The 55,900-nt window shown below is 68.9% G+C and carries 48 protein-coding genes and 1 pseudogene (2 of these 49 only partly in view); 24 read left to right on the top strand and 25 right to left on the bottom strand.

Features of this window, described 5'->3' with window-relative positions; translation table 11 throughout:
* Positions 1-638, bottom strand: partial view of a PP2C family protein-serine/threonine phosphatase gene (locus tag SYV04_RS39215; RefSeq protein WP_321551195.1) — the 5' portion only. The gene continues 109 nt to the left of window position 1, outside the view; only the first 638 of its 747 coding nucleotides appear in the window; its start codon is at positions 636-638; its stop codon lies beyond the left edge, outside the window.
* Positions 639-845: 207 nt separating this feature from the next.
* On the opposite strand from SYV04_RS39215, the gene dhaL reads away from it, so the two are divergent.
* Positions 846-2,543: a dihydroxyacetone kinase subunit DhaL gene (gene dhaL, locus SYV04_RS39210; protein WP_321551194.1), complete on the top strand. Its 1,698-nt coding sequence runs from the start codon at positions 846-848 to the stop codon at positions 2,541-2,543.
* An 18-nt stretch (positions 2,544-2,561) separates the two neighbouring features.
* On the opposite strand, the gene SYV04_RS39205 is transcribed toward dhaL, so the two are convergent.
* Complete coding sequence (locus tag SYV04_RS39205; protein WP_321551193.1) at positions 2,562-3,554, bottom strand: aldo/keto reductase; 993 nt, start codon at positions 3,552-3,554, stop codon at positions 2,562-2,564.
* Between the two features lie 43 nt (positions 3,555-3,597).
* A complete protein-coding gene (locus tag SYV04_RS39200; protein WP_321551192.1) occupies positions 3,598-3,912 on the bottom strand; it encodes a YciI family protein in 315 nt (104 codons plus the stop codon).
* 87 nt (positions 3,913-3,999) lie between these two features.
* On the opposite strand from SYV04_RS39200, the gene SYV04_RS39195 reads away from it, so the two are divergent.
* On the top strand, positions 4,000-4,593 hold the full coding sequence (locus tag SYV04_RS39195) for a hypothetical protein (protein ID WP_321551191.1): 594 nt from the start codon (positions 4,000-4,002) through the stop codon (positions 4,591-4,593).
* On the opposite strand, the gene SYV04_RS39190 is transcribed toward SYV04_RS39195, so the two are convergent.
* Positions 4,559-5,329, bottom strand: coding sequence for a phosphodiester glycosidase family protein (locus SYV04_RS39190; RefSeq protein ID WP_321551190.1), 771 nt, complete (start codon positions 5,327-5,329; stop codon positions 4,559-4,561). The two genes, SYV04_RS39195 and SYV04_RS39190, sit on opposite strands and share 35 nt — an antisense overlap.
* Positions 5,330-5,545: 216 nt before the next feature.
* Here SYV04_RS39190 and SYV04_RS39185 point away from each other — a divergent pair, with 216 nt between their 5' ends.
* The 5 genes from SYV04_RS39185 to SYV04_RS39165 all read left to right on the top strand — a co-directional run bounded on the left by SYV04_RS39185 (position 5,546) and on the right by SYV04_RS39165 (position 13,252).
* Positions 5,546-6,124 (top strand): hypothetical protein, encoded by a 579-nt coding sequence (locus SYV04_RS39185; protein WP_321551189.1) that lies wholly within the window; start codon positions 5,546-5,548, stop codon positions 6,122-6,124.
* 82 nt (positions 6,125-6,206) lie between these two features.
* Entirely contained in the window at positions 6,207-7,307 is a 1,101-nt protein-coding gene (locus SYV04_RS39180) for a hypothetical protein (RefSeq protein WP_321551188.1), read from the top strand.
* Between the two features lie 281 nt (positions 7,308-7,588).
* Positions 7,589-8,971: a serine/threonine-protein kinase gene (locus tag SYV04_RS39175; RefSeq protein WP_422724020.1), complete on the top strand. Its 1,383-nt coding sequence runs from the start codon at positions 7,589-7,591 to the stop codon at positions 8,969-8,971.
* A 477-nt stretch (positions 8,972-9,448) separates the two neighbouring features.
* The gene (locus SYV04_RS39170; protein ID WP_321551186.1) at positions 9,449-12,043 is read left to right on the top strand and encodes a peroxisomal multifunctional enzyme type 2; all 2,595 of its coding nucleotides are present in this window, start codon (positions 9,449-9,451) and stop codon (positions 12,041-12,043) included.
* A gap of 30 nt (positions 12,044-12,073) precedes the next feature.
* Positions 12,074-13,252, top strand: coding sequence for a lipid-transfer protein (locus tag SYV04_RS39165; protein WP_321551185.1), 1,179 nt, complete (start codon positions 12,074-12,076; stop codon positions 13,250-13,252).
* A gap of 3 nt (positions 13,253-13,255) precedes the next feature.
* Here SYV04_RS39165 and SYV04_RS39160 read toward each other — a convergent pair whose 3' ends face one another.
* The 4 genes from SYV04_RS39160 to SYV04_RS39145 all read right to left on the bottom strand — a co-directional run bounded on the left by SYV04_RS39160 (position 13,256) and on the right by SYV04_RS39145 (position 18,921).
* On the bottom strand, positions 13,256-15,502 hold the full coding sequence (locus SYV04_RS39160; RefSeq protein ID WP_321551184.1) for a WD40/YVTN/BNR-like repeat-containing protein: 2,247 nt from the start codon (positions 15,500-15,502) through the stop codon (positions 13,256-13,258).
* Between the two features lie 88 nt (positions 15,503-15,590).
* Positions 15,591-16,448 (bottom strand): ROK family protein, encoded by an 858-nt coding sequence (locus tag SYV04_RS39155; protein ID WP_321551183.1) that lies wholly within the window; start codon positions 16,446-16,448, stop codon positions 15,591-15,593.
* Positions 16,445-17,641: a glycosyltransferase gene (locus SYV04_RS39150; RefSeq protein ID WP_321551182.1), complete on the bottom strand. Its 1,197-nt coding sequence runs from the start codon at positions 17,639-17,641 to the stop codon at positions 16,445-16,447. The genes SYV04_RS39155 and SYV04_RS39150 overlap by 4 nt, the downstream gene beginning before the upstream one ends.
* Positions 17,626-18,921, bottom strand: a complete 1,296-nt coding sequence (locus SYV04_RS39145) for an asparagine synthase C-terminal domain-containing protein (RefSeq protein ID WP_321551181.1) — start codon at positions 18,919-18,921, stop codon at positions 17,626-17,628. Before SYV04_RS39145 ends, SYV04_RS39150 begins: the two co-directional genes overlap by 16 nt.
* Before the next feature lie 55 nt (positions 18,922-18,976).
* Between SYV04_RS39145 and SYV04_RS39140 the strand changes: the two genes are divergently transcribed.
* Complete coding sequence (locus tag SYV04_RS39140; RefSeq protein ID WP_321551180.1) at positions 18,977-19,765, top strand: radical SAM protein; 789 nt, start codon at positions 18,977-18,979, stop codon at positions 19,763-19,765.
* On the opposite strand, the gene SYV04_RS39135 is transcribed toward SYV04_RS39140, so the two are convergent.
* Genes SYV04_RS39135 through SYV04_RS39110 form a run of 6 tightly spaced genes read right to left on the bottom strand, consistent with a single transcriptional unit; the run spans position 19,762 to position 26,544 of the window.
* Positions 19,762-21,066 (bottom strand): phenylacetate--CoA ligase family protein, encoded by a 1,305-nt coding sequence (locus tag SYV04_RS39135; RefSeq protein WP_321551179.1) that lies wholly within the window; start codon positions 21,064-21,066, stop codon positions 19,762-19,764. The two genes, SYV04_RS39140 and SYV04_RS39135, sit on opposite strands and share 4 nt — an antisense overlap.
* Complete coding sequence (locus tag SYV04_RS39130) at positions 21,063-21,626, bottom strand: hypothetical protein (RefSeq protein ID WP_321551178.1); 564 nt, start codon at positions 21,624-21,626, stop codon at positions 21,063-21,065. Before SYV04_RS39130 ends, SYV04_RS39135 begins: the two co-directional genes overlap by 4 nt.
* A complete protein-coding gene (locus SYV04_RS39125; protein WP_321551177.1) occupies positions 21,626-23,287 on the bottom strand; it encodes a M48 family metalloprotease in 1,662 nt (553 codons plus the stop codon). Before SYV04_RS39125 ends, SYV04_RS39130 begins: the two co-directional genes overlap by 1 nt.
* The gene (locus SYV04_RS39120; protein ID WP_321551176.1) at positions 23,287-24,117 is read right to left on the bottom strand and encodes a hypothetical protein; all 831 of its coding nucleotides are present in this window, start codon (positions 24,115-24,117) and stop codon (positions 23,287-23,289) included. Before SYV04_RS39120 ends, SYV04_RS39125 begins: the two co-directional genes overlap by 1 nt.
* A complete protein-coding gene (locus SYV04_RS39115) occupies positions 24,114-25,649 on the bottom strand; it encodes a MoxR family ATPase (protein WP_321551175.1) in 1,536 nt (511 codons plus the stop codon). Before SYV04_RS39115 ends, SYV04_RS39120 begins: the two co-directional genes overlap by 4 nt.
* A 46-nt stretch (positions 25,650-25,695) precedes the next feature.
* On the bottom strand, positions 25,696-26,544 hold the full coding sequence (locus SYV04_RS39110) for an alpha/beta hydrolase (RefSeq protein WP_321551174.1): 849 nt from the start codon (positions 26,542-26,544) through the stop codon (positions 25,696-25,698).
* A 336-nt stretch (positions 26,545-26,880) separates the two neighbouring features.
* On the opposite strand from SYV04_RS39110, the gene SYV04_RS39105 reads away from it, so the two are divergent.
* Positions 26,881-27,291 carry a hypothetical protein gene (locus SYV04_RS39105; protein ID WP_321551173.1) on the top strand — a complete coding sequence of 137 codons (411 nt, stop codon included), beginning with the start codon at positions 26,881-26,883 and terminating at the stop codon, positions 27,289-27,291.
* A 2-nt stretch (positions 27,292-27,293) separates the two neighbouring features.
* On the opposite strand, the gene SYV04_RS43665 is transcribed toward SYV04_RS39105, so the two are convergent.
* Both SYV04_RS43665 and SYV04_RS43660 read right to left on the bottom strand, forming a co-directional pair.
* A complete protein-coding gene (locus SYV04_RS43665) occupies positions 27,294-27,488 on the bottom strand; it encodes a hypothetical protein (RefSeq protein WP_340371389.1) in 195 nt (64 codons plus the stop codon).
* A gap of 18 nt (positions 27,489-27,506) precedes the next feature.
* Positions 27,507-27,872: pseudogene (locus SYV04_RS43660) on the bottom strand (peptide-methionine (S)-S-oxide reductase MsrA); the annotation flags it as partial.
* 269 nt (positions 27,873-28,141) lie between these two features.
* Between SYV04_RS43660 and SYV04_RS39095 the strand changes: the two are divergent.
* From SYV04_RS39095 to sitI6, 5 genes are read left to right on the top strand one after another with little or no spacing between them, the layout of a single operon-like run.
* Positions 28,142-29,830 carry a flavin monoamine oxidase family protein gene (locus SYV04_RS39095; RefSeq protein WP_321551172.1) on the top strand — a complete coding sequence of 563 codons (1,689 nt, stop codon included), beginning with the start codon at positions 28,142-28,144 and terminating at the stop codon, positions 29,828-29,830.
* Positions 29,831-29,875: 45 nt separating this feature from the next.
* Complete coding sequence (locus SYV04_RS39090; RefSeq protein WP_321551171.1) at positions 29,876-30,607, top strand: glutathione S-transferase family protein; 732 nt, start codon at positions 29,876-29,878, stop codon at positions 30,605-30,607.
* A 19-nt stretch (positions 30,608-30,626) separates the two neighbouring features.
* Entirely contained in the window at positions 30,627-31,961 is a 1,335-nt protein-coding gene (locus tag SYV04_RS39085) for a cytochrome P450 (protein ID WP_321551170.1), read from the top strand.
* Positions 31,962-31,971: 10 nt separating this feature from the next.
* A complete protein-coding gene (gene sitA6, locus SYV04_RS39080) occupies positions 31,972-32,703 on the top strand; it encodes a SitA6 family polymorphic toxin lipoprotein (RefSeq protein ID WP_321551169.1) in 732 nt (243 codons plus the stop codon).
* 9 nt (positions 32,704-32,712) lie between these two features.
* On the top strand, positions 32,713-33,423 hold the full coding sequence (gene sitI6, locus SYV04_RS39075) for a SitI6 family double-CXXCG motif immunity protein (RefSeq protein ID WP_321551168.1): 711 nt from the start codon (positions 32,713-32,715) through the stop codon (positions 33,421-33,423).
* Here sitI6 and SYV04_RS39070 read toward each other — a convergent pair.
* Positions 33,415-34,788 (bottom strand): alanine/glycine:cation symporter family protein, encoded by a 1,374-nt coding sequence (locus SYV04_RS39070; protein ID WP_321551167.1) that lies wholly within the window; start codon positions 34,786-34,788, stop codon positions 33,415-33,417. The genes sitI6 and SYV04_RS39070 overlap by 9 nt on opposite strands.
* A gap of 62 nt (positions 34,789-34,850) precedes the next feature.
* Here SYV04_RS39070 and SYV04_RS39065 point away from each other — a divergent pair, with 62 nt between their 5' ends.
* A complete protein-coding gene (locus tag SYV04_RS39065; RefSeq protein WP_321551166.1) occupies positions 34,851-36,101 on the top strand; it encodes a DmpA family aminopeptidase in 1,251 nt (416 codons plus the stop codon).
* On the opposite strand, the gene SYV04_RS39060 is transcribed toward SYV04_RS39065, so the two are convergent.
* Positions 36,088-36,795 carry a DNA alkylation repair protein gene (locus SYV04_RS39060; protein WP_321551165.1) on the bottom strand — a complete coding sequence of 236 codons (708 nt, stop codon included), beginning with the start codon at positions 36,793-36,795 and terminating at the stop codon, positions 36,088-36,090. The genes SYV04_RS39065 and SYV04_RS39060 overlap by 14 nt on opposite strands.
* 88 nt (positions 36,796-36,883) lie before the next feature.
* Here SYV04_RS39060 and SYV04_RS39055 point away from each other — a divergent pair, with 88 nt between their 5' ends.
* The 3 genes from SYV04_RS39055 to SYV04_RS39045 are packed head-to-tail and all read left to right on the top strand — an operon-like array spanning position 36,884 to position 39,792.
* Entirely contained in the window at positions 36,884-38,656 is a 1,773-nt protein-coding gene (locus SYV04_RS39055) for a family 43 glycosylhydrolase (RefSeq protein WP_321551164.1), read from the top strand.
* Positions 38,657-38,680: 24 nt separating this feature from the next.
* Positions 38,681-39,367, top strand: coding sequence for a CpXC domain-containing protein (locus SYV04_RS39050; protein ID WP_321551163.1), 687 nt, complete (start codon positions 38,681-38,683; stop codon positions 39,365-39,367).
* Positions 39,368-39,420: 53 nt separating this feature from the next.
* Positions 39,421-39,792, top strand: a complete 372-nt coding sequence (locus SYV04_RS39045; RefSeq protein WP_321551162.1) for a VOC family protein — start codon at positions 39,421-39,423, stop codon at positions 39,790-39,792.
* Here SYV04_RS39045 and SYV04_RS39040 read toward each other — a convergent pair.
* Entirely contained in the window at positions 39,776-41,008 is a 1,233-nt protein-coding gene (locus tag SYV04_RS39040; protein WP_321551161.1) for an alpha/beta hydrolase-fold protein, read from the bottom strand. The two genes, SYV04_RS39045 and SYV04_RS39040, sit on opposite strands and share 17 nt — an antisense overlap.
* A 64-nt stretch (positions 41,009-41,072) precedes the next feature.
* Here SYV04_RS39040 and SYV04_RS39035 point away from each other — a divergent pair, with 64 nt between their 5' ends.
* Positions 41,073-41,279 (top strand): hypothetical protein, encoded by a 207-nt coding sequence (locus SYV04_RS39035; RefSeq protein ID WP_321551160.1) that lies wholly within the window; start codon positions 41,073-41,075, stop codon positions 41,277-41,279.
* 47 nt (positions 41,280-41,326) lie between these two features.
* Here the strand turns inward: SYV04_RS39035 and SYV04_RS39030 are convergent, their stop codons facing one another.
* Positions 41,327-42,832 (bottom strand): cyclic nucleotide-binding domain-containing protein, encoded by a 1,506-nt coding sequence (locus SYV04_RS39030; RefSeq protein WP_321551159.1) that lies wholly within the window; start codon positions 42,830-42,832, stop codon positions 41,327-41,329.
* A gap of 228 nt (positions 42,833-43,060) precedes the next feature.
* On the opposite strand from SYV04_RS39030, the gene SYV04_RS39025 reads away from it, so the two are divergent.
* The 4 genes from SYV04_RS39025 (at position 43,061) to SYV04_RS39010 (ending at position 49,240) form a co-directional block, all read left to right on the top strand.
* A complete protein-coding gene (locus SYV04_RS39025) occupies positions 43,061-43,684 on the top strand; it encodes an EF-hand domain-containing protein (protein ID WP_321551158.1) in 624 nt (207 codons plus the stop codon).
* A gap of 45 nt (positions 43,685-43,729) precedes the next feature.
* Positions 43,730-46,066, top strand: coding sequence for a GMC oxidoreductase (locus tag SYV04_RS39020; protein WP_321551157.1), 2,337 nt, complete (start codon positions 43,730-43,732; stop codon positions 46,064-46,066).
* A gap of 63 nt (positions 46,067-46,129) precedes the next feature.
* Entirely contained in the window at positions 46,130-48,163 is a 2,034-nt protein-coding gene (locus SYV04_RS39015) for an ELWxxDGT repeat protein (protein WP_321551156.1), read from the top strand.
* A 42-nt stretch (positions 48,164-48,205) separates the two neighbouring features.
* Positions 48,206-49,240: a hypothetical protein gene (locus SYV04_RS39010; RefSeq protein WP_321551155.1), complete on the top strand. Its 1,035-nt coding sequence runs from the start codon at positions 48,206-48,208 to the stop codon at positions 49,238-49,240.
* Positions 49,241-49,247: 7 nt separating this feature from the next.
* Here the strand turns inward: SYV04_RS39010 and SYV04_RS39005 are convergent, their stop codons facing one another.
* Both SYV04_RS39005 and SYV04_RS39000 read right to left on the bottom strand, forming a co-directional pair.
* Complete coding sequence (locus SYV04_RS39005) at positions 49,248-50,675, bottom strand: M20 family metallopeptidase (protein ID WP_321551154.1); 1,428 nt, start codon at positions 50,673-50,675, stop codon at positions 49,248-49,250.
* Positions 50,676-50,688: 13 nt separating this feature from the next.
* A complete protein-coding gene (locus SYV04_RS39000) occupies positions 50,689-51,471 on the bottom strand; it encodes a sterol desaturase family protein (RefSeq protein WP_321551153.1) in 783 nt (260 codons plus the stop codon).
* Positions 51,472-51,622: 151 nt separating this feature from the next.
* Between SYV04_RS39000 and SYV04_RS38995 the strand changes: the two genes are divergently transcribed.
* Positions 51,623-52,969 carry a PKD domain-containing protein gene (locus SYV04_RS38995; protein WP_321551152.1) on the top strand — a complete coding sequence of 449 codons (1,347 nt, stop codon included), beginning with the start codon at positions 51,623-51,625 and terminating at the stop codon, positions 52,967-52,969.
* A gap of 165 nt (positions 52,970-53,134) precedes the next feature.
* On the opposite strand, the gene SYV04_RS38990 is transcribed toward SYV04_RS38995, so the two are convergent.
* The 3 genes in view from SYV04_RS38990 to SYV04_RS38980 are tightly spaced (at most 17 nt apart) and all read right to left on the bottom strand, a layout consistent with a single transcriptional unit that may run on beyond the window.
* The gene (locus SYV04_RS38990; protein ID WP_321551151.1) at positions 53,135-53,350 is read right to left on the bottom strand and encodes a hypothetical protein; all 216 of its coding nucleotides are present in this window, start codon (positions 53,348-53,350) and stop codon (positions 53,135-53,137) included.
* 9 nt (positions 53,351-53,359) lie between these two features.
* Entirely contained in the window at positions 53,360-54,991 is a 1,632-nt protein-coding gene (locus SYV04_RS38985; protein ID WP_321551150.1) for a long-chain fatty acid--CoA ligase, read from the bottom strand.
* A 17-nt stretch (positions 54,992-55,008) separates the two neighbouring features.
* Positions 55,009-55,900 carry the final stretch of a hypothetical protein gene (locus SYV04_RS38980; protein ID WP_321551149.1) on the bottom strand. 914 nt of this gene lie beyond the right edge of the window, so only the last 892 of its 1,806 coding nucleotides appear in the window; the start codon falls outside the window, past its right edge — the gene reads right to left on this strand; its stop codon occupies positions 55,009-55,011.

The following is a 55,900-nucleotide window of genomic DNA, read 5'->3' as shown; positions in this document are numbered from 1 at the left end:
ATCCGCGCGGCGAGCCCCTCCGCCCCCAGCGGCTCGTACAGGCCGTCCGAGCACAGCAGGTACACATCCCCGGGCTGGAGTTCCAGCCGCTGCACCGTGGGCTCCGCGCGCTCCGTGCCCAGGGCCCGGGTGATGATGTGGCCGAAGGTGCTCTGCCCCCGAGGTGGCGGCTCCATTCCGGCCGCGCGCATCTCCTCCGTGATGGAGTGGTCCCGCGTGAGCGCCTCCAGCCGCCCGTCTCGCAGCCGGTAGAGGCGGCTGTCCCCCACGTGCGCCACCGCCGCGCCGTGGGGCCCCAGGGCGAGCGCCACCACCGTGGAGCCCATCTCCCGCAAGGGCCCCACGCGGCGGGAGACCACCGCGCGCTGCGCCAGCTCCGTGCAGGCCACGAGCAGCCGCTCCTCCGGGCTGCGCCGGGGGCTTGGCTTGTGCGGCCACGTCGCCTCGGCGTCTCGCGCCAGCCGCTCGCGGAACTCGGTGAAGGCTTCCACGACGCACTGGCTGGCGACCTCTCCGCCTTCCTGCCCGCCAAGCCCGTCCGCGACCACGAACAGTCCCAACTCCGGCCGCATGCTGTACGCATCCTCGTTCTGAGTCCGACGCCCGATGTGCGTCTGCCCCGCGCTCTCGATTCGCATGGTGACCTCCTGGTTGCCCTGGGAAGAGCAAGCGGGTGGCCAGCGCCAAGTATGCGAAATGACTCGAATGCCTGGGGACTGCGCACCCCAGGCGCCGCTCGCCCTGAGCCTGGGGGATGGGGACTCTGGGCCCCGCCTCTCGGGGGCGCTCGGGTGCTGGCCGTGCCGTGCTTGACGGGGCTTGGGCCGTGCGGCCACCGTGAGCGCATGAAGAAGCTCGTCAATGCCCCCCGCGCCGTCGTGGGGGAGATGCTCGAGGGTCTGGTCTCGCTCTCTCCAGAGCAGGCGCTGCTGGAGGGCGAGTCCGTGGTGGTCCGCTCCGACATCCCCGCCGAGGTCCATCGGCGCGAGGTCGCGGTCATCTCCGGCGGCGGCAGTGGACACGAACCGGCGCACGCGGGCTATGTGGGCCCCGGCATGCTGCACGCGGCGGTCGCCGGGGACGTGTTCACCTCGCCCAGCACCGACGCCGTCCTGGCCGCGATTCGCGCGGTCGCGGGGCCGGCTGGCGCGCTCCTGGTCGTGAAGAACTACACCGGGGACCGGCTGAACTTCGGCCTCGCCGCCGAGCTGGCGCGCGCCGAGGGCATCCCCACGGAGGTGGTCGTCGTCGCCGACGATGTTGCCCTGCGAGACACCGTCGAGCCCGCGCGCCGCCGGGGAATCGCCGGGACGGTCCTGGTACACAAGGTGGCTGGCGCCGCCGCTGCCTTGGGCGCCTCGCTCGCGGAGGTGGCACGAGAGGCTGCCGCCACCGCCGCCGAGCTGGGCACCATGGGCGTCGCGCTGGGCCCCTGCACCGTGCCCGCGGCGGGTCGGCCGGGCTTCACGCTCGACCCGGGGGAGATGGAGCTGGGGCTGGGCATCCATGGCGAGCAGGGCGTGCGGCGCGTGCCGCTGCAGCCGGCCGACGCGCTGGTGGACACCCTGCTGGCGACCATCCTCGAGGATCGACGCATTGGCGCCGGGGACCGCGTGGCCTTGCTGGTCAATGGGCTGGGAGGCACTCCGCCCATGGAGCTGGCGATCGTCGCCCGCCGCGCCCTGGCCGTGCTGCGCGAGCGGGAGGTCCTCGTGGAGCGGGCCTGGAGCGGCTCGTTCCTGACGGCCCTGGAGATGCCGGGCTGCTCGCTGACCCTGTTGAAGGTGGATGACGCGCGGCTGCGCCAGCTCGACGCGGAGACCTCCGCACCCGCCTGGCCGCGCAACGGCAAGCTCGCTCCCGTACGTCGAGTCTCGCCCCGGGCACCCGCGCAGCCGGCCGCCGTGGAGGCTCACCCCGAGCACCCTGGGATGGTTCGCTTCAAACAAGCCGTCCTGGCGGTCGCCGACGCGTTCGAGGCGGCCGAGACGCGCTTGACCGAGCTCGACAGCGCGGCGGGGGATGGCGATCTCGGCATCAGCCTGGCGCGCGGTGCCGCGGCCCTGCGTGCCCTGCCCGAGTCCTCTTGGAGCAGTCCCCACCGGGCCCTGACGGCGATCGGCAATGCCCTGCGCCGCAGCATTGGCGGGAGCTCGGGGCCCTTCTACGCCACCGCGTTGCTGCGCGCCGCCCGTCACCTGGCGGACGAGACGCCGAATGCCATGGCCTGGGCCGAGGCCTTCCGGGTCGCTGTCGAGGCCGTGGCGGAGCTCGGCGGCGCCCGGCCCGGAGACCGGACGATGCTCGATGCCCTGCATCCGGCCGCGGACATGTTCGCGCGAGCCCTCAAGAGCGGCCAGTCGCCCGCCCAGGCCTGGGAGGCCAGCGTCCTGGAGGCGGAGAAGGGCGCCGAGGCCACCACGCGGATGAAGCCTCGGCTGGGGCGCGCCAGCTATCTCGGCGAGCGCGCCCTCGGTGTTCCCGACGCCGGGGCGGCGGCCGTCGTCGTCTGGATGAAGCCCCTGTCCCAGTTCATCGGGTGAGGCAGGCCCTCCAGGCGCTCACTTCTCCGGAGTCGGGGCGTGCGCGGGCAGGATTCCCTGCTGCTTCAGCGCCTGCCAGAACGCGGCGGGGATGGGCTGACGCATCAACTCCATGTTCTGGCGCACCCGCTCGGCGCTCTTGGCGCCGGGAATGACCGAGGCCACCACGGGGTGCGCGGCGCAGAACTGCAGGGCCGCCGCCTTGATGTCCACGCCATGCTGCTGGCACACGGCGGCGATGCGGTCGCGCGCGGCCACCTGCTCAGCGGGGGCCTCCGCGTACTCGAAGGTTTTCCCCCCAGCGAGCAGGCCGGAGTTGAAGGGCCCTCCCACGACCACTTTCACGCCCCGCGCGGCGCAGGCAGGGAACAGCGTGTCCAGCGCCGAGAGGTCCAGCAGGCTGTAGCGCCCGGCGAGCAGGAACACGTCGGGGTCCGACTCCTCCAGCGCCTTCTGGCAGGCTTCCACCCGGTTCACCCCCAGCCCCCAGGCGCGGATGACGCCCTCCTCGCGCAGCCGGGTGAGCGCCTTCGCCGCCCCTTGCATGGCGGTGGCGAAGACCTCCTTCCAGATCGGGCCGTGGTGGTCCTCGGCGATGTCATGGATGTAGGCGATGTCGATTCGCCCCATGCCCAGGCGCTGCAGGCTGTCCTCGATGGAGCGGCGCGTGCCGTCGGCGGAGTAGTCGAAGCTATCCCGGAAGGGGAGCACTCCGATGAAGGGCCCCAGGTTCTCGGGCGCTTTCGGGTCGGGGGTCAACATGCGGCCGACCTTGGTGGAGAGCACGTACTCATCGCGCTTGAAGCGGCGGAGCGCGTGGCCGAAGCGGTGCTCGGACAGGCCCGCCCCGTACATGGGCGCCGTGTCGAAGTACCGGATGCCGGACTCCCAGGCCCCGAGCAGGGCGCCCTCGGCCGTCGCGTCATCGACGCGGTTGAACATGTTGCCCAGCGGGGCACCCCCGAAGCCGAGGGGACCGGGGGGCGCGAAGCGTCTGGAGGTATCGGGCATGGGGTTCGCCTGTGAAGGGGAGGAAGGGTTCACTTCACCTGGCTCAGGAGCCCGAGGGACGCGCGGAGCGGGCGATGGTCGGCCCCATGGGAGAGACCTCGTGGCGCCCAATCGCCTTGGCGGGATCGCTCTCCAGGAGGCGGCGGACCTCGTCGATCGACTCCGCCTCGAACACGCCCATTCCGAAGACGCCCGTGGGGTCCATCACCGGGCCCGCCACGACGAGCTTGCCGGCCGTGAGCTGGCCCAGGAGGAACTCGGTATGCGCGCGCATCGCGGCCTGCTCGTCAGCGGTCATGGACATCGCGAAGTTGGGACGATGGGCGACAAGGCGAACGAAGAAGTGGCTGGAGGGCATGAGGTCGATCCTTGCGTGCGCGAAGGCGTAGGGTGCCAGGCACGCCGAAAATATAATCCGCTGCCGAAGCGCATGTCCGGAGGAGCGATGCCCAAGACGTACCCCCCGCCCCAGTTGCGTCACATCTTCGACTGGTTGGAGCAGGTGCGGCTCCGCCCCAGCATGTTCTTCTCACGCCTCGGGCAGCTCGAGAACATGGTCTACGGCTATTACGCTGGGCTGGCGGTGCATGCGATTCACGAGGACGTTCCCGAGATGACCTCTCACTTCAGTACCTGGCTGCGCTACAGGTACCGGTCCTGGTCGCTCTCGCTGGGGTGGGCTCATGCCATCACGAGCCATACGAAGGACGAGCAGGCCGCGGCGGAGCACTTCTTCGAGCTGGTCGAGGCCTACCGAAAGCTCCGCCCCGTCGTGCGTGCGCGGGTGCGGCTCACGGCCCGGCAGCTTCCACTCGAACGGATTGAGGTGGTCCAGTACGCCCCGAAGCCGCTCCACTTCGTGCGCTACCACTTCGGCTCGCGCGTGGTGAATGGCCGTTGCCTGACCGCCGGCCCTGAGGCGCGCTTGAAGACCACGCTCGCGGAGGCCCGGCGGTGGGTGGAGGAGCACCACGCGGTGCGGCCCGAGGCGTGGGAGACGGACGCTACTTCTTCTCGACGACGGCGAGGAACCCGCTGAACGCTCCGCCCGTATCCGTGACTCCTCCCTGGAGCGCGGGCGGATACAGCCGGGAGATGTTGCCGTCCATGTAGAGCGCGTCGGTGCATCCGAGCTGAGTCTGGAAGAGCGCGGCGAACGTCGCCAGCCGTACCGGCTCTTGGGACAGGACGAGGTACACACGGCGGGGGGAGCGGGCATCCACGCCCACGCCGCTCCGGGTGGCCAGGCCCTTCGAGCTGGCGAAGCCCGGATGCACCTTGCCCTCCGCGAGCAGCAGCGGTCCGGACTGCGTCGCCTGTTTCGCTCCGCTCTCGGGCCGAAAGCGCGAGGCCTCGAGCACCGCCGCGCCCTGTGGGCCGAGCAGGAAGACGCCGTTGGGCTTCCAGTAGAAGTTGCCCTTGCCGTCTCGAAGGTTGAGCGGCGCCAGCTCGCGGCCCTCCTGGATGAAGAGGCCGGTTGGCACCTCGCCTGGCTCGAAGATGCCTGCGTTGGTGGCGGCCAGGAGACGCTCGCCTCGCCGCGCGAGCCAGGCCTCCAGCGCCGCGAAGGTCTTCAGCTCCTGGCCCTTGTCATCCTGGCGGAGCAGCCGCAGCGAGGCGCGATCGAGGTCCACGGTGACGACATGGAAGTCCGTGCCCGCGAAGCGCACCGTGCGCGCCTCGAGGGGCGGTGCGGCCAGGCTCGACAGGCTCACCAGGGCCAGGGCACACCCGGCGATCCACGTGCGCTTCAGGAGTGCGCGGTCGAGGTTCATGGGCCGTGAGCATACCTCTCCGCCATGTGCATCCAGGATTCGGGAAGCGATTCGGGAGAGATATGCTGGGGCGGCACTCGCCTCGGGGAACTGGCCATCCCAGCGTCATGACTCACTGGAAGCGCATGCTGAGAACAGTCGCTCTCATGGTCGCCTCCCTCGTGTTGGGGGCCTGCGCCACCATTGGCAACAGGTAATGCCAGGGGAGACGATTCCATGAGTACGTCGCTCACTGCCACCCGCCTGCTGGACCTGATCCACCACTTCTACCCTAGGAATGTTCACACCACGGACGCACGTTACGACTCACAGGCAGAAGCGCTAAGACTGCGCGAACTCAGGAAAGCAGCCCAAGAGGAGAGCAGCGCATGGAATACGCTCCTCCAACGCATCCATGAGGAGCTGCCCGGATGTAGCGTCTGGGAACTCCCCTCTCTGCTTTACGATCCCTGCCGCTGTGTTCGAGTTTCGCTCGCGGACTCCCCCGTGGGTGCGCCCGAGCAAAAAGCCGTGGTACTTCTCGTCAGCATCCTGGCGCCTGTTCACCATATCTACGCGTCCTTCCAACGAATCGAAAGCAAACACGTCGTTGAACAGCGGCTCTGGCATGCGCCACTTCCACCCGAATATCAATCATTGGAGGCTCGATTGAGTTCGCTCGCACAGGCCGTGTTGGGGACCTCAAGGCTGTCCAACGAGCTTCTCTTCACGCCAGTACCAGACATCCAAGTTGGAAACCTGGATTTGGGTCGCGCCCAGCTCATCCACTGCCTCTTCACGGATCGGCTCTGGTAGTCACTCCGGATCCTCAAGCATGGAGAAGCCAACGGAAGAGTCGAGATGTCCCCGCTGTGGAGGCCTCTTCGGAGAGGCCTGGATGGAGTGGGGGTCTCCCACGGTAAGCGTCTCCTTCCCCTGCCTCTCGTGTGACTACGTGATGCTGGCGCCTGACGCCGACTCGGCCTTCGGGTTGCCCTTTGCCTCAGGCTGGCGCCTCATCATTCGCTGGGCTGGGGGAACCGCCTCCCTGAAGGAGGCTGCCCTCCTGAAGCAGTTCATTCCCAGCTTCCGTCAGGAGTCCATCTCCGAGGTGCGCCAGCAGCTTGGAAGAGGGGCGGAGTGGAAGCTCGACGGCCTGTCCGAGCCTGCGGCACGGGAGCTTCGCAAGGAGGCAGAGGCGCGCGGCTTCACGGTGGATGTGCGGTCTCGAGGAGAGGACAGGCCCCGGGTGAGGCTTCCTCGTCCCGGCTCGGGGATGACGGGCTATTGCGTCCGCCTTTCCCCCTCCTTTGACGACAAGGGCCACATCCTCGCGACCTTCGGCCCGGCAGGCAGTGCCGTGTCCATCGCCTGCGGACCTTCGACTGCGGAGACCGTGGATGTTCCCAACGCGAGGGGACTCCAGTTCCTCGAGGAAGTCACCGCCCTGGACCCGCTGGGCATTCCGGATGTGTCATCGCTGGGCCTGGATGGAATCTCCCTGGAGTGCCTCGTCCAGGAAGCGCGGGGCAACCACCGGTTCTTCGCCTGGAGCCCCAGTCCGGACAGCTCCCCCCGGCAGCACGGTTTCGTGATGGCGCTGTTCCGGCTGGCCATGGATGTGGCCCAGGTGCCAGCCACCGTGGAGTACCTGGAGCAGGTATTCGGGTATGTCAGTTCGGAATTGCCCGTGAAGGTGTTCGAGGAGACGCCCCGGCGCATCCGGCTCTTCGGAGGGCTGTCCTCGTACCATCTGGAGGCGCTCCAATCGCTCTTCGACTCGGTGGGCCCAGGCGAGCCGGTCCTGATGGATCTCTCCAACTCGGAGGGGATGGGCACGTTGCTGCATCCGCTCTTCGCGCGGTTCCACGCGCGCATGGGGCGCACGGTGTGGTGGGTGAACGCTCCGGCGGCGCGTCACCTGGGGGAGGCGGGGATTCCCAGGGACTGTTTGTACGAAGAATTCGAGTCGGCGCGTGCGGCGCTCTTGAGCGGTTGAGCGGGTGTGGCGCTCGTTCCAGTGGCCTTTCGCACGCGAGCTCCAGCGGGACTGGTCGCGCACAGCCACCCTTTCCGGCGCCGCCCAGCTCCTCGTGGACCATATGGGCGTGGTCGGCACCAGCTACACGTGGGAGCAGCAGTTGCTCGCCATGCCGCCTCCCGCGAAGTGCGGGTGTATCAATAGCTCCTCTGCCCCATGTTCGAGGTGGGTGCGCGCCTGGCTACCGCTGAGGTAGGCTGGGTCGAGCGGAGGCAGGGTGTCACCTCCGAGAGGAGCCGATGGCGCCACGCTGGACCGTTTGCGAGCTGGAACCCTCCAACCTCCCATCAGGGACGGAGGTAGGGGCCTGGCGAGTGCTGGAACTGTGCGGGAAGGGCGCCTTCGGGGCGGTCTACCGCGTCGAGCCTATGGGGGCAGGCGGTGCCGCGCCTTGCGCACTGAAGCTGGCCCTGCACCCGATGGATCCGCGCTTCGAGCGCGAGGTGGAACTGCTCTCGCGCCTCCGCGATCATCCCCATGTGCCACGCCTACGGGACTGTGGGTTGTGGGCCCATCCGGCGGGCTCTTTCCCCTTCCTCGTCATGGAGTGGGTGCAGGGCGTGCCGCTGTATGATTGGGCCGAAGGGCGCAACCTCAGCTCGCGGCAGGTAATGCGGGTGCTGGCCCAGGTGGCTCGGGCGCTGAAGGCCACGCATGGAGTGGACGGCGTGCATCGGGATGTGAAGGGCGCCAACGTGCGGATACGGCCCGAGGATGCGTGGGCGGTGCTCCTGGATTTCGGAGCAGGGGACTTTCTCGGGGCTCGCACGCTCACGCGCGAGGTGCTGCCTCCCGGAACGCCTCCCTACCGCAGCATCGAGGCGCTGCGCTTTCAGTGGCGCTACTGGCGCCAGCGCGGGCTCTCCTATGAGCCGGGCCCTGCGGATGACGTGTACGCGCTGGGCGTGACAGCCTATCGCCTCGTGACTGGCAGTTATCCGCCTCCCGGAGGAGCGCCCGAGGCAGAAGTGGATGACGTGCCCACGACCGGTTCCGTGTCCGGGTCGGCCGAGGTTTCGGCTGCGCTGTCCCCGGACCTGGCGGGACTCATCCGCCAGATGCTCTCGGAGGAACCTTCGGCCCGGGGCAGCGCTGCGGAGTTGGCCCAGGCGCTCGAACACGCAGCGGAATCGGCGGGACCCGAGGCGGATCTGCCCTTCACCCAACGCTCAGCGCTGGGTGCCCTGGCGCGTACTGACTCCTCGGGCACGAGGCAGCCCGCGCATGGCCGGAGGCCGAGGCTCGCCGTGGCGGTAGGCGTTCTTGCTGCCGTGTCTCTCGCTGTGTGGTGGACGGCGCGGCGGCAGCCGGTGGTGCCGTCCGAGGGAGGTATGGAGGAGGCGGGCACTTCGGGCCTCGCCAAGGACGCGCGCTCAGTCAGCGCCAACGTGGAGAGCCCCGCACCCCGACGGGGGGCAGTCGGCGTCGAGGTACCGAAGACGCCGTTCCCAGGACAGTCACGGCCCCCTTGTCGGAAGCACGAGGTGGCGATCAACGGAGGCTGTTGGGGGCGGCCTGAAGATTCGAAGCCGCCATGTGGCGAGGGCGACTTCGAGTGGAAGGGCGTCTGCTACTACCCGGTCCTCGGGCTGAGACCTCCCCCCACCTCGGAATCCCCGTAGCCAGAAAGGCGCGAAGCAGGAATCGCCGCCAGCCGTCCAGTCCCGGTTGACCGGTACCAGCCGCCCACTCCTGGATGACCGGTACCAGCCGCGCAGCCGGCCAGGATGTGCCTTCACTCCCAGATATCTAGGACCAGCCGTGCAGTCAGCGCGGTGTGCCTCCACTCCTGGATATCCAGGACCAGCCGTGCAGCCGGCCAGGATGTGGCTTCACTCCCAGATATCTGGGACCAGCCGCGCAGTCGGCTGCGTGTGGCTTCACTCCCAGATATCTGGGACCCGCCGCCTGATTACGGGCGTTTCCGAGCCCTGACGGGTGACACTGGAGGCGTCGAGATGGGTCGGCGTACAGGGAGAGATTCCGCACTCCGCGTGAAATTCGCGAAGGAGGAACGCCGCCTGATTCCAGAATCAACCCCCCGTTGACGCTGGGCCAGTGCGCTGTCAGAACGCATGGACGTTCCAACGGGAGACGCAATGGCCAACGAGCTTCGCTTCGATGGAAGGGTCGCAATCGTCACCGGTGCTGGCCAGGGGCTGGGCCGGTCCCACGCGCTGCTGCTTGCCAGCCGTGGCGCCAAGGTCGTGGTGAATGATCTCGGAGGCTCTTCCACGGGCGGGGGCAAGAGCTCGGAGGCTGCCGACAAGGTGGTGGCCGAGATCAAGGCGGCCGGCGGCGAGGCGGTGGCCAACTACGACTCGGTGGAGGAGGGCGCCAAGATCGTCCAGGCCGCGCTCGACCACTTCAAGCGCGTGGACATCGTCATCAACAACGCCGGCATCCTGCGCGACACCAGCTTCCACAAGATGAGCGAGCAGGACTGGGAGCTCATCTACCGCGTCCACCTGCTTGGCGCCTTCCGCGTCACCCACGCCGCCTGGCCCCACATGCGCGAGGCGGGTTATGGGCGCGTGCTCTTCACCTCCTCGGCCGCGGGCATCTACGGCAACTTCGGCCAGGCCAACTACAGCATGGCGAAGCTGGGGCTCGTGGGCTTTGCCCGCACGCTGGCCGCCGAGGGCAGCAAGAAGAACATCCTCGTCAATGTCATCGCTCCCATTGCCGGCTCGCGGCTCACCGAGACGATCCTCCCCAAGGAGGTGACCGAGGCCCTCAAGCCCGAGTACGTCAGCCCCCTGGTGGCGGTGCTGGCCCACGAGAGCTGCCAGGAGAACGGCGGACTGTTCGAGGTAGGCGGCGGCTTCATGGCGAAGCTGCGCTGGCAGCGCACCGAGGGCGTGAGCTTCAAGCTGGGGCGCAACGTCACGCCCGACCTCGTCCAGGGCTCCTGGCAGCGCATCACCGATTTCGAGAAGGCCACCTACCCGGAGGACGTCACCTCGGCGATGCAGCCGGTGATGGACAACCTCGGCTCCAAGAGCCGGGGAGGCAACGAGCTCATCGATGTCGACGCGGCGCTGGGCTACGAGTTCCCGCCCACCACGTCCGCGTATGACGAGCGGGACCTGGCCCTGTATGCGCTGGGTGTGGGCGCGGCGCGCGATCCGCTGGACGCCAAGGAGCTGCGCTACGTCTACGAGAACCACGGCGAGGGCTTCATGCCCCTGCCCACCTACGCGGTCATCCCCGCGGTGAACTCCGTGCTCAAGCTCATGGCCGAGGGCAAGCAGGCCCCCGGGTTGAACTACGGGCTGGACCGCGTGCTGCACGGCGAGCAGTACACGGAGCTGCTGCGGCCGCTGCCTCCGCACGCGAAGCTGCGCCACAAGGGGCGCATCAAGGACATCTTCGACAAGGGCAAGAACGCCCTGGTCGTCACCGACATCCGCACCTTCAACGCGGACACGGGCGAGGAGCTGGTCCGCAACGAGCTGACGGTGTTCGTGCGCGGCGCTGGCGGCTGGGGTGGGGACCGAGGGCCCTCCAGCGACATCAACGTGCCGCCGGAGCGCGCGCCGGACGAGGTCATCACCGAGAAGACGAACGAGAACCAGGCGCTCCTCTATCGGCTGTCGGGAGACTGGAACCCGCTGCACGCGGATCCCTCGTTCGCCAGCGCGTTCGGCTTCCCCAAGCCCATTCTCCACGGGCTGTGTACCTTCGGCCACGCGGCGCGCCACGTGCTCAAGGCCTTCCGCGAGGGCGACGCCCGCTTCTTCAAGAGCATCAAGGTCCGCTTCGCCGAGTCCGTGTTCCCCGGCGAGACGCTGCGCACGGAGATGTGGCGTGAGTCGCCCACCCGGATCGTCTTCCGGTGCCGGGTGCTCGAGCGCGACAAGGTGGTGATCAGCAATGCCGCCATCGAGCTGCACACGGAGCTGCCCAAGGCCGCTCCCGCGCCTCAGGCCGCCGCTGAGTCCAAGCCCGCCGCCGCGTCCGGACAGGGCAGCGCCAGCGCGCAGGTGTTCGCCGCCATCCGGAGCCACGTGGACAAGCACCCGGAGCTGGTGGGCAAGGTGGCTCACGTCTACCTCTTCAAGCTCACCCAGCCGGACAGCGCCTGGACGCTGGATCTCAAGAACGGGCAGGGCAGCGTGACGCAGGGCGCGGTGGGCAAGGCCGACTGCACGCTGGAGCTGACCGATGCCGACTTCCTGGCGATGACCTCCGGGAAGGCCGATCCCCAGAAGCTCTACTTCGGCGGCAAGCTGAAGATCGCCGGCAACGTGATGGCGTCGCAGAAGCTCAACTTCCTCCAGAAGATCGATCCCAAGGAGGCCTCTGCCTCCGCCGCGCCTGCTCCGGTATCGAGCAAGCCGGCGGGTGAGGCTCCGAACATGGGCGCGGCCTCCGCTCCCGCCATCTTCCAGGCGCTCCAGGAGCGTCTGGCCAAGAGCCCGGATCAAGCGGCGGGAGTTGGGGCGCTGCTCCAGTTCAAGCTCACCTCGCCCGAGGGGGCCTGGGTGGTGGATCTGCGTACCGCCCCGGGCTCGGTGAAGCAGGGGACCGTGGCCGAGCCCGCGGCCACACTGACGCTGGCGGACGAGGAGCTGCTGGCGCTGGTCAAGGCTCCCGAGTCTGCCAGGGAGCTGTACATGAAGGGTAAGCTGCGCGTCGATGGCGACACCCGTGTCGCTCAGCGGCTGGGGTTCCTCAAGAACCTGGTGTGACGCACCTCTAGGAAGCAAGGGAGACGAGCGATGGGTCGTCGAGTCAATGTCGCTGGTGTCGGGATGATCAAGTTCGCCAAGCCGGGGGCGAGCGAGGAATACGACGTGATGGCGGCCAAGGCGGGCCAGGCGGCGCTGCAGGACGCGGGCGTGCGCTACGACGAGATCGAGCAGGCCTTCGTCGGCTACGTCTACGGCGACAGCACCTGCGGCCAGCGCGCCGTGTACGGGCTGGGCATGACGGGCATCCCCGTCATCAACGTCAACAACAACTGCTCCACGGGCTCTACCGCGCTGTTCCTGGCGCGGCAGGCGATTGAAGGCGGCCTGGCCGAGTGCGTGTTGGCGCTGGGCTTCGAGAAGATGGAGAAGGGCGCCCTGGGCTCGAAGTTCGATGACCGGGCCAACCCCATCGAGAAGCACGCGGATGTGATGAGCCGCACCCAGGGCTTCGCCAAGGGGCCCCTCACGGCGCAGATGTTCGGCGGCGCGGGCCGCGAGTACCGTTGGAAGTACGGCACCAAGCGGGAGACGTTCGCGAAGATCGCCGAGAAGGCGCGCAAGCACGCCTCGAAGAACCCCTACGCACTCTTCAGCCAGCCGCTCACCGTGGAGGAGATCCTCGCCTCGGAAGAGGTCTTCGATCCGCTGACGCGTTACCAGTGCTGCCCGCCCACCTGCGGCGCCGCGGCGGCGGTGCTGTGCTCGGACGAGTTCGCCCGCAAGCACGGAATCAACCGGCCGGTGTACATCGCCGCGCAGACCATGGCGACCGATCTGCCCTCGAGCTTCGGGGACAGCATGATCAAGATGATCGGCTACGACATGTCGGCGAAGGCGGCCCGGGGGCTCTACGAGCGCGCCGGAGTGGGCCCCGAGGATGTGGACGTGGTGGAGCTGCACGACTGCTTCACCGCCAACGAGCTGCTCACCTACGAGGCGATCGGCCTGTGCAAGGAGGGCGAGGCCGAGAAGTTCATCTGGGACGGGGACAACACCTTCGGCGGCAAGTTCGTCACCAACCCCTCGGGCGGGCTGCTCTCCAAGGGCCACCCGCTGGGTGCCACGGGGCTGGCCCAGTGTACCGAGCTGGTGTGGCAGCTCCGGGGCCAGGCCGAGCAGCGCCAGGTGGAGGACGCGCGTGTCGCCCTCCAGCACAACCTGGGGCTGGGCGGCGCCTGCGTCATGACGCTCTACCGCCGCGACTGAGCCCTATTGGGGCTGGAAGCGGCGTTCGTAGAGGATGCCGTCCTCCGTCGTGGCGAAGGTGACCTGCCCGGGAATGGCGCCCATGTCGCGGATGCGCCCGGGCAGGGGATCCTGCTCGCTCCAGCGCTGCCCGTCGAAGTGGTACAGGCGCGTGCGGAAGTCCGGTGTCATCCCCGCCGCGACCCACATGTCCCCCGGGCCCGTGCCGGCGAGGTGCTCGACGTAGGAGGTGTCGTTGAACTCGCCGGTGCGCTCGAAGGTGCTGCCATTCCAGCGCAGCGCCCACGCCGTGGTGGGGCTGCCGTTGCGGAAGTCCAGCACCCAGACGTTCGAGCGGGACGTGCCGAACACGCGCTTGAAGTAGTGCCCGGCCTGCTCGTACACCCGCGTCCACTGCTGGCCATCCCAGTGCCAGATGACACCGATGGAGTCGGCGCAGCCTGCACACGAGGTTCCTCCCGGCGGTGCGCGCCATCCCACGGCCCAGACGTCATCCGGGCCGCTGCCCCACAGCTCGAGCAGCTCATCCTGACCCAGGTTGATGTCCATCGGGTTCCAGGTCTGCCCGTTCCAGCGCCACATGCTCCAGCGGTGGGAGCCGCCGCCCACGACGAAGGCATCCGTGGGGCTCAGGGCCCAGCCCATGTGGATTCCAATGTTGGAACCCGGCCCGGAGGCGACCCACTGCTGGCCGTTCCAGCGGAAGAGCGCGCGGCTATTGGAGATGGCCCAGGCATCGTCCGGCGAGGTGCCGAAGGGAGCGTAGAACGTATGGGACTCGCTGCTTCCGTCCGGACCGGGGCGCCGGCTCCAGCGTTGCCCTTCGTACTGGATGAGGGCGCCGCTGGAGCCGATTCCCCAGCCGCTCCCCGAGTCCGCCCGGCCGAAGGAGGGGTGGAGGAAGTGGGTCCCTGCCTGGAAGGTCCATCCCTGTCCGTCGAAGCTCGTGAGCCCTTGGCCCTCCTTCACCCCGAAGAGGCGGCCGGAGGATGTTCCCCAGAGGGCTCCCAGGTCGGTGCCTCGGCAGATGCGGTTCCACTTCCGCCCATCGAAGTGCCAGGTGCCGTTGAGCCAGACATCGTCTCGGGCGGAGCCCCACAGCGAGCGGAAGCGCTCGAAGTCGAGGTTGTGGAAGCTCGAGAAGGACTCCGTGGTCCACTGCTGTCCGTCCCAGTGTGCCCGCTCGGAGTAGGAGTCGAAGCCCTGGAAGTATTCCCCCACGACCCAGATGTCATCGGGACCACTGGCCCACACATCCGTGGCCCGCCGCAGGCCGCACTCCGTCGTGCTCCAGGTCTCTCCGTTCCAGCGCTGGCAGACGCGCCCTCCCGCGGCCACCACGTCTGTCGCGGAGAGGGCCCAGACGCTCATCCGGCTCGGAGGGGATTCTTCGTTGGGATCGATTTGGACGGGCGTCCAGCCTGGCGTCTCGCGCAGCGCCACTCCGTCCCAGTGGAGGGCAACCCCGAGGCCCACCAGCCAGACATCGTTGGCGGAGGTCCCGGACACGGCCGTCAGGTGCTCGGAGGTCGGAGCGGGGATGCGTCGCCACTCGGTGCCGTTCCACCGGAGCACCGTGCCCTGCGCTCCCACGGCCCACACGTCCCTCGGCGAGGCTCCCCAGACGCCTCGCAGGGCCGAGGGCGAGGGCAGCGCCACCTGGGTCCAGGCTGTCCCGTTCCAGTGCAGGGCGACGCCGCGCACCATGCTCCCGACGGCCCATACATCGTCCTCGGAGAAGCCCCAGAGATCCTCGAGCCGCGCGCCCATGTAGCTGTTGTTCGCGCACCACCCGTTGCCCTGGCATTGGCGCAGGCCCTGGATGCCTCCTCCCACGGGCTCCAGCGCCTTGCCTCCCCGAACCTCGGTGCATGAGGCAAGCTGGGGCGGGATGGCGCACAGGTTGGGGATGCCGATGCCGCCGCACACCGCGTCTCCGGAGCAGGTACCGCATTGCACCTGCCTCCCGCAGCCATCGGAGATGAGGCCACACGCGTTGCCCCCGTACTCGGCGCAGGCCGTGGGCACGCACGCCTGGGGCTGGGAGCAGTCGCCGCACTGGAGCGTTCCTCCGCAGCCGTCGGGAGCCTCTCCGCAGTTTCTGCCCAGCACGGCGCAGGTGGTGGGCGTACACGTCGCGGGAGTCTCAGGCTGGGGCGCGGGGACAGGAGGGGGTATCTCCTCCATCGTGCCACGGCTACAGCCCAGCCACATCCCCAGCAGGACCATGACCCAGATCTGCCGCCGCATGCGCACGCTCCCGTAGTCCTTGGCGGCGCAAAGCTAAGCCTTGATCCGGAAAGTGGAAGGCGGGGGCTCCACTAGCGAACAGTCGGGCTCAGCCTCCACGCTCGAGCAGCGCGCCTCCCGGGCCGAAGCCGAGCGTGAGGCACAGCACGCGCTGGCCCGTGACGCGGGAATCATTCCGGGCTGCCTCCGCGGCCAGCTCCGCGTCGTTGAGGACCCGCACGGTACACCTGGGCGCCGTGAGCTTCGCGGCGTCAAGGATGTCCATGACCAGCGAGGCGTGCTCTTCCCAGCCGTAGGTGCAGCCTCCCGGGACGAGCGCGTCATCCACCGGAGAGGGCAGGGCGAGGCAGATCGCATCCACGGGTGGGACGAGCCCCAGGGCGGTGGTGTGCAGCGCCCCGGCGATGAAGCGGACCGCCGAAGTCACATGGTGTCCGTCCGCCGGGCGCGGCATTCCGATGAAGAGCCGGGGCAGCACCGTCGTGTCGCGCTCGAAGACGTGGAGCCGCGTGCGGCTCGCGCATTTGATACTCGTCTGGCCCACGTCCACGCAGAGCGGGCTCGTGGGTCGCAGGTCCTCCAGGAGCTGCAACCCGGCACGCACGGAGGCGAAGCGCGGCCCCTGGGCGATGTACACGGGGCACGGCAGTGAGTTGGCGAGCACCTCTCGCGCGGAGGTAATGCCCTCCAAGGCGGCGATTCCTCCGGTCAGGTACACCGCATCCACGCGGTGCTCCGAGAGCAGCAACTGGAGCGCTTCGATGAGCGTCAGGCATTGGCGCGCGACGACCAGCTCCTCCGACATTCCGTGCCGCCGGTCCGACTCCATGCGAGGGGTGCCCAGCAGCTCCCACAGCTCGTGTCCGGAGACCGGGAGGTTCCAGACCTCCAGAGGCGTGACACCGGTGGGCCGGTAGCGCTGGACGTCCCAGCCCGACACGCTCATGGGGCGAGTCCGGCGATGCGTTCGGCGCACTCCTTCGCGCCATCGCGGGCCCGGTAGGAGGCAGAGATCTCCGCCACCTTCGCGCGCAACGGTGTGCCCGGCTCCAGCAGGCGGGTGAGCGCGGCGCGGCAGTCCTCCACGGTCAGGGTGCGTGGGTCCAGCGCGAGACCCGCGCCGGCCTTCGTGAGGAAGTGGGCCTGCACGGGCTGGTCGTTGCAGATGGGCAGCAGCAGGAGCGGCACGCCCTCGGTGAGCGCCTCCATGACGGAGTTGGCTCCGCCGTGGGTGACGAAGGCGGAGACGCGGGGCAGTAGCTGCCGCTGGGGCGCGTACGGCACGGCGACTACCTCTCCCGGCAGCGAGCGGAGGAAGTCGGTGTTTTCCGCCAGCTCTCCGGCGCTGAGCACGAGCGTCACTCCGAGCGGCGCGGTGGCCTCGGCGATGAGGCGGAAGAGGTCGGGCTGCCAGGAGATCTGACTGCCAAAGGAGACGTACACCACGGGCCGGGTGCCCAGCCGCTCCCAGGGGAAGTCCACCTCGTCACCCCGGGCCTCGGGCGGCAGGGACGGGCCCACGAGGTACGTGGCGGGCGGGATGCGCGCCTCAGGGCCCACGAAGGTCTCGGTGGCGAAGAGGGTGTTGAGGCGGGGCGAGAGGCACTCACAGGTGCGGAACCGGGCGGGAAAACCGTGGGAGGCGAACAGCGCGTCGCGGTCCGCGGCGAGGGCTCGCACATTGCGCAGCAGGGCCAGGTCGATCTCGGGCTCCAGCAACGTGAGCGCGGAGGACACTCCGGCCCAAGGTACCTGCTCCAGATGGGCGGCGAGCACGGCCGCGTACTGCATACCATCCAGGGCCATGACGTCGGGCTTGAATCGGCGGACCACCTCGCGCACGGGAGCGATCTGCGCGGGGGCGGCGTCAATCAGCAGGCCTCGAATCCACCGGCCCAGCGCCACCTCATCGCGCACGAGGCGGGCAAGGGCCTCGCCTCCAGTCTCGATGGGCGCGGCGGGAGCGGCCGCGTGGGGCAAGTGGAGCACCTCCACGCCGAGTTGCTCGAGCTGGGGCGAGGGTTCGGGGAGGCACAGCCAGCCCACGGTGTGGCCCATGCGGCGCAGCCACTGGACGACGCCCACCATGGGGTTGAGGTGGCCCTTCTCGGGCGAGGTGGCGATCAGGATTCGGGACATGGGGGAGGTGCCTCGGCGCGGGCGTGGAGCATGGCGAGGGACACGAGTCGCATCAACAGCCGATCCATGGCGCTGGCCTGGGAGTCCTCGGGAGCGAGTCGGACGTACTGGTCCAGCAGCGCGAGTGTGGCGGAGGGATCGACGCACTCCAGGGGCTGGAGTCGGGCGGGGGAGAGCCATGCGCGGTACAGCTCCAGCCATCGCTCACGGACGGGGCTGGAGAGCGCGGTGAGGGCATAGCGGGGCATCTTGCGCGCGAAGCGGACCTCCTTGGGGACGAGCGAGCGCAGCGCGTGGCGGAAGAGCCACTTCCCAGTCTCCTCGCGCAGGAGCAGGTCCGCCGGGAGGCCGAGCGCCACGTCGGCGAAGCGCGAGTCGAGGTACGGGGTGCGCAGGGTGATGCCATGGGCCAGGGCACCGCGCAGCTCCGGAGGAAGCACCAGCTCCCGCAGCACCCACGCGGCATAGCGAAGCTCCTCCGTGGCACCCGGAGCGTGGGGCTCCTCCCAGCTGTCCTTCCACTCCCCAGGCCCTGGAGCTCGAAGCACCCGGTCCGCCAGCGCCCGGTCCTCCGCGACGCGGGCCCGTGCTCCCGCCAGCGCGCCCGGATTGCCCATCAGGACTTCATCCGCTCCCGCGCCGCTCAGCATCACCGTGGCCCCTTGCTTCCGGGCCTCCGCATAGAAGGCGAAGCTGGCCACGGCGCGGGCGTTGATGATGGCCGTCTCGTTGGCGAGGACCGCGAGCTCGAACAGGTCCGGCAGCACGGCGTCCGGAATGGAGAGCTCGACGAGCGGGACACCCGCGGTACGCGCCACGAGCCCGGCGTTGCGCCGCTCCGTCTCGTCGGCGAAGTGGACATCCATGGTCCATGCCCGCACCTGGCTCGGGGCGTACTGGGCGGCCATGGCGCACAGGGCCGCACTGTCCAGCCCTCCGCTCAGGCTGACGTCCCGGGCGCCCGCCGCGAGGTGGTCGCGGACGGTGTCCACCCAGGCTGTCAGGAGCACCCCGGTGAGGCGCTCGAGCGCGCGCATGGGGGCGTGTCCGCGCGCCGTGACGGGGAGCGGCGCGGGCAACCGGAGCACCCCGCTGAACAGGCTCTCCGGAGGAGCCAGAAGGTGACGCAGGAACGCGGCCACGGCGTGCGGATCCAGCCCGGAGCCGGGAGTCACGAGCAGGGGCCACACGGAGTCGGCCGAGCGCTCAGGTGCGGCTGCTGACTGGTAGCGGGGCAGGGAGGCGAGCGGGCCGCTCCCCTCGCCAGGGGCGCGGGACACGGGCGCATCGTGGCAAGCGACGCCAGGCCGGGCAACCCCGGTATAGTCCTCCTGCGTGCGCTACGAACTCCATGACGGCCGCATCCTCACCTGGTCGCTGGAGGCGCACGTCACCACGCACTGCAACCTGCGCTGCGTGCAGTGCTGCCCGTTGTCGCCGCACCTGCCCACCTGGGCCATGGAGCCCGCGGCGCTCGGCGAGGACCTGCGGCGCCTGGCGCGGGTGCTCCAGCCCGGCATCTTCAAGCTGACTGGCGGAGAGCCCTTCCTGCACCCGGATCTCCCGAGCGTGCTGGACGCGGTGCGTGCCTCGGGCATCTCCGAGCAGGTGTCCATCACCACCAATGGATTCCTGGCCCAGAGCGCGCCGGACGCGGTGTACGAGCGGCTCGACCGGATGACGTTGTCCGTCTACACCTCCGCGCCGCTGCCCGAGCGCTCCATCGCGCGCATCACCGAGCGCTGCGAGCGGCACGGCGTACTGCTCACGGTGAAGCGCATTGACGCCTTCCAGAAGCTCACCCCGGATGCGCCCCTGGCGACCGAGGCGGAGGTGCGCACCGTCCACGCGCGCTGCTGGATGAAGGCGCGCTGCCACATGGTGTACCGCGGGCACTTCTACACGTGTACGCGCCCGCCCCATGTGGCCACGGTGCTGGGCCCCCAGCACCCCGAGATGCCCGCGCTGGCGGAAGTGGATGGTCTGTCCCTGGACGGGCCGGAGTTGCTCGCGCGGATGCTCACGTACCTGGAGCGTGAGGAGCCCCTGGCTTCCTGTCGCTACTGTCTCGGCGGCAGCGGGCCATGGGAGCCCCACGCCCAGCTCCCACGGGCCCTCGTCTAACCCGACCCGAGCGCGCGAAAGGGCAGCGGCTTGGCGCCCGTGCCGAGCACCGCCGGAGCGACATGGCGGAGATCCACCCGAGGGCGCTCCCAGCCGAGGTTGCGCAGCGCGGCCGTGAGGCGCTCGCACAGCGGACCCGTGTCTCCCTCCGACGCTCCCGCCAGCTCCAGCGCGAAGCGCTCGGGCTCCACCTGCGTCAGCCGGAAGGCGCGAAGCGTGTGGTGCTTGAACACCCACGCGAGCTGCCAGGCATCCACGGCTCGGCCCGCGGGCGTGAGGAAGTGGCAAGCCCCGCGTCCGCCAAAGCCCTCCAGCGTCCAGCCCTGGAAGCCACAGGAGCACGCGTCACGCCGCACCGTGCCCGCGTCTCCCGGACGGTAGCGCAACAGGGGCAGCACGCTGGGGCGCAGCCGCGTCACCACCACCTCCTGGAGCCCTGGCTCCACCCAGACATCCGGCGCCATCACGTGGAAGTGGCCCGTGTGCGCCAGGCACTCCCAGGCCAGGGGGCCCGTCTCCGTCGTCGCGTAGTAGTTGAGGACGGGCGCACCCACCACACGCCCCAGCGCCGCACGCAGCTCCGTGGACAGGTGCTGCGCCGAGCTCAAGAGGAGGCGCGGCGCGGGCAGGCCTTGCTGCTCCACGAGCCAGCGCAGCCCCTCCGGGTCCGAGAAGATGACGGCGGGCTTCACGCGCTCCAGGCGCTCTCGCGCATCCGCCCGGAGCACGGAGATACGGTGGAGCGCCCCGTCGTACAGGATGGGCAGCCGCACCGAGTACTCCAGGCCTCCGGGCAGCGCATCCAGGAGCACGACGCGAGGCCGGGAGGGCAGCTCCACGCCCGCGCGCTCCGCGAAGAACCGCAGCCCCGCCCACATGTGCAGGCAGTCGCGCCGGTCCCGCACCACATTCACGGGGTCGCCCGTCGTGCCCGAGCTCTTCACCACCACGCACTCGGCGTTCTCGGGTGCCAGGGTGGGCACCGCGTCCCAGGAGCGCGCGAGCTCCGCACGGTCCAGGGTGGGCAGGTGGCGCAAGTCCTCCAGCGAGCGCAAGTCCCCGGGGTGCAACCCCGCCGCGTGCAGCCGCTGCGCATGGAACGGAGAGTCCCGCAGGGCCGCTCGGAACGCCTCCAGGCGGGCCTCCAGCTCCGCGCGGGCGAGCGCCTCGTCCGGAAGCCTCGCGAACCGGGCCAGGTCCCGAGCGATGGACTCGGCCCATTCGATGTGCGGACGCTGGGAGGAAGTATCCCTCCGGATGCGCGCCCTGGGGGCCACCCCCAGGTGGGGAGGCCGACTCACTCGCGCCAGCCTCGGGCGTCCGCGGCCTTCTGGGCCGCCTCCTGCAGCATCTTCTCGCGCTTCTGGGCCTCCGCCTTGCGCGCCGCCTCGGCCTTCTCGAAGTCCTTCATGGCCTTGCGGTAGTCCAGTTGGTTCATCCGCTGCAGGGACTCCTTCGGCCGCTCGCCCTTCACCTCTCCGCCCAGGGCGAAGATCCACTTTCGGAGGAACTCCTCCTGCCGGAACTTGTTCGAGCGCACCATCTCCGCTGTCAGCGGTCCGAGGATCTCGAAGAAGCGATTGAGCGCCTCCATCGCGTCGAAGCGAGGGTTCAGCAGCCGCACGGTCTCCTCGCGCAGGGACGAGGAGGCCAGCACGTGGGCCAGCATGCCGACCTGCTCGCGCCACAGCGGGCTCACGAAGCGTTGCGGAAACGCCTGCCACTGCTCGAGCGACGGAGGCCGCGCGCTTCCCAGCCGGAACGTGTCGCAGATGATCGCCACCGCCAGGTCATGCGAGTAGGGCGACACCAGCGGCACGGCCGCCAGTTGCTCCCGGAGTTGATCCAGATCGAACGCCATCAATCCTCCAACAGGGCCTGGGACAGCGCGGCGGCCGCGGGCCCGAACTCCGACATCCACTGCACGGTGACGAGGCGGAAGCGCCGGTCGGCCAGCGCGAGCTTGAGCGCCTTGCGCGTCCGCTGCTCGTCCGGCACCGCCAGGAACGCCACCACCGCGCGAGAGCGCCGCACCGCCTCCACCAGCCGATGCAGGCTCGGCACATCCGCCACGTTCGACAGGAAGTCCGAGTCGGAGATGATGATCCGCAGCGCGTCCGGCCGCTCCCGTGACAGCTCGGTGAGCCGCTCGAAGGGGAACATCGTCCCGCCGCCGATGTAGTGCAGCAGGAAGTCGCGGGCCGTCTCCTCGTCGTACATCCACGGAGACACCAGCGGCGCTCCGTCCGAGTAGACGATGGCGCGCACCGTGGCGCGCTTGCGAATCGCCGTGGCCGACAGCACCTGCGCCGCCAGGGTCATGGCGTTGAGCTGGTTCTGCGGGTTGGGCATGGAGCCGCTCGTGTCGAGGTAGATCTCCACCGCGGGCACGCCCAGCTCCGAAGGAGGCGGCACGTCCGCCTCGAGCTCGCGGCGCAGCGGCGCCACCGCCGCCAGCGGGCCCTGGGAGAGCACCGTGAGCGTCCAGTCGATGGTGGACGGATCATCCCCGTACTCCCAGGCTTCGGGGGTGGTGCGCAGGTAGGGCTCGGGCCGCGAGGGCGCCGAGGGAAGCTTCAGCACGTACTGGTCCACCAGCCGCCGGTAGTGCCGGCTGACCAGCGCCCGGCGCAGCACGCCGCCGCCCTTGCCCGGACGGTGCTCGGTGACGCGGGCGATGGTGGCGAGCGGATCCAGATCCTTCGTGTCGTGGGATTCGGCCAGCCAGCCGCGCTCCTTGGCGTCCTTCAGCGCATCGTCCCAACGGTCTCCGCCGTGGGCGGCCGCATCCAGGTCATCCTCATCCGGCAGCGGCACGTCTCCGGCCAGGGGGATGCAGAACTCCAGCCCGTCCGGCTGGTCGATGAAGCGGATGAAGGTGGCGCAGAAATAGAGGAACTGCTGCCGCATGTCCGGCAGCGCGTAGAAGGTCTGCACGAACATCCGCGCCTCGGCGCGGCAGCCGGGGAACGCCTCCTCCATGGGGCCAATCTGCCCCGAGGGCACCAGGTCCCCCGGAGGGCGGATCCACAGCTCCTCGTAGAGCGACAGGTAGAAGAAGAACAGCGGGCTCACCGGAACGTCCGGCCGGACGCGCAGGAAGCCTCGGTACACCTCGCACAGCGCCTCGGCGTGCGTGCGGCCCACCACCTCGTTCACCTGGAGATCGAAGAAGAGGTTGGTGAGCGACTGCTTCAGCCCGGGGATGAGCCGCTGCTCCAGCGCCCGCAGCTCCGCGTCCCACCCCAGCGTGTGCGGGAAGCGCACGTGGTGGCCAATCTCATGCGCGAGCACCGCCATGAGGCTCTCTTCGGCCCCCATGCGCGAGAGCAGCTCGAAGTTCACGAACACCTGGCGCTTCACGAGATCGATGTAGGCCAGGGGCTCGTTCTCGGGCGCCTCCTTCCCGAAGGAGGCCGCGTGAGGCTCGGGCGGAGTGAGCTGAACGCGCACGTCCCACAGCGCCAGTGCCTCCTTCCAGCACCGGTCCACCTGCTCGGGAGTGAAGCGCGCCAGGCTCATCAGGGCACGAGCACCACGAGCCACTGCGAGGTGTGCAGGGTGGCCGCCACGCGCCACGTGTTGGCCGCCGAGGAGAACCACTCTCCGGTGCGCGGGTCTCCCCGCTCCACGTCCGAGAGGAGCCCCATGCCCTGCTTTTCCACCTCAGGCGTCTCGGAGCAGCCCATGGCCCCCAGCAGCATCGGCTGCTCAGTCAGCCACACACCCTGAGTGGCCGCCTCGCGCCCCGCCACGGCGCCCCGGTGCCGGTCGTGTACGCACACCACGGAGGGAGCCAGGAAGTGCAGGGGGCCCGGCAGGAAGCGCCCGTCCTCGCGAGACAGGTCCACCCAGTGGACGTGGGCGCTGTAGCCCACCTGCTTCTCCGGCTCCTCCATCGCCGTGGCGGTGCGCTCGCGCAGCCGGGATTCGATGTTCTCCAGCGAGGGCAGCTCCTCGCCCACGCGGCAGAAGAGGCGCTGCACCCAGGGGGGCGCTGACTCCAGGTTCTCTCCCAGGTTCCACAGCTGCGCGAGCACCTGGGGGCGCTCGGTGGGTGACACCTGGGCCAGCAGCCGTGGCACGAGGTTCGACCAGGCCAGGGTGAAGAAGTTCTTCCGGCCCGCGGACTCCGGGTACAGGTAGCCCAGGCCAATGGCCTCCGCGCCCAGCTTCAGGTAGGTGCGCCAGAGCGCCTCGGCCTCGCCCGCATCCGAGCCCGTCGCATCCAGCGCCTCCGCCAGCCGCTGCGCCGAGCCGTCCAGCAGCTCGCGCCACAGCAGCGGGTGCCACCGCACGAAGCGGCCCTGGGCGTTGGCCTCCAGCGCTTGTACGAACTCGAGGGTGCTCATGGCCGCCCGCCCGGGTTCTCCTTCAGCCACGTGGCGTAGTTGCGGTAGCGGCTGTACATGGACTTGAGGTGGATGAGGTCCTCGTACACCGGGCCGGACAGCTCATTCTTGGTGAGCAGCTCGTTCATCAGCACCGTCACCTGCTGCAGCCGCTTCTCCGTGGTGCGCAGGTCCACGCCCGCCAGCCCCTTGTCCAGCTCCTGCCGCAGCACGCCCACCTTGCGGCGCACCGGCGCATGCACGCCGTACTGCGCCGTGGCCATGTCGAACATGTGGCGGATCCACGCCACCCGGTCCTGCAACAGCATCCGGTGGTCCTTCGCCTCGAAGAAGGGGCTGCGCACGTTGGGCGTCAGCTTCTCGTGCAGCACCCACGGGGCGATCTGCCGGAAGTCCTCCAGCTCCACGGCGGTGCGCCCCCGGAAGAAGGCCAGCGCCTTGGCGTAGTGGAGAATCGTCTGGTAGGCGCGCACGCTCACGCCGTTCTCCGTCTGCGTACACAGGTGGACCTTCTTATCGAGCGGGCACTGCTCGTTGCACACGGCGGCCACCGTCTGCCCGGCCAGCTTCAGCGTGTCCTTGTGCTTGAACTCGAAGCGCGGCGAGGCCCGCCGGCAGAAGTCGAGCTGGCCCAGGAAGAAGGCCACCCGCTCCAGCACGTCCTTGGGTACCTCCACCTGGAGGATGGAGGTATAGGCCTTCTCCAGCTCGCCCGGGGTGAAGACAATCTCCTGGGGCAGCAGCTCCTCGGGCGAGCGGTCCGCCTCGATGCGCTGCAGGAGCGTGTCGATGAAGTTCGAGTTGAAGGGCACCGCGCGCACCACCACGTCGATGCGGTCCTTGAGCGCTTCAATCACCTGGAAGGTGCCGCCGCCCTGGTCATCATTGGCGGTGAGGAACCAGCTGGAGCGGCCCGCGTAGACGTACTGGTCCATCATCTCCGCGTAGCCCTCGGCCATGAGCGAGAGCAGGGCGGACTGCGTCTTGGTGGGGATGCGGTTGTACTCGTCGATGATCTTCACGCGCTGGCTGATCCACTTGCGCCAGCTCACCTTCACGGCGGACAGGTCCTCGGCCTTGAGCATGTCCGAGGGCAGCGGAGCGCCCAGCAGGTCCGCGATGGACAGCTGCGGGTGGCCGCGCTGGATGCCGCGGTGTACCTCGTCGCGGCCCATGCCGGACAAGAGCGCCATGAGCAGGGCGGAGGTGGTCTTCCCTCGCCCCGGGCCGCCCACCAGCAGCGCCCGGCGACAGGTGAAGAGGGTGAGCAGGGGAATGAGGACGAACGAGCTGTAGCTCATGTCCTCGGGCAGGTGGACCTCCTCGCCGGCGGGAGTCTTCAGCGAGGCGGGCTGCCCGAACTCGATGTCGTAGTAGGGGCAGATGACGGCGTTGTTGGTGATCCACCAATACGCCTGCCGCATCTTGTCGTGCAGTCCGCCGCCGTCGCGCTCGGAGAGGTGGACGCTCAGCCCCTTGTCCGCCGAGGCGCGTCCTGACAGCAGCCGTGAGACCCAGTCCTGGTTGGCCATTCACCGCGCAGCGTAGCACTCCGGCGCGGGGCCGGAGCACCTCCGCTCAGGCCGCGGCCGCCGCGAGGCGTGCGCCCAGGAACTCCTCCAGCACCATGAAGATCTTCTCGCGGCCGGAGTCGTTGTGGGGCTCGTGGAAGCCGCCGGGCAGCAGGGCCAGGCGCTTCTCCGAGGAGCCGGCCGCGTCGAAGACCTGCTGCGCGCCGGCCAGCGAGTTGAGGCGGTCCGCCTCGCCGTGGAGCACCAGCAGCGGCAGCTTCAGCTCCGAGGCATGGGCCTTCACCCAGGCGATGGCGCCCAGGGCCTCGGTGCCCCAGCGGGCCGAGGCGTCTCCATGGACCAGCGGATCCGAGAGGTACTCGCCGGCGATGTTCGGCAGCCGGGACAGCGCGCCCGGATCCAGCTTCACCTTCAAGCGGAAGCTCGGCCAGAAGCGCGAGAGGAACCGGGCGATGGCTACCAGCAGAGGCTTGGCCACGGCGACCGGATCCACGGCGGTGCCACTGAGGATCAGGCCCTGAACTCCCTCGGGGTGGTGCAGCACGTAGTCCAGGGCGATGAGCGAGCCCAGGCTGTGGCCGAAGAGGAACACGGGGCAGCCGGGAGCCTTCTTGGCGCTGTAGGCGAGGAAGGCCTGCAGGTCCTCGCGGTACTCGGCCCAGGCGTTCACGTGGCCGCGCTGGCCCGGTGAGCGCCCATGGCCCCGCAGGTCGAACGCGTGGACGGCGTAGCCCAGCGGCACATAGCGGCGGGCGATGTTGAGGTAGCGGCCGCTGTGCTCGCCAAAGCCGTGGACGATGGCCAGCACGGCGCGGGGTTTTCCCTCGGGCCGCCAGAGCTGGGAGAAGAGCCGGATGCCTCCGGCTCCCTCGAATGCGTCTTCCCTGTGGTTCATGCGGCGCTAACGTTACCCGAGGTGCCGGGGGGCTGGATCATGGCGCGAGCGTGGCTCCGACGGAGGCTCGCCGGCCTGCTCGCCTGCTGGGTCAGCCAAGGGAGCCGTCTCCGCCGTCGAGAGGGGCCCTCCGGTTGAGTGAGACTGGAGTAATCCGTGTCGCGCGGAACTCGAGCACCGAGAGTCGGGGTTTGACGCATTGAGCAAATAGGCAGGCTCATGGCTCTCCCTGGCTCGGCCTTCTTTCACGCGGAGCGCTGCCAGCGTCCGAACGCATGTCCGCCCAGGAAGGGCTGATCCTATAGTGCGGGCCTTCCCACACCAGGAGGGCGCAGCTTGGGTCTTGCAGAGAAGCGTGCCGTCGCGGCCTATCAGAAGGATAAGTTTCCGGGCTGGAAGCAGAAGCTGAACGAGATCTCCGGAATCGAGCTGGAGCTGGACATCGCCTGGGATCAGCTCGCCAAGGAGGGCTACTCGGCCGAGTACGGCAACATGTTCGACTACAACTTCTTCCAGCCGTTGGAAGGGGCGCTGAAGTCGATCTGTCAGGATGATCTGGGGCGCGACGCGCTCAAGGCGAAGATCAAGAAGGTGCAGATCACCAGCACCCGGAGCTGGTGCTCCCTGGAGGCGAAGGTAAACGGCGACACGCTGCATGTCGACGCGGACCCGTCCTACGAGCGCAGCGACGGCAGCGTGACCGACTACACCAAGCGGATCACCACCGTCCTCGAGGCCGTGCTGTAGGCTCAGCGCCGCCGACGTGACAGGGCCGCCGCGGCAAGCTCCCGAAGCCGCTTGCCGCCGGCCGCTGATAACCCGAAGCGATCGAACTCCGCCTCCATTGCTTCCAGCGTGCCGTGGCCGCTGACGTAGGCGTTGAGGCGGGCCGCCACGGTGGAGTCGGTGAACTGCTGCTCCCCGTAGCCGCTGAACTCACGCACCAGCTCCGCATGCCGGCGGAGGTAGTACTTCTGGTGGTAGTCCTCGGCCCGGTAGAAGGTGGACAGCGGGAGGACGGGCGTGCGCAGCGTCACGGTCTTTCCCGCCAGGTGCCGCCGCCCCGTCTCCAGCGCCAGTGCCCACTGCTCCTTGTTGGCGTGGAACACGGCGGCCATGTACTGGCGGCTGTAGGGCCTCTCGGAGGGGTCATGCTCTCGCCAGAAGAGCTCCAGCAGCTTCTCGTACGAGATGCGGCGCGGGTCGTAGTCGATCTGCAGAGACTCCGTGTGGTCCCCGAGGCGCTCGTAGGTGGGGTTCGGCTGTGCGCCGCCGGTGTAGCCGACGCGTGTGCGGAGGACTCCAGGTAGACACCCGAACCGGGCGTCAGGGCCCCAGAATCAACCCAACGAGAAGGTGGCGGTCTCCACGAGCGTGGGGGCCTCGGCATCCAGGGGCAGGGCTGGCGTCATGATGCTTCCTCCACGTGCCTGTACGGGTGAATCCGGGGAGAGGTTACCCCTCTTCCCGAGAGACTTCCTCCAGGGCATGTTCGTCAAGCAACGGTTCCGGAGCGTGCGCTCCGTGGGTCGATATCGTGCCCCAAGGCCGGGGAGCAGCCTGTAAATTCATCACACCCCCCACAGCGAGGAACTGGATGGCCCGAACCCACCTGATGAACCTTGTCCTGCGCGCGCTTCGCACGGCACGAAAGGCTTCCGCCGCGGGAGTGTCGGTCTCGGAGTACGCGGCGAGGCAACAGGGGCGCGCCCAGTTCGATCGGCGCACCTTCCTTCACCTCACTGGGGGAATGGCGGGAGCGGCGGCGCTCACCGCATGTGGCGAGGATCCCGAGATGGAGAGCGTGGCCATCGTCGGAGGCGGCATGGCGGGCCTGCACTGCGCCTACCGGCTCCAGCAGTTGGGCGTCACGGCGCGCATCTACGAGGCGTCGACGCGCACGGGGGGGCGGATGTTCTCCGCGCGCGGCGTCTTCCCCGAGGGCCAGCACTGCGAGCTGGGCGGTGAGTTCATCGACACCGGCCACGAGACGATGCACGACCTGGCGCAGGAGCTGGAGATCGAGCTGCTGGACTACAACCAGGACGCTCCGGAGCTGGCCCGACTGGTGGCCTACTTCGACGGACACCGGCTCAGTGAGGAGGAGATTCTGAACGGCTTCGGCCCCATCGCCGAGCGCATCGACGTGGCGCTGGGGGCGTTGGCGGATCCCGAGGAGTACGTCACCTATCGGACGCCCAACGGCGCCGAGGCGCTGGATCAGCTCTCGCTGAGCGCATGGATGGATGGCGAGGGCATCCCCGCGACGAACCCCGTGCGGCGGCTCATCGAGCTGGCCTACGTGGGCGAGTTCGGGCTGGACGCGGATGAGTGCAACTGCCTCAACCTGCTGACCTTCATCTCCACGGACGCCACCCGCCTGGAGCTCTTCGGCGAGTCCGACGAGCGCTTCCACGCGAAGGAGGGCAATGACACCTTCACCCAGCGGCTCGCCGAGCGCCTGGAGCCGGGGCAGATCCAGCTCGAGCACCGGCTGGAGTCGCTCCATGCGCTGTCCGACGGCCGTTACCGGCTGAGCTTCTCCAGCCCGGGGGGCACCCGGGAGGTGAAGGCGGAGCATGTGGTGCTCGCGCTGCCCTTCACGCTGCTGCGGCAGGTGGACGTTCGGGTGGAATTGCCCGCGGCGAAGCGCAAGGCCATCGCGGAGCTGGGCTACGGGACGAACGCGAAGCTGATGGTGGGCTTCTCCTCGCGCCCGTGGCGTGCGGCGCCGCACCTCTCCGAGGGCAGCACCTACTCGGACACGGGCTACATGCAGACGTGGGAGACGAGCCGCCTGCAGCCGGGCAGCGCGGGCATCCTCACCCAGTACACGGGAGGCCAGAAGGGCCTGGCGCTGGGCGAGGGCACGCCGGAGCAGCAGGCCGCCGCGTTCCTCGAGGGCTTCGAGGCGGTGTTTCCCGGAGTGAAGGCCGCTGCCAATGGCCGTGTAGCGCGCATGCACTGGCCCAGCCACCCGCTGACGCTCGGCAGCTACTCGGCCTACAAAGTGGGGCAGTTCACGACGATCGCGGGCGCGGAGATCGAGCGGGTGGGCAACCTGCACTTCTGCGGCGAGCACACGAGCCTGGACGCCCAGGGGTACATGGAGGGCGCGGCGCTCACCGGAGCGATGGCGGCCACCGAGGTGGCGGAGGATCTCGGCCTGGCGGAGGAGGCGCGGCTGGGGCCGGGGGCGCGCATCCTGGCGCGAGCGCGCGCGGCGCGGGTGCATGGCCGGTGGTTGGACGCGGTCCGCCGTTCAGTCCGGCGTCGCGCGGGGTAAGGGCTTCCGGCTATCCTCCCGGGAAGCTCGCCGTGGGAGGAAGCAATGCTCCGTCTGGTACAGATCGAGGGTGCCTGGGGGCTGCCCAACATCAGTCCCGCGTGCATGAAGCTCGAGACGTGGCTGCGCATGGCGGGGGTGCCGTACACGGTGGCCCCGCTGGACATGACGCAGGCGCCCAAGGGGAAGATCCCCTATGTCATCGAGGAGGACGGCACGCTCCTCGGAGACTCGACCTTCATCATCGAGCACCTGAAGGCCACGCGCGGGGTGGATCCGGACGCGGGGCTGACGGCCGAGCAGCGCGCCATCACGGTGGCGTTCCGGCGCATGCTCAAGGAGAACTTCTACTGGGTCATCATCCACGAGCGGTACAAGGATGAGCGCAACTGGCCTCCGTACCGGGAGGTGCTCGCGGAGCGGTTGCACTTCCTGCCCGAGGAGCAGCGGGTGCCTGCCGCGGACGCGTACCGCAAGCTGCTGGTGGATCAACTCCAGGGCCAGGGCCTGGGTCGGCACACGCCCGAGGAGGTCTACCGGATTGGAAGGGAGGACCTTGGGGCGGTCTCGGACTTCCTGGGCGCCAAGGCCTTCTTCCTGGGGGAGCGGCCGAGCACGGTGGACGCGACGGTGTATGCCTATGTGTCGAGCATGATCGACATGGGGTTGCCCAGCCCTGTAAAGGATTTCGGCCGCTCGCGCGAAAACCTGGTGCGCTACTGCCAGCGGATGCGCGAGCGCTACTTCCCCGAGCTGGCCGCAGCGGCTCGGCGCTAGTCCACCACGAGGTGCATCCATGCCCGCGCAACTCCGAGGGCCCCGGTTCCCGCCGCTGCAAACGCTGCACTTCATGAAGGACACTGCGGGCTTCTTCCGCGAGTGTGCCGAGCGCTACGGAGATCCGTTTATCGCCAAGCTGCCCATGGGCACCATCGCGGTGACGGGAGATCCGGAGGGACTGCGGGAGATCTTCTCCGCGGATCCAGCGGTGTTCGAGCCGTTGTCCCGCGTGGTGCTGGAGCCGGTGGTGGGTGCGAACTCGCTGCTGCTGTTGGGAGGCGAGCGCCACCGGCGGGAGCGGCGGCTGTTGATGCCACCGTTCCACGGCGAGCGGATGCGCGCGTATGGCGAGCTGATGCGGAAGAGCGTCCTGCAGGCCACGGAGGGGCTGCGCCCGGGAGAGCCGCTGGTGGCGCTGCGGATGACGCAGACGCTCTCGCTGGAGATCATCATCCGCGCCGTGTTCGGCGTGGAGGAGCCGGAGCGGGTGCGGCGGTTTGGCGAGGCGATCGCGGCCTACATGGAGTCCTACACGCCGCTGCTGATGTTGATGGTGCCGATGCGGCGCGCGTTCGGAGGCATGGGGCCTTGGGCTCGCTTCCAGCGGAACACCCAGGCGTTGGACGCGCTGCTGACGGAGCAGATCGCCCGGCGGCGCGCGGACAGCCAGAACGGGCAGGACATCCTCGCGCTGCTGTTGTCGGCGCGGGACGAGGAAGGCCAGCCGCTGTCGGATCGGGAGCTGAAGGACGAGCTGCTCACCATGTTGATCGCGGGCCACGAGACGACGGCGATCGGCATGGCGTGGGCGCTGTACTGGTTGTTGCGAACGCCCGAGGCGAAGCAGCGGCTGGACGAGGAGCTGGGGGCGCTGGGGACGGACCCGGAGCCGGAGGCGCTGTCGCGGCTGCCCTACCTGTCGGCGGTGTGTGACGAGACGCTGCGGTTGTTCCCGGTGGTGGCGCTGGTGTCGCGCAAGCTCCTGTCGCCGCTCGTGGTGAAGGGGCACGAACTGCCGGCGGGCATGGGGATCATGGCGGCAATCACCCTGGCCCATTCGAATCCGACGGTCTTCCCGGAGCCGGGGCGCTTCCGGCCGGAGCGGTTCCTGGAGCGCAAGTACTCGCCATTCGAGTACCTGCCCTTTGGAGGAGGCGCGCGGCGGTGCCTGGGAGCGGCGTTCGCGCTCTTCGAGATGAAGGTGGTGCTGGGCACGCTGCTGTCGGCGCACCGCTTCTCGCTGGCACACGATCGGCCGATCCGGCCAGTGCGCCGCAACGTAACAATGGCCCCGGAGGACGGCGTGCCGCTGCTCTATGAGGGACGGCAAACGCTCAAGAAGGCGGCGTAAGGGGAGGGCCATGAGCAACCCCCTGCGCGGGTGGGCATGGCTGCTGCTGAGCGCCGTGCTGACGGCGTGCGCGGCCACGCCTTCACTGCTGTACGGAGAAGAGGGGGGCTGCGAGTCCTCGGCGGAGGCGGTCCTCTTCGAGGAGGTATGCGAAGAGAACGGGAGCCTGCTGGCGCTATGCGCTGGCGAGCAGTGTGGCGTGTACCGCTGTCGCGAGGTGGTTGAGCACCCACGGGTCGGCCAGGTGGTGCGCACGCGAGGCGTGTGGGCGACAAGGCCTCCCCGCGGAGAAGCGCAGCGGTACTGGGGCAGTGCGCAGTCTCCACCCGGCAAGAATCAGCCGGTCTTCGTCATCCCATGGAAGGCGCAGCCCGCGCTGCCAGCGGGCGAGGTGCAGGCGCTGGCAGAGGTGGAGGCGCAGCGGTGCGAGCCCTACGAGCGGCACCACATCTTTCCGCAGGCGGAGGATCTCAAGCGGTGGTTCGTGCGAAAGGGCATCGATATTCACCAGTGGACGCTGGTGTTGAAAGTGGAGGAGCACCGACGCATCCATCGGGGCGCGAACGGTGGGCCATGGAACGAAGCGTGGCGCCGGTACACGAGGGCCAATGACGGGGCGACGAAACAGGAGATCGAACTCCACGCTGGGCAGCTCATCTACGAGTTCAACCTGTACGGCATCGTTGTGCCATACCGGTGCCAACTGAAGCGGTTGCCTTCAAACCTGCTCGACAGTGATTGAGTGAGGCACATGAGGTTCTACTGGGTCGATGAGGCGCGTGTTCGGCGTTACTCCTACGACGCTGCGAACAAGTGGGGGCTGCCAGGGGTGCATTGCCCTGTGTGTGACGCCATCTGGTCTTCTGGCTCGGAGCGCTACCCCTCGGTGGACCTGTCCCAACTGCCCGAGCGGGATAAGTACCTGGCGAGGCTGGAAGAGGACTATGCGGAGTTCGAGCGACTGCGCGAGCAGGTGCGTCCGCTGGCGCCCCCTGGTGTCCCCCTCCGGCCTGGAGCCCTTTTGGGCCCGCTGGTGGGTAAGGCCCAAGGCGAGTTCTGCCCGCTGGTGATGGAGTACTGCTGGGCGCTGTTGATGAAGCGCGAGGCGCTGGAGCGCCTGCAATCCGAAGGTCTGCAAGGACTGAAGGGCTGCCGCACCGAACTGCGCTATCGACGGAAGGACCCACCCGAGTTGTTGGAGATGGAGTTGCTGCCCCGGGGACGGGTGCATCCGGACTGCTTGCCCGCCGATCGGCCTGCTCCGTGCGTGAAGTGTGGCCGCGTGGCGTGGAAGCTCCCGGACGAGCCCATCCTGGAGGCGACCTCCCTTCCTCAGGACCTGGACTTGTTTCGGATGAGCGACTTCATGCAGATGATCGTCGGCAGCGAGCGCTTCGTGGAGACAGCGCGGCGCCTGGGCTACGAGCAGGACATCGTCTTCCGAGAGCTGCCCCTACGCTGAGGGCTCACCCCGGTCCACGGCCGCCGAGGGCTGCGCCTTCGCGTGCTTACGCAGGGCCGCCACCACCACACCCGTGAGCCCAAGCAGTCCCACCAGGTTGGGGAAGATCTGCAACCCGTTCATCAGGTCACCCCAGGCCCACACGGTCTCGGGTTTGCCCACGGCGCCGAAGTAGATGAGGCCGCAGTACACCCAGCGGTAGGGCTTGGCCACCTTCGTGCCCAAGATGTACTCGAGGAACTGCTCGCCGTAGTACGCCCAGCCGATCAGCGTGGTGTAGCCGAACAGGAACGAGCAGAAGGCCACCACCCAGCCGCCCACGGTGGGCAGCGCGGTATTGAACGCCGAGGCCACCAGCGCCGTGCTCGTCAGCCCCGAGCGCCACACCCCACTTACCAGCACCGTGAGCGCGCTGATGGAGGAGGTGACGAAGGAGACGATGAACACCTCCATGACCGCGTTGAGCCCCTGCTGCACCGGCTGCTCGCTGCGCGCGCTGCCATAGGCCACCGCTGCCGTGCCGTACCCGGCCTCGTTGGCGTAGATGCCCCGGGCGATGCCGTAGCGCATGGCGACCATGATTCCCACGCCCGCGGCGCCGCCTCCAGCCGCCTCCAGCGAGAAGGCCTCGCGGAAGATGAGGGAGAACACCGCGGGCACCTCCGCCGCGTGGAACAGGATGACCCACAGCCCGCCGGCCAGGTACAGCCCCACCTTCAGCGGAGCCAGCTTCTCGGCCACGCGGCCGATGGAGCGCACCCCGCCGATGATGACGAGCCAGGCGAGCACGGCGATGCCAACGCCCGAGGCCCACGTGGGAATGCGGAACTGACTCTCCAGCACCACGGCCATGGAGTTGGGCTGGGTGAAGGGCGTGGTGGTGAGGGCCGCCACGCCAGCCACCAGCGCATAGATCCACGCCAGGCGCGGCGCCCGGAGCCCGTCGCGCAGGTAGTGCATGGGCCCGGCCGACACGTGCCCGTTGGGCAAAATCTTCCGGTAGCGGATGCCCAGCACGGCCTCGGTGAGCTTGATGACGGTGGCGAAGAACCCGTAGCACCAGATCCAGAACACGGCGCCCGGCCCACCGGACACCACGGCGGTGGCCACACCGGCGATGTTGCCCGTGCCGATGGAGGCTCCCAGCGCCGTCATGAAGGCCTGGAAGGGGGAGAGGGCTCCCTTCGCGCCCTCCTGCTGCGCGGGGATGAGGGTCCGCGCCGCCTCGGGGAAGCGGGTCACCTGGACGAAGCGGTAGCGGAACGTCAGGAACAGGCCCGCTCCCAGGAGGAGGGCCATCGTCCAAGGACCCCAGACGAAGTCACTGGCCCAGAAGATGGCTTTGCGAATGGACTCGGGGAGCATACGGGGCGCGCACCCTATCACCGTGCTTCGCTCCAAAGCGTGCGCCTGTTAGGAGGTTCCCCATGAGACCGTGCCGGACGTTGCTCCTCCCGCTCCTCGTGCTCTGCCTGCTGGGGCTGTCCCGCGAGGGCGCCGCCCAGAACGCGCCCGCGAAGCCTCGGGCCCGGGACCTTGGAATCCCCCTCGGGGGACAGCCGGGGCCGTTGGATGCCATCACCGACGTGCCGGGCGTCGAGGTGGGCCACACCACGGTGATCTCCGGCCAGGGCAAGCTCGTGGTGGGCAAGGGCCCGGCGCGCACGGGAGTCACCGCCGTGTGGCCCCGAGGCAAGGCCTCGGCCGCGCCCGTCTTCGCGGCGAAGTACGCGCTCAATGGCAACGGGGAGATGACGGGCTCGCATTGGCTGGACGAGTCGGGCTTCCTCTACGGCCCGGTGATGCTGACCAACACCTTCAGCGTGGGCACGGTGCATCAATCCGTCATCGCCTGGGCGGTGAAGCGCGGGCTCTCGTGGGACTTCGGCCTGCCGGTGGTGGCGGAGACGTACGACGGCATCCTGAACGACGTGGAGGGCTTCCACGTCAAACCCGAGCACGTCTTCCGCGCGATGGACGGCGCCAGCAAGGGCCCGGTCGCGGAGGGCGGGGTGGGAGGCGGGACGGGGATGATGTGCCACGGCTTCAAGGGCGGTATCGGCACGGCCTCGCGCAAGCTCTCCGAGGCGCAAGGCGGCTACACGGTCGGAGTGCTCGTGCAGTGCAACTACGGCAAGCGCCACCAACTCACCGTGGCGGGCGTGCCGGTGGGCGAGGAGATCTCGGACCTCCAGGCCTGTACGACGAGCGACCAGCCGCCCTCCAACCCGCTCATCACCCGCATGCCCAAATGTACGCCGAAGGGAGCCTCCAAGGCGTCCTTCCCCGAGGGCTCGGGTTCAATCATCGTCGTGGTCGCCACCGATGCGCCGCTGCTGTCGCACCAACTGGAGCGAATCGCCCGGCGGGTGCCCCTGGGCATCTCGAGGATGGGAGGGCTGGGAGAGGACTCCTCGGGAGACATCTTCCTGGCCTTCTCGACGCAGACCACGCTGGCGGCGGAGGCCCCGGTCTCGACGGTCTCCATGCTCGCCAACGACCGGATGAACCCGCTCTTCGAGGCCACCGTGCAGGCCACGCAGGAGGCCATCCTCAACGCCATGCTCGCCGCGGAGACGATGACGGGAGCGGATGGAATTCGAGTCTTCGCGATGCCGCAGGACCGATTGATGGAGGCCCTGAAGAAGTACGGCCGCAAGCCCGCTACCGCGCCATGAAGTCCTGGCGGCGCTGAGGCGGCAGGCGTTCCAGGGCGTAGCGCAGCATGGTGCGCGGCATCCTCTGGGCATGGCGCTCCAGGAAGGACTCCAGCGCGGTCAGGTCCTTCTGGCCCACCTCGCGCAGCATCCACCCGACGGCCTTGTGGATCAGGTCGTGCGGGTCATCCAGGAGGCGCTCGGCGAGCACCAGCGTCTCCTGGAGATCTCTCCGCCGGATGAACGCCTGGGTGGTGATGATGGCGATGCGCCGCCGCCACAGCGAGGGAGAGCCGGCGAACGTGTGGAGCATGGGCCGAAGCTCCGGGTGTTCGATCAGGTGCGCCCCGATGAGCTTGGGAGCCACCAGGTCCACGAGGTCCCAGTTGTTCAGCTGCTTCAGGTGCTTGCGGCAGAAGGCGAAGAGGCGCGCGCGGGTGGGCGCCTCGGCGGCCTGGAACTGCTCGATGAGGATGAGGAAGCCGGTGAAGCGGTGCTCGTGGATGGGGCTGCGCACCAGCGCCTCGAGCTCGGCCAGGGGCATGTCCCGGTGGCGCTTGGCGATGCGGCGCTGGAGGGGAACAGTCACCCCGAGGAAGCGGTCCCCCTCGGCGTACTCCCCGGGGCCTGTCTTGAAGAACCGGGGAAGGAAGGCGGCCTTCTCGGGATCGGCGGCCTGGGCCAGCTCCCGCATGACGGTGTCGGAGGGATGCATTCTAAATTAGTTTTCCTGTGAAAAGCTGGAAATCAAGGCCATGCCCGGTGTACGAGCCAATCTACACTCCAAGGCTTTGAGAGGGACCATGCATCCCAGACTTCCATCGACACTCGCCTCGTTCATCGCCCTCGCGGCGCTCCTCGGTTGTGCCGGCATGGAGGACGACAGCCCCGAGCCCACTCCCAGCGGCGCTGCGGTGTCCTCCGAGCTGGCGGCGGCCGCGGTATGTACTGGCGTCACCTGTGGCGGACATGGCGTCTGTAAGGACAACGCCGGCAGCCCGGTCTGCGTCTGTGACGAGGGCTTCCAGGGTGCTTCCTGCACCACGCGTGGCGCCAACTTCTACGCGCGCTCGCTGTTGGTGGGGGGGCTGGCCGACCCCGACGTCCACAAGGAACACGATGACCTGTTCTTCCTCACCGGCACGGGAGACGCGTGGTCCATCCCCCTCTACGAGAGCAGCGACCTCACGAGCTTCCACTACAAGCGCGGCTACAACCCCTCCTCGGCCGATCCCACCTACGACTACTGCATGGTCTGGGCGCCGGACCTGGGCAAGTTCAACGGCCTCTACCAGCTCTACTTCTCGGCCCAGAGGGTCCCCAACGGTGCGGCGTGCCCGGCTTCCGGCCAGGACGTGACGACCTTCGTGGCCACGGCGTCCGACCTGAACCTCAACTTCGGTGCGCCCCAGCCGATCAACCCGAACACGACCTATCCGCGCACCACCATCGGCTCGGCCTGTACGGCGCAGGGCTGCAACCGCAACATCCGCATCGACTCGGCCACCTTCAATGACACCTCGGGCCGCTGGCTCTTCTATGTGTGGTTCGACCGGGGCAACAACATCTCCTCGTTCAACACGGCGGCGCCCGGCACGGTCTACAACCACGCGGGCCCGGCGCTCTACGCCCTCCCTGGCCACGAGGAGGGCATCAACGAGGCCCCCGAGCTCTTCAAGCGCAATGGCATCTACTACCTGCTCTTCAGCACGGGCTGGTTCAACAGCCAGTACGCGATGAACTACATCATGGCGGACTCCGTGACCCAGCTCACCCGGGCGCGTGCGGTGCGGCCGCTCTCGCAGGCGATGCGCAATGCGTCCGGGGCGTTGATCCAGAGCCATGGCCACAACGTGGTGGTGGATCGCCGAGGCGAGTACTTCAACATCTTCCACGTGGGGGCCTTCGAGCCCGCGGGGAACTTCACCTCGCGCAGCACGTACAAGCAGCGCATCGCCTTCAAGCCCGACGGCGCGATGCACTCGCTCAACCAGGTCTCGGTCCGGTGGACCCGGCTGAGCGGGTACAGCTACTCGCTCGATCTCGTCCTGCGCGATGGCTCGGTGGTGGGCCCGTGCATCTACACGGGCCTCATCGGAACGGCGAACAAGACCCAGTTCAACGGCGTGTGCCCAAGCGCGGGCAGCCGCATGGTGAACAAGGGAGACATCGCCGCCTTCCGCATCTTCTATTCGAACAACGGTACGTGGGGACCGTTCGTCGAGACGGCCTACGATGGGGTCTCCGACGATGTCTTCCTGCAGCTCCCCGGGGGCACCACGCCCTTCGTGGACCTGAGCTGGAGCGAGGAGGAGACGGGCGCCCAGTACTCCATCGACGTGCAGCGGCGCGACACCGGCGCGTGGATTGGCCCGTGCATCGGCGTCAACTCCGTCAACCGCAGCCTCTCCTGGAGCTACAGCGGGCGCTGCGACACGCCGGGGATCAACGTGCCCATCTCCAACATCAGCACCTTCCGCATCTGCTCGGCGGTGGGAGGCGACTGGGCCCACGCGCGCTGCGGTGCCACCGCCTACGACGGCAAGAGCATGCACGTGCCCATCGTCATCCCCTGAGCCCCACCCCAGAAAGGACGCTCCGTGTCCCTGTTCAACCCGACCGACCTGAACTGCCCGAGCTGCGACCGCTCCTTTTCCTTCGAGCTGTGCGCCAGCGTCAACGCGGACCGGCGGCCCGACCTGCGCCAGGCCATCCTCGATGAGACCTTCCAGCGAGCAACGTGTCCGCACTGCCAGGGCACCGTCCGCATGGAGCCGAGGCTCAGCTACCTGGACGTGGGACGCGGCCAGTGGATGGCGGCCTTTCCGCGTAACAAGGTCGACGACTGGAAGGCCCTGGAAGCCAGCGCCCTCGACAGCTTCAACAGGGCATTTGGGGCGGGTGCCAGCGCCGCCGAGCGCGAACTGGGCGACGCCCTGAAGGCGCGCGTCGTCTTCAGCTGGGAGGCCTTGCGCGAGAAGCTCCTGGCCTTTGACGCGGGGCTGGACGATGTGGCGTTGGAGGAGCTCAAGCTGCTGCTGCTGCGCGACATGCAGGAGCCGCCGCTGCCCCTGGGCGCCGAGCTGCGGCTCACCGGCGTGGCGTCGGATACGGGAGATTTGGACTTCACCGTGCTGGACCGTCAGGGCCAGTCGTTGGAGAGCCTCACCGTGCCCCGCGATCTGCTCGCGGAGGTGACGGGCGACCCCGAGGGATGGGCCGAACTCACCCGCTCGCTCCAGGCAGGACCCTTCGTGGATGTGCAGCGGCTGAGCCGCGGCCAGTGAACGCACGTGGCCGGGCTCTGGCCTTCATCGCCGCCCTTCGTTAGAGAGCAGGCATGGCGATCGATGCGGGGATGATGTCTTTCGTGAAGCTGTTGGTCTCGGACGCCGAGCGCTCGGCGCGGTTCTACGAGGGGCTGGGCTTCGAGCGGGTGCAGGCGGAGCCGCCCTTCATCCACCTGCGGTGGGGCGAGAGCGCGGACGTCTATCTGGTCTCCGTGCCAACGGGGGCGGGGCTGGAGGGCCGGCGGGGCCTTGGCGTGCTGGTGGGGTTTCGGGCGGGAGAAGGGGGCATCAACGCGGTGGCCTCCCGAGCGCTGGCGCAGGGGGTGGACGTGGAAGGGCCCACCAGCCAGCCCTGGCACACGCGGGAGATCGTCCTCACGGATCCGGACGGCTACCGGCTGAACTTCATCGAGCCGGCGTAGCGGGAGCGGGGTAGAGGAACTGGAGGATGTCGTCGAAGCGCTCGGCCCAGGCGCTCTCGGTGTGGAAGGCGCCGGGGATCTCCACATAGTGGAGGTCCTTGCCGGCGACCCAGCCCTGGGCCACCAGGGCATCGCGCAGCAAGCGGGTGTCGTCCACGGTCTCCTGGCTGCCGCGTGACTCCTCGGTGCCAATGTCCACCCAGACGCGGGAGGACGGCTTCTTCTTGAGCGCCTTCACGCGGGAGACGATGTCCCGGTTGCCCCAGAACACGGAGGGCGACACCACGCCCAGGCGGCGGAAGGTGTTCGGGTACTTGAGGCCCAGGTGCAGGGTGACGAGGCCCCCGAGCGAGGAGCCCGCGAGCCCCGTGTCGCTGGCGCCCTTCCGGGTGCGGAACGTCTTGTCGATGAGGGGCTTGAGCTCCTCGACGAGGAAGCGCCCGTAGGCATCCGCGTTGCCGCCGCCGAGGTGGGCGAACTCGCCGGTGTCCTGGACCTGGGTGTACTCGGAGAAGCGGTCCTCGGTGTTGTAGACGCCGACGATGATGAGGGGCTCGACGGTGCCGGACTGCACGAGCTGCTGGGCCGTCTCATCCACGCGCCACTCGCCGGAGAACGAGGTGGCGGAGTCCATGAGGTTCTGCCCGTCGTGCATGTAGAGCACGGGGTAGCGGCGCTTGGGGTTGGCGTCATAGTCGGGAGGCAGCCAGACGATGACGTCGCGCTTGCGAGGCAGGTGGCGGGAGGCCACGTCGCGCAGGTAGCGAACGTTGCCGGCCACGGTGTGCGGAGGCAGGGGGCTGGAAGAGTCGGCCCACCGGGCGACGGTGAGGGAGACGCGCTCGGAGCGGGTGCCGACGCGCAGGGTGCGGTTGGAGGTCTCCTCGCCGGAGGTGCTCTTCTCCACGGTGTTCCAAGAGCCGCGAGTCACCTTGAACTCGAGCGCGGTGCCCGAGGGCAGGGAGAGGCTCGTGGTGTAGCGCCCGTCCGGAGCGCGCGTCAGCTTCAGGCCCGAGCCGTTCCACTGGCCGAGCGCGGCATGGTTGCCGGAGATCCACACATCCGCGTTGACGGGAGTGTCGGTGGGAACGGCCACCTCGAAGGTGAGCTGAGGGTCCTTGGCCAGCGCGGGTGGGGTGGGGCCGCTGCCACAGACGCCGAAGCCCACGGCCAGCCACAGGAGAAGCGCCACTCGGAACGCGCGTCGCTCGGTCATGTGCGCAGCATAGTATGCTCTGCCCACGCCTCGACGAGGGGCGCACTTCCGGGAGGAGCTCGAGATGAAGAAGAAGCTGATCACCGCGACCGTTTTTCTGTTCGGCCTGGGCCTGGGTGGAGCGTCGGCCAACGCCTCCAGCCTCAGCGCGGAAGCCAACGTTCCCAGCATCACTCCTGAGATGGCTCAGTGCGTCTACGACTGTAAGGCCGCTGGCGGGAGCCACGATGTGTGTTGGGCCTGCTGCGTGCGGAACATCTGCATTGATTAGGGATTGAGCGAGCGCTGTACCTCCCCAGCGCGCAGGGGCCGTGAAGCTCAGGCCGCCTGCGCTGGGGAAGCCTCGCGGGGCAGCGTGGCCTCGCGAGGCAGCAGGACGACGCGAGCGGACTCCTGGGCCACCACGCGCAGCGGGCGCTCGACCTCCAGCAGCAGCCCGCCCTGGGGAGCCATGAGCGGCGCCGCGTGGGCGAACTCCACCGCGCCCGACAGCACCAGCAGGTGCGAGCCCGGCTCCACCGTGAGCACCTGGTGCGGCGCCAGCTCGCGGTGCTCTCCCTGACGCAGCCACGCCTGACGCCCCTGGCGGCCCAGTTGCCCGTAGCGCGCCGTGCCGCGCACCAGCGACTCGAAGCGGCGCTCGGCGAACGTCTGCCACACGCCCTGGCACAGGCCCACGTTGCCCTCCAGCAGCGGCACCAGCGCCTCGCGAGGAATGCGCACCAGCGTCGAAGCCGTGGCGGTGCGGATGGAGGCCGAGCGGCGCTCCCCCGCCAGCATGGCGATCTCTCCGAACACCGCCCCGCTGCCCATCTCGTTCACCACCTGCTCCTCGCGGCCCTCCAGCGCGTAGGCGGCGCCCCGGGCCAGCAGGTACAGCTCGTTGCTGGTGTCACCCTCGCGGAAGACGTACTGCCCGGCGGGCATGTCGAGGATCTGCGCCCGCGCGGCCACCGCCTTCAGCGTGCCCTCATCGAAGTGGGCAAAGAGCGGGGCGGCCTTCAGCTGTCGAACGATCTCCGAGCGCAGCATGCGCGCGCCCATCGGCAGCCGTCGCGCGAGGGACACCGCGGCCTGCACCGGCTGGCGCAGCTTGCGCTCACCCATCACGCGGATGAGGTGGAGGATGTTGGCCGCCGTCGCCGGCACCACCGTCACCAGCCCGTGCCCCTCGACGTAGCCGGGGTTGGCGTCGATGAAGAAGCGGGCGGCGGGCTTGTCGCAGTGCCGCCAGTACTCGCGCTCCGCCTCTGTCTCGCGCGTCTGCCAGCCCACCTGACGCACCAGCGGGTTGGCCGGGTCCACCCGCTCCAGGCCGAACTCATTGGCCAGCCCATCCATGAAGGAGCTCAACTCCGGAGGCGTCTGTGCCTCGCGACGTGGCCACACCTCGCCGCAGTACTTGGCGAACATCGAGTAGCTGGAGGGGTGTACCAGCGAGCCCAGGTAGAACGCCTTCCGGCCCGGGTGCCGCAGCAGGTAGCGCAGCGCCAGCGTCAGCCCGAAGCGCACGTTTACGTTGCTGCCCCGGTACTCGCGCAGCGAGCCCGCCTCCGCCCGGAACACGGCGGTGAGCGCCCCGTTGAGCCGCCGCTCGAAGATGTGGAAGGCGAAGTAGCCGACGATCTCCTGGGCCTCGTTCTTGTGGACCTGGATCCAGGTGTGCTCGGCCTTCGACAGCACCACGTACCTGGCGAAGGACTCCCGCTCCACCCCGTCGAAGATCTGCTGGTGGACGGCGTAGAGCGCGTCGATGAGCTGCTCGCGGGCCTCGGCGGAGAGGGCCTTCGGGGTGATGATCTCGGTGCTCGCGATGCGGGACATGGGCGGGGCTCCTTCGTTCCTCGCCCCAACCCTTGTGCAAGGGGGTTGCCACCTCCGCGCGGGGCGCCAAAGGCTCATTTCCCAAGGGTTTCCGAGGGGAAGGGAAGGGGCCCGCGTCAACCCGGGACGCGCTCGCTTACGGACCGGAAGCGGCCGCCAGCGCCAATTCCCTGACGTGTTGGGCGCCGGACAGATACGATGCCCCCACACCGTTGGGAGGGGATCACGATGGCCAAGAAGAAGCCGGCCCGTAAGGCCGCTGCCGCGAAGAAGAAGCCTGCGAAGCGCACCACCACCGCCAAGAAGGCGGCTCGGAAGCCCGCCGCGAAGTCACCCCGGAAGGCCGCCAAGAAGGCCGCGGGGAAGCCGGCGCGCAAGGCCGCCGCGAAGCCCGCGCGCAAGGCTGCCGCGAAGCCTGCCCGGAAGGCAGCCGGGAAGCCGGCTCGCAAGGCCGCCCCCCCGGCACGCAAGAGCGCCTCCCGCCCCAAGGCGAAGAAGAAAGCCAGCCCCAAGGCCGCGCCGGCTTCGAGCGAGACGGGCGCCTCCTTCAGCCCCGAGGTCGATCGGCCCCTGGTCGTGGAGACGACCTCCGCCGGGACCCAGGCGCTCGCACCCGAGCATGCGGCTGTGGATGATCTGACCAGCTCCGGCAACGAGCTGCTCGACATCTTCCAGAAGTACGACCGCAACCGCACGGGCTCCATCGAGGCGCCCGAGTTCGCTCGGCTCCTGGAGGCGCTCGGGCAGAACGTGACGGACGAAGAGCTTCAGATCGCGCTCGACATCATCGACACCGAGCGCACCGGGAAGATCTCCTGGAAGCAGTTCAAGAACTGGTGGACGAGCCGCTAGAGGCGGCAGCGAACAATGCGACGGCTGGCTTCTTCTCTGGACAGGTTGAGTGGGCATTGGCCCGTGGTGGTGGTGGGCTCCGGCTACGGAGGCGCCATCACCGCCTCGCGGCTGGCCCGTGCGGGTCAGAAGGTCTGTGTGCTGGAGCGCGGCAAGGAGCGGATGCCGGGAGAGTTCCCCCGGAACAACTCCCAGCTCCTGCGCGACACGCAGATGACCGGGCCCGGGGGCTCGATGCTGGGCAAGCTCCGGGTGGGCTCTCCCACGGGGCTGCTCTCGCTCCACATGCTGGGGGATCTGGCTGTCGTCACCGGCTGTGGGCTGGGAGGCACCTCGCTGATCAACGCCAGCGTGGTGCTGCCTCCGGAGCGCCGCGTCCTCGATGACGAGAGCTGGCCCAGGGGTTTCCGCGAGGACCTCGACGGCCTGCTCGAGGACGGCTTCTCCCACGCCCAGCGGATGCTGTCGCCGCAGCCCTACCCGCAGCGGCACCCGAGGCTGCGCAAGATGGACGCGCTGGAGCGCTCGGCGACGCTCACGGGCGGCCGCTTCTACCGCCCGCCCCTGGCCATCTCCTTCCAGGAGGGGCTCAACGCCGCGGGCCTGCGGCAGCGGGCCTGTACGCTGTGCGGCGACTGCGCCACCGGCTGCAACGAGGGCGCGAAGAACACCGTGCAGATGAACTACCTGCCGGACGCGCAGCTGCACGGCGCGGAGTTGTTCACCCATGTGGCCGTACACCACGTGGAGCGCGGCGCGAACAACTGGCGCGTGTACTACCGGCTGGTGGGCGTGGGGCGGGAGCTGTTCGACGCGCCGCTGCAGTTCCTCACCGCCGACCACGTGGTCCTCGCGGCGGGGACGCTGGGCTCCACGGAGCTCCTCCTGCGCTCGCGGGCGGCGGGGCTGTCGCTGTCGCCGGAGCTGGGCCGGCACTTCTCCGGCAACGGGGACGTGATGTCGTTCGGGTACAACCTGGACGTGCCGGTGAACGCGGTGGGGTACGGGGAGCACCGGGAGAAGAACCACGAGCCGGTGGGCCCGAGCATCACCGGCATCATCGACAAGCGCGACGCGCCGTACCTCGACGAGGGCATGGTGATTGAAGAGGGCGCGGTGCCGGCCGCGCTGGCGGGCTACCTGCCCGCGCTGTTCGCGGCGGTGGCGCCGCTGATCGGCGAGGACACGGACGAGGGCTTCGTGGACGGGGTGACCGAGCAGGCCCGCGTGGCGGAGAGCCTGGTGCGCGGGCCCTACCACGGCGCCGTCCACAACACGCAGACGCTGTTCGCCATGACGCACGACGAGGGCGACGGAGAGCTGAAGCTGGACGGAGACTCCCTGCGCGCGGTGTGGCCCGGCGTGGGCCGCCAGGAGAGCTTCCTGCGCGCGGAGAGCAAGCTGCGCAAGGCGACCGAGGCGCTCGGGGGCACCTTCGTGCGCAACCCGGTGGGTGCGCGGCTGCTGGACAACGCCATCCTCGTCACCCACCCGCTCGGCGGCTGTGTCATGGGAGAGGACGCCACGCAGGGCGTGGTGGACCACGAGGGTCGGGTCTTCTCGGGCGAGGAGGGCACGGCGGTCCACGAGGGCCTGTACGTGTGCGACGGCTCCGTGATTCCGCGCTCGCTGGGCATCAACCCGCTGCTCACCATCTCCGCGGTCTCCGAGCGCTTCGCGGCGCTGTTCGCGCGACGGCACGGCTGGCGCATCGACTACACGCCGCTGCCCGAGGTGCTGCCGGCGCCCGCGCCGCGCCTGGGCCTGCGCTTCACCGAGACGCTGAAGGGCACCATCTCTCCCTCGGTACACCTTGACTACGGGCAGGCCGCCCACCCGGATCTGCCCGGGGCCTCTTCGCTGCGCTTCATCGTCACCGTCATGGTGGAGGACCTCCGGGCGATGCTCGTCGACCCCACGCACCCCATGGGGCTCACCGGGTGTGTGCAGGCGCCCGCCCTGTCCGCCAACCCGCTGACGATTACGCGCGGGGTGTTGCACGTGCTGGTGCCGGACCCGGAGCGGCCCGACTACAAGCAGCTGCGCTACAAGATGCACCTGCTGTCGGACACGGGCGAGCGCTTCTTCCTGGAGGGGTTCAAGAAGCTGACCGACGACCCCGGCATCGACTTCTGGGAGGACACCACCACGCTCTTCGTCACGGTGCGGCGGGGCGAGGGCCCCGAGGGGGCGCTGGCCTACAAGGGCGTGCTGCGCATCTCCGTGGAGGACTTCGCCCGGCAGGTGTCCACCTTCCGGGTAACGCACGCGGCCAACGTGCAGGAGCAGCTCGAGGCGGTGGGTCGCTTTGGACGCTTCTTCCTGGGCGGGCTGTTCGAGCTGTACTTCAAGCCCTCCGCGTACGAGGAGGAGGCGGCGTAGGGGCCTCCGGGCCGGCTATGCTCTCGCTCCGGAGTTCGCCACCCTCTCCAGGGGCGTTCACGGATGAGAGTCACGCTGATCTGGCGGTCGGTCCTGCTGCTGCTCTGTGGCCTGTACGGCGTCGCCGTGGGCTGTGGGCCCCTCTCGGAGGATGACGGCGGGGCAGGCCTGGCGCGTCAGCGTGGCACCCTCGACAACCAGTGCTCGCCGCCGGAGCGGGTCAGCGACATCCGCCCCGGGCCCGTAGGTGCTTTCCCGGATGCGGGAGTCCCTGCCCGGGTCGCGGCCAATGGGGTGCTCTACTTCGCGGCCAATGACGGCACCACCGGCCAGGAGCTCTGGCGCAGTGACGGCACGGCACAAGGCACCTACCCGGTGATGGACGTCCGGCCGGGCCCTCAGGGCTCGGCGATCGAGCGCCTGACGGCGGCCCGCGACGGGGTGTACTTCACCGCGCTTGATGGCACCCACGGCAGAGAGCTGTGGAAGAGCGACGGGACGGACGCGGGGACGCGGTTGGTGGAGGATCTCGAGCCGGGTCCCGCCAACCCGGGGGTGATCTCCAACCTGACGGCTGCGGGCGAGCAGCTTTTCTTCAGCACGGACGACTCGGTGCTGTGGAGGACCAACGGGAGGGATGGGGGCACGGTGCGGGTAAAGGACATCATCCTTCCTCGGAACAACGTGGGGCCCATCATGACCGGGGTGGGAGACACGCTGCTCTTCGCGGGCGACGACGCCATCAATGGCCTGGAGCTGTGGAAGAGCGGGGGCACTCCGGAGACCACGGTGCTGCTGAAGGATCTCCGGTTCCGGGAGAGCTCTGGCCCCGACTGGTTCGTCACCATGAACGGCAAGGCCTACTTCAACGCGGATGATGGGCCCCAGGGGCGTGAGTTCTGGACCAGCGATGGGACCGCGGCGGGCACCTTCCGGATCAAGGATATCTGGAGAGGCTTGGCCGACTCGGTGCCGAGCGACCTGGTCGTCACGCGCAACCGGATGTATTTCAGCGCGGATGATGGCGTCACCGGCCCCAACTTGTGGGTGAGCGACGGGACCACCGACGGGACCGTGCTGGTGAAGGATCTCACGCAAGGCATCCTCGGGCCCCGGCCCCGCCAGCTCACGGGTGCCAGCGGCCAGGTGTTCTTCCGACTCGCCGAGGAGGACCGCGAGGTGCTCTGGCGGAGCGACGGGACGGATGCGGGGACCTACCCGCTCATGGACGTGCTGCCCCAGGTGGAGGAGGCGGACCTCCAAGAGATGGTGGGGGTGGGCGGAACGCTCTACTTCGCCACCAGCGACGGGGTGCATGGAACAGAGCTCTGGAAGAGCGATGGGACCCCCGAGGGCACCGTCCAGATCATGGACCTCTATCCAGGGGACGCGGGCTCCAACCCGCGCGGCCTGACGCTGGCCGGCTCGAAGTTCTTCTTCGTCGCGACCGAGCCGACGTTGGGCGATGAGCTGTGGGCCTTCGACATCTGCGATCGCTCTCCGCCGAGGCTGACCTGCCCGCCGGGCTTCTCCTTCGAGGCCACCAGCCTGGAGGGCGCCACGGTGAACTACTCCGTGTTCGTCACGGATGACCTCACGGAGAACCCGGTCGTCGAGTACAGCCACCCCTCCGGCAGCGCCTTCCCGGTGGGAGTCACCCCGGTGACGGTGACGGCGCGGGACGAGGCGGGCAATAACGCCACCTGCACCATCCCGGTGTCGGTGCAGGACACGGAGCCTCCGGCCATCACCTGTCCCCGGTCGATGTTCCTCGAGCCCACCGGCCCCGAGGGCGCGGAGATCCGCTACCCCGAGGTGAAGGTGGCGGACAAGGCCTCGCCGGTGCAGCTCGTGTTCGAGCCGCCCGCGGGGACCGTATTGCCTCCGGGAGAGAGCACGCGCGTGGTCCTCACCGCCTCGGACAACTCGGGTAACAAGGTGGAGTGCCAGTTCAACGTGGCGGTGGATCTCCTCGAGGATGGAGACGGAGAGGGGGGCTCGTCCGGCTGTGGCTGTGGGGCCCACGAGAGCGGGGCGGTTGCATGGGCCGCGCTGCTGCTGCTGTTGGCGCTGGCTCGCCCGCGTCGCGCCGGCTGACCCAGCCGGCTACAATCCAGGCAGTCCATTCATGCGGGGGGCATGTCGATGTTCGGTTCGGAGATCCTCGACGTCGCGATTGGTCTCATCCTGGTGTACCTGCTGCTGAGCCTCATCTGCTCGGCGGTCCGAGAAGCCCTGGAGGGGTGGATGAAGAGCCGCGCCATCCACCTGGAGCTGGGAATCCGGGAGCTGCTCCACGATCTCAAGGGAGAAGGGCTGGCACAGTCGCTCTACAAGCACCCGCTGATCTTCAGCCTCTACCAGGGGGGCTACGACGAGAAGCAGATCGACCCGAAGCGGCAGCGGATGCCCGGTCGCTCCCAGCTCCCGTCCTACATTCCCGCCAGCAACTTCGCGTTGGCGCTGATGGACATCGTCGCCCGCGGCAGCGACATGGCCAACGTCGCCCATGCCGACGCGAGCGCGCCGACGATTTCATTGGAGCGGCTGCGCACGTCGGTCGGTGAAATCAAGAACGCGGCCGTGCAGCGGGCGCTGCTGATCGCGATCGACACGGCCAATGGCAGCCTGGCGCAGGCGCAGAAGAACATCGAGGGCTGGTTCAACAGCTCGATGGACCGGGTCTCCGGTTGGTACAAGCGCCGGACGCAGGCCATCCTGTTCATCCTGGGCCTGGGCATCACCATCGCGCTGAACGTGAACTCGCTGACCCTGATCGACTACCTGTCCAAGGACGACGCCATCCGCAAGGCGGTCGTCGCCGAGGCCGAGGCGCGGGCCCGGGGCGAGTCGCAGCCCAAGCTCCCGATGCGCGAGCGGTACACGGAGCTGCAGAACCTCGGGCTGCCGATTGGCTGGGAGGCGGGTTGGCCCGGGCCTCAGCGCGAGGTGCTCGAGGGCAAGAAGCTCGAGCGCTTCTCCGCGGGTTGGCTCTGGGCGTACGTGTTCCAGCCGATCTTCGGCTGGCTGTGTACCGCCTTCGCCATCATGCTCGGGGCCCCGTTCTGGTTCGACCTGTTGAACAAGTTCATGGTCATCCGCTCGACGGTGAAGCCGCACGAGAAGAGCCCCGAGGAGGGTTCGGAGGACCGGCAGAAGCCGGCCCCGAAGTAGCCGTCCGCTAGCGCTTGAAGTGCGCGGAGATGACGCTGGCCACGCTGGCGGTGAGCTTCTTGCCAGTGGGGATGTGCAGGAACTCGTTGGGGCCGTGCGCGTTGGAGCCCGGCCCGAGCACTCCGGTGATGAGGAACTGGGCCTCGGGGAAGCGCTTGCCCAGCATCTCCATGAAGGGGATGGTGCCGCCCTCGCCCATGGCCATGAAGGGCTTGCCGAAGAAGGCCTGGCTGGCGTCGGCGGTGGCCTTCTCCAGCCACGGCGCCAGGGCCGGGGCGTCCCAGCCAGCGCTGGCCTTCTCGCCATCGAAGGTGACCTTGGCGCCGTAGGGCGGGTTGCTCTCCAGCGTCTCCTTGAGCGCCTTGCTGGCGGCGACGGGGTCCACGCGCGGAGGAATGCGCATGCTGAGCTTCAGCGAGGTGTAGGGCCGCAGCACGTTGCCCGCGCTGCCCAGGGCCGGCATGCCCTCGGCGCCGGTGATGGAGAGGGCCGGGCGCCAGGTGCGGTTGAGGATCAGCTCGGTGCCATCGCTCGACACCGGCCGCGAGCCCTCGGTCCACGGGAAGCGGTCGTACACCTCCGTGCCCAGCACCTGCGCCACCGCCTTGGCCTGCTCCAGGCGGGCCTGGGGAATCTGGACGTGCAGGGCCTCGACGCGTACGCGGCCGGTGGCCACGTCATCCACGCGGTCCAGCAGCTGGCGGAGGATGCGGAAGGAGGAGGGGACCAGGCCGCTGGCGTCGCCCGAGTGTACGCCCTCGGTGAGGATGTCCACGCGGAGGTTGCCGGAGACGAGGCCGCGCAGGCTGGTGGTCATCCACAGCTGCTCGTAGTTGGCACAGCCCGAGTCCAGGCACACCACGAGGGAGGGCTGGCCGATGCGGGGGGCCAGGGCCTCGATGTAGGCGGGCAAGTCATAGGAGCCGCTCTCCTCGCAGGCCTCGATGAGGACGACGCAGCGGGAGTGGGGCAGCTTCTGCTCCTTGAGCAGACGGATGGCCGCCAGCGAGGCGAAGGAGGAGTAGCCGTCATCGGCGCCGCCGCGGCCGAAGAGCTTGTCGCCCTCGCGCACGGGCTCCCAGGGGTTGAGGCCCTGGCGCCAGCCGACCATCTCGGGCTGCTTGTCCAGGTGGCCGTAGAGGAGGACGGTGTCCTTCCCCTCGCCGGGAATCTCCATGTAGATGACGGGGGTGCGCGGCTCGCCCTTCTCGTTCTGGAGCCGCACCACCTCGACCTTGAGGCCGGGGATGTGGGCGGCCTGGCCCTGGGCCCAGTCGGCGATGAGCTTCACCGCCTGCTCCATGTGTCCCTGCTTGGCCCAGTCCGGCTCGAAGGCGGGGGACTTGTTGGGGATGCGGATGTAGCGCTCGAGCTGGGGGACGATCTCCTTCTCCCAGATGGAGTCGGAGGAGGCGAGGGCGGTGGTGTTGTTCATGCCCCCTTATCCACTACGGAGCCCGGTCAGATGCAAGACGGACCTGGGCCTGATGCGGCGCGTCAGACAGCTCGGTGCCGAGGGCGAGATCCAACACGGGCATCTGGAAGCCGAAGTTGCCGTTCACCTTGCGGTGGTGGAGGCCGTGGTGCTCGCTGGCGCGCAGCGGTTTGGTCCACCAGTGGCCGGGCAGGAGCGAGTAGTTGAGGTGGCCCAAGGTGTTCATGGTGAGGCTCACCAGGGGGTAGGTGAGGGCGGCCCAGATGCTGACGTCGTAGAAGAGCTGGAGCAGGACCATGACGCTGCCGAGCAGCGTGGCCTCCACGGGGTGGAAGCTGTAGGTGGAGAAAGGGGTGGGCACGCGGGAGCGGTGGTGGATGGCGTGGACGTGGCGGAAGAGCCAGCGCGTGTGGAGCACCCGGTGGCAGAGGTAGAAGTGGGCTTCGTTCCAGGCGGTGAGGACGACGAGGTCCACGAGCAGGCCGGAGGCGGTGAGCTCCCAGCGGATGCGGGTGATGCCGAGGGAGTCGAGCCAGACGGTGAGGGCGCCATAGCCGCCGAAGAGGGCGATGGAGACGAGCGACCAGCCGATCTCCTCGCGCACCTGGCCAGGGCGCAGGGGGTGCGCATCGATGACGCGGCCGATGCCGAGCCGAGGGAAGACGCGACGGGTGAGCAGGGTGCCCAGGCCACCCAGGCCGAAGTAGATGAGGGCAAAGCCCCCAGCGGTAATGGCCCCCAGCGCGAGCAGGGAGCTGCGCTGGACGAAGTCGTGCATCAGCTGCTCGAGGTTCATCACGGGGGATTGTGCAGCACCCAGGCCCTCCGGGTCACCTTGGGCTCCGTCTATTACTTGGAGGTGCAACGAAGAGCGGGCGAGGGGCTCTACCGGGAGTGCGGGCGGGGTGTGTTAGAGCGTCCCCGGCATTCTCCTGAGGGGACGCATCATGAACGAGTCCATGTCGTCTTCGCTGTCCCGGTGGAAGGGACGAGCGTTGTCGTGCGCGCTGTTTCTGGGTCTGGCCTGGCTTGGCTGCGGCTCGGATCCAGAGCCACAGCCGAGCCCCGGGGATGCGGTGGCGCCCGGGCGCGTCCAACTCACCGCCGGGGTGACGGCGGGGGAGTTCATCACCGGCCAGCGGCGGCTCGAGGCCGTCGCGGAGGATGACTCCGGTACCGTCGCCAAGGTGGCCTTCTATGTCTCCAACGTGCTCGCGTGCGCGGACAACGAGGCCAAGGCCTCCGGTGCCACCTTCGGATGTGTCTGGAACGCCAGCCAGACGCCCGAAGGAGACTACGTGCTCACGGTCGCGGCGCTGGACTCCTCCGGCAACACCACCACCTCCGCGCCCATCGCCTTCTCGGTGGGTGTGCGCAACGAGCCCCCGGTCTTCACGGAGGTGACTGCCGCTCCCGCCACTGTCAATGAGGGACAGGGGACGACCCTGACGGCGCGGGCGAGCGATCCAGAAGGCAGGGCCCTGAGCTACACCTGGACCCAGCGCTCGCCGGCTTCGCCCCAAGGCACGTTCAACAACGCGAATGCCTCGAACCCCACGTGGACGGCGCCCCTGCTCTCGACCCGGACGACCTTCACCCTCCAGGTGGCGGCCACCGACGAGCGGGGAGGGGCCGCCGTCTCCTCCGTGGACGTGGTGGTGGCGAACGATCCGAGCGCCAACCGCCCCCCCACGGTGGACTCCGCGATCACCGGGCCCATCACCGTCCTGTCCGGGGACTCCATCGCGCTGTCCATCGGCGCCAGCGATCCGGATGGGGATCCGCTGACCTATAGCTGGAGGACGAACCCCGCGGACCTGGGCGCCTTCACCAACGGGAATACCGCCTCAGCGACTTGGCGCTCCGCGGAGGTCACGTCGAACAGCCCCCGTACCGTGCAGGTGCAGGTCGTGGTGTCCGATGGTGTGGCCTCCGTGACGCGCTCGCTGAACGTGCAGGTCACCGTCCCCACCTATTCCGAGCACATCCAGTTCATCTGGAACGAGGCCTGCGTCAGCTGCCACGACAACACCAGCCCCAGCGGCAACCTGAACCTGCTCCAGGGAAGCTCCTACGCAAACCTGGTGAACGTGACCGGGAACAACACCTCCTGCGGCACCCTGCGGCGCGTGCGGCCGGGATTCCCGGACACCTCCTTGTTGGTGCGGAAGCTCAGCGCCACCAACAACTGCGGGGGGCGGATGCCTCGCAACAACACGGCCTACTTCGACAACAACCCGGGCTACGTCACCCGCATCCGCTCGTGGATCATCGCGGGCGCTCCCAACAACTGAGCGTCAGCGACGCGAGGGTACGCGGCAGGCGGCGTGCCCCAGAATCTGGTCTCCCTCTCGGGTGGACGTCGGCGTTGGCGTCCAGCCCGAGGCGAGCCGGGCATCCAGCATCTCGTCGGCGGTTGGCGGGTGGTCCCACACGGAGACCGCGTTCACACCGCCCAGTCAGGTGGTGTCGAAGACCAGGTAGAGGTGTCGCCATGGCAGGACGACGTCGTGCGTGAACTCGTCCTGGATGACGACGTCGGCCACGTCACTCGGTGGGGACTGGGAGAAGCCCCACCGGATGACATCCTGGAGGATCGACAGGCCTTCCAGCTCGGCCTTCAGCGAGGCCAGTAACTCGGGGGCGAGCCCCACGCTGTCGGTCACGGCGAGCATGCGCCGAGTCTACTCCTGAGCCTGCTTCATCAGGTGGTCACCGAAGTCCTCTCGGAGCTTCGTCTTGAGGAACTTGCCAGTGGACGTGCGGGGAATCTGCGGGATGAAGAGGTAGGCATCCGGCAGCCACCACTGCACGAAGTTCTTCTCCAGATGCGTGGTCAGCTCTTCCTTCGTCGCGCTCTGCCCCGGCTTGAGCACCACGGCCGCCAGCGGCCGCTCGTCCCACTTGGGGTGGCGCCCCGCGAACACGGCCGCCTCCAGCACCGCCGGGTGTGCCATCAGCGCGTTCTCCAGCGCCACCGAGCTGATCCACTCACCGCCGGACTTGATGACGTCCTTGGAGCGGTCGGTGATGCGCACGTAGCCGTCCGCGTCGATGGTGACGACATCGCCTGTCTTGAACCAGCCGTCTGGAGTGAAGCGATCCTTGCCCTCGTCGCCGTAGTACGACGAGGCGACCCACGGCCCGCGCACCTCGAGCTCGCCCATCGTCTGCGCGTCCCAGGGCAGCACCTGGCCCGTGTCGCTCACGTGGCGCTCCTCGACGAAGGGCAGCGGGAAGCCCTGGCTGGCGCGCACCGCGAGCCGCGCCGTGTCGTTCACTCCGGCGTGGTGCCCCTTGAGCCGGGCGATGGTCCCGATGGGGTTCATCTCCGTCATTCCCCACGCGTGTGTCACCTCCAGCCCGTGCCGCCGCAGGAAGCCGTCGATGAGCGAGGCCGGCGCCGCCGAGCCGCCGATGAGCATGCTGCGCATGGCGCTCAGGTCCCACCGCTTGGGCTCCTGATCCAGCATCGCGAGGATGCCGAGCCAGATGGTGGGTACGCCCCCGGCCACGGTGACGCGCTCGTGGGCCATCAGCTCCAGCAGCGAGGCGGGATCCAGGTGCGGACCGGGCAGGACGATCTTCGCGCCAGTAGCCACGGCGTCGAAGGGCAGGCCCCAGGCGGCGGCGTGGAACATGGGCACCACGGGCAGCACCACGTCCGCCTCGCGGATGCCGAGCACATCCACCATGCACGAGGCCAGGGTGTGCAGCACGATGGAGCGGTGGCTGTAGAGCACGCCCTTGGGGTTGCCGGTGGTGCCGGAGGTGTAGCAGAGCATCGCCGCCGTGCGCTCATCGAGCGAGGGGAAGTCGTAGCTGTCCGGTTCGGCGGCGAGGAGCTGTTCGTAGTCCAGCCGTCCGCAGGGAGCGGGGCCGTCATCCGGCACGACGATGACGTGCTGGAGGGAGCTGACCGAGCCGGCGAACTTCTCGAACAGCGGCAACAGGGAGCGATCCACGACGAGCACGCGATCCTCGGCGTGGCGGGCGATGTAGCCGAGATCGTTCGGGTGCAGACGCAGGTTGAGGGTGTGGAGCACCGCGCCCATGGAGGGCACGGCGAAGTAGAGCTCCAGGTGCTGGTGGTGGTTCCAGCAGAGCGAGGCGACGCGGTCCCCTGGCTTCACCCCGAGTCGCCGCAGGGCATGGGCGAGCTGACATGCGCGGCGGTGGAGGTCCGCGTACGTGGAGCGATGGAGCGATTTGTCTGGCCGGCGGCTGGTGAGCTCGGTGCGCCCGAAGAACGTGCGGGCGCGCTCCAGGAAATGGGTGAGGGTGAGGGGGAAGTCCATCATCCGTCCAGGGAGCATCGGAGGCGTCCTTCGGGCTAGGGCCAGGAGAGGTTGAAGTGGTACGCGCCGGCCCCGGCATGGGGGCCCGTGGGCTGGTAGCCGGTGATCCACAGGTCCACCGTCTGGCCGTCCACGTCGGAGAAGCCCTCCACCTGTCGGGCCTGGAAGTCGGCGGGGACGGGCAGGCGTCTGGCGGACCAGATGCCCTGCTTCTTGCGCAGGACACAGGAGGTATCGAAGGTGACCCACACGTCACTGCCATCCCCATTCACCCACACATCCTGGGCTTCCGAGAGCCAGCAGTCGGAGGGGAGCGTCTCGGGCAGGGCCTCGAAGAGCCAGGCCGAGGGGGTCCACCGCAGTACGACCTGACCGCCCACCGCGTAGAGGTGCTCGGTGCTCGGGCCCGCGATGGCGCTCAGTGCGGGTGGAGGCAGGGCAGCGGTGTGAATGACGGTCGGGCCGGTCCACGTGCCGTTGGCCTGGCGCTGCCAGTACGCGCCGAACGGCACGGGAGTGTCGGTGCCTCCCACGCCGAAGAGAGGCTCGGAGGTGTTGCTCCAGAACGCGCGGAGGGTGCCGCGTGTGGCGCCCGAGGGCGGCTCCGAGGTCCACGAGGTGCCATCCCACCGCAGGGCTCCGCCGTGAGAGCCGGCGACCCAGGTGGAGTGCTGTCCCACGAAGAGCGCGGGAGGACGGATGGACGGCCCGGTGGATGGCACTGGCACGGGGATCCAGCGCTGACCATCGAAGCGCGAGAGGGGACTCACGCTCTCCGAGGGAGCGATGGCCCAGACGTTGTCCGGAGTGGTGCCGTGGAGCCGGAAGGGCGGGGTGCTCAGGCCGGGGGTAGGGGCGAAGCCGTTGTTGAACTGCACCACCTGCGCGCCATCGGTGTGGGCGAGGTAGACGTCATACGGATCGAAG

Source organism: Hyalangium ruber, assembly GCF_034259325.1.
GTDB lineage: Bacteria > Myxococcota > Myxococcia > Myxococcales > Myxococcaceae > Hyalangium_A > Hyalangium_A rubrum.
The sequence above is the reverse complement of the archived record's forward strand: the minus strand, read 5'-3'. Positions and strand labels throughout refer to the sequence as shown.

What these genes read in the sequence shown, in the direction of transcription:
- dhaL (WP_321551194.1), top strand. Translation starts at nt 846, where the DNA reads ATGAAGAAGCTCGTCAATGCCCCCCGCGCCGTCGTGGGGGAGATGCTC.
- SYV04_RS39205 (WP_321551193.1), bottom strand. Translation starts at nt 3,554, where the DNA reads ATGCCCGATACCTCCAGACGCTTCGCGCCCCCCGGTCCCCTCGGCTTC.
- SYV04_RS39200 (WP_321551192.1), bottom strand. Translation starts at nt 3,912, where the DNA reads ATGCCCTCCAGCCACTTCTTCGTTCGCCTTGTCGCCCATCGTCCCAAC.
- SYV04_RS39195 (WP_321551191.1), top strand. Translation starts at nt 4,000, where the DNA reads ATGCCCAAGACGTACCCCCCGCCCCAGTTGCGTCACATCTTCGACTGG.
- SYV04_RS39190 (WP_321551190.1), bottom strand. Translation starts at nt 5,329, where the DNA reads ATGAACCTCGACCGCGCACTCCTGAAGCGCACGTGGATCGCCGGGTGT.
- SYV04_RS39185 (WP_321551189.1), top strand. Translation starts at nt 5,546, where the DNA reads ATGAGTACGTCGCTCACTGCCACCCGCCTGCTGGACCTGATCCACCAC.
- SYV04_RS39180 (WP_321551188.1), top strand. Translation starts at nt 6,207, where the DNA reads ATGGAGTGGGGGTCTCCCACGGTAAGCGTCTCCTTCCCCTGCCTCTCG.
- SYV04_RS39175 (WP_422724020.1), top strand. Translation starts at nt 7,589, where the DNA reads ATGGCGCCACGCTGGACCGTTTGCGAGCTGGAACCCTCCAACCTCCCA.
- SYV04_RS39170 (WP_321551186.1), top strand. Translation starts at nt 9,449, where the DNA reads ATGGCCAACGAGCTTCGCTTCGATGGAAGGGTCGCAATCGTCACCGGT.
- SYV04_RS39165 (WP_321551185.1), top strand. Translation starts at nt 12,074, where the DNA reads ATGGGTCGTCGAGTCAATGTCGCTGGTGTCGGGATGATCAAGTTCGCC.
- SYV04_RS39160 (WP_321551184.1), bottom strand. Translation starts at nt 15,502, where the DNA reads ATGCGGCGGCAGATCTGGGTCATGGTCCTGCTGGGGATGTGGCTGGGC.
- SYV04_RS39155 (WP_321551183.1), bottom strand. Translation starts at nt 16,448, where the DNA reads ATGAGCGTGTCGGGCTGGGACGTCCAGCGCTACCGGCCCACCGGTGTC.
- SYV04_RS39150 (WP_321551182.1), bottom strand. Translation starts at nt 17,641, where the DNA reads ATGTCCCGAATCCTGATCGCCACCTCGCCCGAGAAGGGCCACCTCAAC.
- SYV04_RS39130 (WP_321551178.1), bottom strand. Translation starts at nt 21,626, where the DNA reads ATGGCGTTCGATCTGGATCAACTCCGGGAGCAACTGGCGGCCGTGCCG.
- SYV04_RS39125 (WP_321551177.1), bottom strand. Translation starts at nt 23,287, where the DNA reads ATGAGCCTGGCGCGCTTCACTCCCGAGCAGGTGGACCGGTGCTGGAAG.
- SYV04_RS39120 (WP_321551176.1), bottom strand. Translation starts at nt 24,117, where the DNA reads ATGAGCACCCTCGAGTTCGTACAAGCGCTGGAGGCCAACGCCCAGGGC.
- SYV04_RS39115 (WP_321551175.1), bottom strand. Translation starts at nt 25,649, where the DNA reads ATGGCCAACCAGGACTGGGTCTCACGGCTGCTGTCAGGACGCGCCTCG.
- SYV04_RS39110 (WP_321551174.1), bottom strand. Translation starts at nt 26,544, where the DNA reads ATGAACCACAGGGAAGACGCATTCGAGGGAGCCGGAGGCATCCGGCTC.
- SYV04_RS39095 (WP_321551172.1), top strand. Translation starts at nt 28,142, where the DNA reads ATGGCCCGAACCCACCTGATGAACCTTGTCCTGCGCGCGCTTCGCACG.
- SYV04_RS39090 (WP_321551171.1), top strand. Translation starts at nt 29,876, where the DNA reads ATGCTCCGTCTGGTACAGATCGAGGGTGCCTGGGGGCTGCCCAACATC.
- SYV04_RS39085 (WP_321551170.1), top strand. Translation starts at nt 30,627, where the DNA reads ATGCCCGCGCAACTCCGAGGGCCCCGGTTCCCGCCGCTGCAAACGCTG.
- sitA6 (WP_321551169.1), top strand. Translation starts at nt 31,972, where the DNA reads ATGAGCAACCCCCTGCGCGGGTGGGCATGGCTGCTGCTGAGCGCCGTG.
- sitI6 (WP_321551168.1), top strand. Translation starts at nt 32,713, where the DNA reads ATGAGGTTCTACTGGGTCGATGAGGCGCGTGTTCGGCGTTACTCCTAC.
- SYV04_RS39070 (WP_321551167.1), bottom strand. Translation starts at nt 34,788, where the DNA reads ATGCTCCCCGAGTCCATTCGCAAAGCCATCTTCTGGGCCAGTGACTTC.
- SYV04_RS39065 (WP_321551166.1), top strand. Translation starts at nt 34,851, where the DNA reads ATGAGACCGTGCCGGACGTTGCTCCTCCCGCTCCTCGTGCTCTGCCTG.
- SYV04_RS39060 (WP_321551165.1), bottom strand. Translation starts at nt 36,795, where the DNA reads ATGCATCCCTCCGACACCGTCATGCGGGAGCTGGCCCAGGCCGCCGAT.
- SYV04_RS39055 (WP_321551164.1), top strand. Translation starts at nt 36,884, where the DNA reads ATGCATCCCAGACTTCCATCGACACTCGCCTCGTTCATCGCCCTCGCG.
- SYV04_RS39045 (WP_321551162.1), top strand. Translation starts at nt 39,421, where the DNA reads ATGGCGATCGATGCGGGGATGATGTCTTTCGTGAAGCTGTTGGTCTCG.
- SYV04_RS39040 (WP_321551161.1), bottom strand. Translation starts at nt 41,008, where the DNA reads ATGACCGAGCGACGCGCGTTCCGAGTGGCGCTTCTCCTGTGGCTGGCC.
- SYV04_RS39035 (WP_321551160.1), top strand. Translation starts at nt 41,073, where the DNA reads ATGAAGAAGAAGCTGATCACCGCGACCGTTTTTCTGTTCGGCCTGGGC.
- SYV04_RS39030 (WP_321551159.1), bottom strand. Translation starts at nt 42,832, where the DNA reads ATGTCCCGCATCGCGAGCACCGAGATCATCACCCCGAAGGCCCTCTCC.
- SYV04_RS39025 (WP_321551158.1), top strand. Translation starts at nt 43,061, where the DNA reads ATGGCCAAGAAGAAGCCGGCCCGTAAGGCCGCTGCCGCGAAGAAGAAG.
- SYV04_RS39015 (WP_321551156.1), top strand. Translation starts at nt 46,130, where the DNA reads ATGAGAGTCACGCTGATCTGGCGGTCGGTCCTGCTGCTGCTCTGTGGC.
- SYV04_RS39010 (WP_321551155.1), top strand. Translation starts at nt 48,206, where the DNA reads ATGTCGATGTTCGGTTCGGAGATCCTCGACGTCGCGATTGGTCTCATC.
- SYV04_RS39005 (WP_321551154.1), bottom strand. Translation starts at nt 50,675, where the DNA reads ATGAACAACACCACCGCCCTCGCCTCCTCCGACTCCATCTGGGAGAAG.
- SYV04_RS39000 (WP_321551153.1), bottom strand. Translation starts at nt 51,471, where the DNA reads ATGAACCTCGAGCAGCTGATGCACGACTTCGTCCAGCGCAGCTCCCTG.
- SYV04_RS38995 (WP_321551152.1), top strand. Translation starts at nt 51,623, where the DNA reads ATGAACGAGTCCATGTCGTCTTCGCTGTCCCGGTGGAAGGGACGAGCG.
- SYV04_RS38990 (WP_321551151.1), bottom strand. Translation starts at nt 53,350, where the DNA reads ATGCTCGCCGTGACCGACAGCGTGGGGCTCGCCCCCGAGTTACTGGCC.
- SYV04_RS38985 (WP_321551150.1), bottom strand. Translation starts at nt 54,991, where the DNA reads ATGCTCCCTGGACGGATGATGGACTTCCCCCTCACCCTCACCCATTTC.